Origin of the sequence: Phocaeicola coprocola, from assembly GCF_041333015.1 — a bacterium.
GTDB lineage: Bacteria > Bacteroidota > Bacteroidia > Bacteroidales > Bacteroidaceae > Phocaeicola > Phocaeicola coprocola.
Genome location: NZ_JBGKGM010000001.1, coordinates 1,153,429 through 1,211,099, shown reverse-complemented (window position 1 = coordinate 1,211,099; position 57,671 = coordinate 1,153,429). Strand labels below are relative to the sequence as shown.

The window sequence follows — 57,671 nt, the reverse complement described above, 5'->3', positions numbered from 1 at the left end:
CCATTCCGGTCTGCCACCACGCGGTTGTTTCCCTGATGGTCTTGCAGGTAATAATGATACATACCGTCGGACAGGGATACATATCCGTATCCGGTAACCAGTCTGATGGGGTTCCCGTTTTCATAGATCAAATTCCCTGCATAGTCGGTGGTGGTCGTCTTTCCGTCTGCCCTGTGTACCGTGCGGAGCTTTCTTCCTTCGGCGTCATAGAGGTATTCGGTCGTACTTCCGTTTCCGAACTCGATGCGTTGTGGCAAATTTAGGAAATTATATTGAATATCCTTGATTTTCCGGTTCAAATCCTGAGTAAGATTTCCGTTTTCATCGTAGGTGTATTCCGTTTCCCTGTCCGCCCCGTCCTTGAACTCAAAGCCGTTGCTGTATGCAGAACTTGCCGCATTGTCGGTAACTTTCGTCAGCTGGTTTCCGCTGTAGGTCAGTGCGAGGTTGTCCACCAGTCCGTATTCCTGCGCTCCGGTCTGTCCCATGCGTCTGATTCCGAGAATGTTTCCCGTTTTGTCGTAGGCGGTAACCTCCTCATTGAAGCGGTTAGGGTTGGATGCAAGCCGTTCCCCCTCTCCGTATTCCGCTGTTTTCATGCGGTCCAGTCCGTCGTAGGTAAACCTGTAACCTCTTGTGGTCTGTTCCTCTCCTGCCTTCCAGCTGATGCTGCTGATGTTTCCGTTGTAGCAGGGTGTTCCGGTTCCGTCAGTATAGTGCAGCTCCTCCTTGAAGAGCGGGCTTTCGATGGAGGTCATCCAGTTTCGGATGTTGTAGGTATAAGTAATTGACTGTTGGTTATTGTGAAATGTTCTTTTTTTCAGTTTACAGAGTTCATCATATTCGTTGGAGGAAAGAATAACCTTTTCTCCATTATTTAGACAATGGGTTACATTTATCAATCGTTCTGCATGGTCGTAATCATACTTATATTCTTCTCGTAAAGTTTCTTCAGAAATAGTATGATATATACAAAGATGGGATTGTACTTTACCAGTAAAGCTGTATTGATAATACTCGGATAAAAACGATTGTATGATATTTTCACTTTGTTTTTGAACAATACGTTCTTTTACATCATAATAGAAAGAGGATGGTAAGGACTCTCCTGAAGTAGTATATACGCATTGCCCGGTCATTAATCCTTTAGCTGACAGATCAGGGTATATACTATTGATATATTTTGAATCATATCCATTCATTTCCGTATAAGATAGTATTTCTTTCTTTTCCCGGAAAGCAGGTAAATCCAAGTAGCTGTAATCATCGTAATAATTTACTTTTTGCAGTTTCTTTACTTCGATGTTTATATCTGGCAGAGTATATCCGCATCCATCAATTCCATTTTCAGCAGTACGAATGGTGAGAAGGGATTTTTCCGGAAAATTGGGAATTGTATCTGCCTTGCAAATTCCTTTTACCGTTTCTCTTCCTAAGATATCATAAAACTGAAATGTACACTCTCCTGCTGCACGCTGGTTCCCGTCTTGTGAAAAGACCAGTCTGTCTGTGTAATCATAAGAATAATGTATGGCGCTACAGCCTGGTAATTTTTTCCAAATACAACGGTTGCGATGGTCGTAACGATACTGATAAGCATACTTGTCTAACATATCTTTTGATATTTCTCCGTATAAGGAAGGGGGGAGTACATAGCGCAAATTGCCTAAATCATCGTAAACGTAATACGTGTCGTGTGTACTTTCTTCGGAAAAATATCGTTTCAGGATTATTCTGTCTTTACAGTCTTTGAAAACACAAACTGTTTTTCCGTCTTCATCAGCTGTTAGTTCTACTCGGATTTCTCCATTGTAAAACATTCCGTCGTTGATTAATTCATTGCCGTCCACATGATAGTGTATGCAGCGGAGAGAATCTGTATCTTCATTAAAGAGATAGGAATGTGTTATACTCTTATTTTCCCATATCTCTCCAGTTGGATGCTCTTGGGTTAGCCTTCGGTAAGGAGAAGGTTCATATTCATTTTCTGTAAAAGGACGTCTATCGAAGTATTGCTTTTTCAGACTGTCCTTCAGATGAATATGATACTTTCCAGAATTGACGTTTCCTATTGTTACGGGTAAGTATTCTTTTTTAAGAAGTCCCAAACTGTCATATTCGATACCTTCAACAATATCTTGCTTGTTAGGGGAAACTTGCTGACTTACCGTCTGTATATTTCTTCCTAATCCATCGAAGTAATTAAAAGTGGTTTGTTTTATCGTCTGGTCTTCAGTTAAGAATTTTTGTACGGAAACATAGTTTATATGGAATGTATCTTCCGGTTCTGGCTCTGGTTCCGGTTCTGGCTCCGGTTCTGGCTCTGGTTCTGGTTCCGGTCCAGGGATAGAAGATAATTCAAAATCTACTGAAAATATAATGGAATCCGGTTTAGTCGCACCTGTTGGTAGAGATTTTGTTTGGGCAATAGCTTCTAATAAATACATACCGGGAGTCCATAAATAGGCTTGAAAGGAATGGTTGACAGCGTTAAAATTCGTGCAGTACTGTTGTTCTATAGGATAATTCCCCCTTTGTAGCCTGAAATAGCTTCCATGCACATTGATACTGTTACATGACCCCCCTGTGATGATTAGAGGCTCTTTGGTATAAAAAACAATACGTTTGGCCAATTCCTGTGTTTCGTAATATCCACCGGTTATTATTGGAAGTTCGTAATCATGATGAAACTGGAAACCGGCAGAGAGTGTATCAAAATTAATTTCTTGTTGTGCCTTTATATGAAGGCAAGCAATGAGGAGTGAAAGTATGCATATAATCTTTTTCATGATAATTTTGTTTTTCCTTGGTTATTTATTGTAGGGATTCATCAATGGGAAATAATTCGTCAACAGGTATTTGTAAACTTATAGACTCGCCTGTATAATCGCTGGCTTCTAATGTATAAAAAGCTTCATTTCCTTTCCGTTTTAAAGTAACCCAGTAAGCGACAGAATCATAACCTGCTTCCGGAGCTTTATGGATAGCCTCTTTCCGGTCTATGATAAGAGTAATTAAATTTAGTTTATAATCATTCTTGGCTCGTACAACTAGTTTCAAAGTAACTTGCCCATCATAAGGGGGATTCCATAGAAAACTATCTATGGTGAACTTAGATGGTCGAAGTTTGCAGAAAAAAGGTACTGTGCTCATAATCCTATCTCCATCTATTAAATCTAAGTAGATTTCTATATTTCCACTTTCATTTTCTGTGGATTTATTGTGTATTTCTATTTTATTTTCTTTTATTTCATAGGAAATCATATCGATATCTCCTTCTATTCTCCATCGGTAATCCAATGGAATATAGTTGGCTTCTACTCCGAAAGTCCGTGTTTCTCCAGGTTGTAGTGTATAGACTCCGTAAAGTCGCAACGAATTTACCCACTCTTCCAATGCTTGCCGGCGTATGTCTTCAAGTTCGTTTTCTGATTTTCCATCGTTGGCATGTTCCATATGATATGAATATGTTTCCATTGTTTTTCCATCATTGTCTTTCACTGCCGATAACCTGCAATAGCTGTCATAATAAAAATAGGTACAGCATCGTTTACTGTCAATAATAGAGGAAACTCCTGCCAAAGGACGGTAGGTATAGGTGATAACTTCGGCTTGAGGCAGCTTTATTCGTAAAGAGTCTATTTTATCTTCCATTAAAGCCTGATAGTCGGATACATATTCCGGACGTATACCTAATGCCTGACGTACTTCTTCATAACCGGCATTTTGAATTTCGGCGATTAAATCCGTACCGCCGTTTCCCCACAAGTAAATGTTTTGTGTGGTTTGATCTTGTATTGTATATATCGGATTTCCCTTTCTGTCGAATACAAGGCAGGAATATCTTAGTTCTTCCGCCCCGCATCCCTCGGCTTGATAGACATCGGTCAATACCGGTATTTGGTTATTTATTAAGGTAAACTTGTTGGAAATACTTTCTTCTGCCAGATTGTTTCTGTACTTCTTTATCGAAGAAACTAGCGAATAAACGTGTAAGTTGTATATATCTGAATTATCCTGCCATGCATAGCGATAGTCTGTATGGTAGTTTATTTCTTTTCCTTGTTCATAAACGAGTATATTTTTTGATTGAAGCTGGCGGAGCGTATTGTATAAATAGGTACACTCTTTTTGCCGTGCTACAGATCCTTTATTGGTGTATTCGGTAATAATTTCTTGAGATTTGCGAAGTGAGTAGGTAAAGATTTTATATACAGTGCCATTGGAAAGAATAAAGTATGCTCCGCGTGTATCAATTAGATTAGGAGCGCAGTAAATGGCTCGTACATAATTAGTATTCTCATTATCTTTTTCGTAGATGATTCTTTTTTTCTTAACTATATTCCCCATTGCGTCGTAAACATTTTCTTCCAGGAGTTTTCCTCTATCATTTGCTCGCGAAGAGCAAGGAGTGAATATTTCGTTATCTAAACTCATAATATATTTTTCGTCCAAATATTCAGGCGAATCTATATTGGTAAAGTGTTGTATGGTATAGCTTCCGTCGCTGTATCTTTCTACTACTTCACTATATCCTACGTGATAGCCTAACGAATTACTTCCTACAGGAGTCAGAGAAGCAGTGGAGGATGTGGCATAAAATATAGTTCCTTCACCATTGGAGGCTTGATAATCTTTGGTATCCATATAGATAGCTTTCCCGTTCAAAACCCCACTAGAGGGTAAATCTTTTTTCCCGGGAGCATATCCTGATACATATAGAAATTCTCTGGAAACAGGGCTTTGTCCGTTGTTTGGTATATCGGTTATTCTTTTAATACGAATACCTCCAGCAACACTTTCTTTTACATTCTGACATTCTTCCCATCGATTGACAGGAAGTTCCTTAGAATAATAATGAGGTTCGAATTCAAAGATAGTTTTGCCACCTGTAGGATATATTATTTCTTTTAAGCTACCGTATAAAAGAGTGTAGGGATTGGGCTCTTTACTGTTATATATATTACTTTCGTCTAATGGATGACTATTGTAAAATCCCCAATGGTCAATTTCATTACTCAGATACTCAGGAAGTTTATCCAAATCATTGTACCGGAATGTATATTTTTCTATGGGAATATCCAAAAAGTCATTCATTGAGATACTTCCTAAGGTTAAGCGTTGGGTAGGATTGTTTATATAAGTAAAATCGATGGCTTTCACAAGTTTGTTTTCTGTATCGGTAATGGTGATACGATCTAATTTTTTCCATTTTAAACGAGCGATTTGTTCTTCAAAGCTGTCTGTATATTCTTCCATTAGATGATAAAGAAGACGTCCTTGTTGCCGGGCCTGCTTGTAAGCTGAAAAATAAGTATCATAAGTGTAAGTTAGCTCTTCACTGATGGAACTATTTATACGTATCGTGCAGTCTTTAGCTTTTATCGAATTTAGATATACGGGAGCAAGCAGTTGACCGGTTGTTTGAGTTCCTCCGCTTGAACTTCCTTCATAAAATCTGAATTGTAGCAATTTCCCATTGCCTAATCCTTCGTACATCATACGATTAGCTGAAGAAGACAATTGAGCAATATAATCTCCCCGTTCGTAATTCAATTCAATGGTATCTCCATTGGGATGAATTATTTGTTTTAAATACCAAGCCATCGCTTGCCAATGTGCAACTTCCTGATTGATGAAATCCATAGAGTATTCCACAGCATCTTCTCCAAATACATATTTAATTCCGTCTTCTGTGGTAAGAGTAAAGCCAGAAAAAGCCTTACTCATCACGAAAGGGGGATTTTTTCCGAAAGAAGGCATAGGAGTGAGTCCATTCAGCTCCACAGATATTTCGTTATTGCAACGAACGACCCATTTCCCGTTACTGTCAAGCATAAAGGAACCCGAATAGGGACCGAAACAGAAAGAAAATTCATCGGGTTCAGTATCAATAAGATAAAAATTTCCTGTAATCATTCGCTCCCAAAACTCGCTGCTGTCCCAATTGGCTGGCTGAGTTATGTTATGTTCATAATAATATCCTCCTTTATAACCAGCGAAGATATCCATTCTGTCAAATTCGTCAATTTCATCATTTTTCTTTCGGGTAATTGCTCCTCCGGTTTGTAGAGACCAGCCCATACCCACCCATCCGGGATGTTCGTCCGGTTTAACTCCTCCAGAATGATAACTTAACGTGATAGGTAAAGAAAGTTTTCCGCTTTTTACAGTGTATAAGGGAATGGAAATTTGGGGAGTCCCTGTAAACAGGGATACGGGAGTGTTTCCATATCTGTTAATTTCAGCTGCATTGGGGGTTAATAAAGCAGATGGGGCGTTGGGAATTTGTGCTATCAGAGAATTGGAAAAACATATTGATAGTATAAGTATGCTTAGTTGAAATATAAGTTTCATAAGAAAATAGTTTAAATGTATATATGATTTATAGTCCCCCTGCCGATAATAGGCAGGGGAAGAGTTTGTAGAATAATTACATTGCACTTCCGCCCAATGCGCCTAACACGGCAGATGCCACTGCGATGATTACTTTCAAAATGGTGTCCCATATACCTTTCTTCATTGCCATAATTTGCTCCTTTCTTTAAATGGTGAATAAATGTGTTCGTTTTGTCGTTTCAAGCTTGATGACAGTGCAAAGGTAAATCATCTGTTTTACTTTTGTGTATCATGTTTACAAAACCGTTAAACCTATTTCTATTTTTAACCAGATATATCGTTATTGCCGAAGTCGCGGTATTCGGATTCCTGTATCTTTTTCCGCTTCCGCAGGACACTAGCGCGTATCTTTCCCAATGCACGTAGGATAAGTTCCATGCGCAGAAGGGAATCGTCTATTTCAGTAATAATAAGCCGTTTCCTGTTTTTTCCGGTATGCCTGCATTCTTTCCGATACTGCCTGCTCCGCTTCTTGCGGCACTCCTTGCAGTATTTGTCAAAAATTCGTGTACGGTGATTGTAGTAAAAGTTCTCGGAGGAAAGCTCGCGCTTGCAGCATGCACAAATGCGGGTAGAAGTAGCTGTGGTATTCATGGTAATGGATTGATTATTTCTTGAAAACAATTTGATTTATTAAAACAATAAGCTATATTTGTCGAGGCAAATATAACAACGTTTTCAATTATAAAACAATTAAATTTATAGTTTAACCCCAAAAAAGATGGATGCACTGTTCAATGTAACTGATATAGTGAAGCGAGCTAAAGAAGTTATGGGCTTCAAGACGGATGTGGAACTCGCCAATTATTTAGGAGTATCGCGTTCTACATTAAGTAACTGGTGTGCAAGAAATAGTATCGACTTTCCACTGCTGTTGGAGAAGATGAAAGAGGTAGATTACAACTGGCTGCTGGTAGGGAAGGGAACTCCTCACCGCGATACACACCTCTGCCAGTTGGGAAGGTATACGGGAGAGGTGGAAACTATATACATTCCGAAAACACCGGAGATGAAGGACGACCGCTATGTGAAACTATATGATGTGTCGGCAGCTGCCAACCTGCGTACCATGCTGATGAACCGCAACCAATATGTGTTGGGAAAGATTGTCATTCCCAATATGTCTTCGTGCGACGGGGCGGTGTATGTGAGCGGAGACAGTATGTATCCGCTGCTGAAATCGGGTGACATTATTGGTTTCAAGGAAATCAGCGATTTTCATCATCTTATCTACGGAGAAATGTATCTGGTATCGTTCTGTCTGGATGGTGATGATTACTTGGTGGTGAAATATGTCAACCGGTCAGAGAATCCGGGATGTATTCTGCTGGTAAGCTACAATCCGCATCATCAACCAATGGATTTACCAATAGAGAATATTCAGGCAATGGCTATTGTGAAGTTCTCTATCCGTAAGAATATGATGTAAAAAGTATTACCTTCTTAGGTATTCAACTGTTAGAATATCGTCTTTCCTGCAAGCTCCGAATACTACAGGAAGCAATAATAAGATAGTCAAGAAGTGTTTCATAGTTTTTGGTCTTTTAAATCAACCTTAAAGATATAAAAAACTGAAACACTTAAAAATCAATCACATTTTTAATATTCTTAGAGAAGTAACGATAAATGCACTGTAATGTTCTTTTATCCAAAGTATCACAGAAAGACGCAGGAGTCACAAGAGTCCCTTACAACCAAAACAAAAGAATCATGCGCAGATAACTCAATTTCTCGCGTAAAATTTTCAATGCCTTATACATGTGTGCTTCTACCGTACGCAAGGAAATACCCATCACATCGGCTATATCCTTATTCTTCATGTCGTGCAGGTAGCTGAGCTTAAATACTTCTTTACACTTATCAGGGAGTTCGTCTATTGCCTGCCTGATTTCCGAACGCAGTTCGCGGTTCTCTATCCGCTTGATAACTTCCGAATGATCGGGCTGATAGTATTCTGTTCTTTTCTGATAGAACTCTATTTCGGCAGCACTGTAGTTTTCGGCTACGGCCTTATGTTTCAACAGATTGATTGCCTTGGTATAGATAGACCTGTAAAGAAAGGCCTGAATCTGCTCGCCAAATTCTACAGAATCCTGCCTTCTCCATATTTCGACAAATACATCTTGAACTATATCTTCTGCATCATCCTCTCCTACAAGGCGAGTTGCATAAAACAGAAGTCCGGCATAGTAGCGTCGAAATAAAGCTTTATATGTATCTTCAAAATTTCCTCTCATCTAGTATTTCAAGGCTAATCTGTGGGCAAATGTAACGATTTGAAAGAAATGAACCAACGAAATAAGTGTTTTTCTCTTATTTCTTGTTATATTTACAAATCAAATACTAATATTATGAGATTGAAGACAATTCCACTTTACGCAGTTCTGGCATTTGCCGCATGTACATCAACGAACCAATCTTCGAACATGACAGAAGATTACACTCAATACGTCAATCCGTTTATCGGAACTGACTTTACAGGAAATACTTATCCGGGTGCTCAGGTTCCCTTTGGAATGGTGCAGCTCAGTCCTGACAATGGATTGCCTGGATGGGACAGAATTTCCGGATATTTCTATCCGGACAGTACGATTGCCGGATTCAGCCATACGCATCTCTCGGGTACAGGCGCGGGCGATCTTTACGACGTTTCGTTCATGCCGGTTACGCTTCCGTATAAAGAAGCTGAAGCTCCGCTGGGTATTCATTCTAAATTTTCACATGCCAACGAAAGTGCTTATGCCGGATATTATCAGGTAAAGTTGGACGATTATAATATCAATGTGGAACTGACTGCTACAGAGCGTTGCGGCATCCAGCGTTATACATTCCCGAAAGCCGAAGCAGCTATCTTCCTGAACCTGTCAAAGGCTATGAACTGGGATGCGACACAAGATTCTCATATCGAAGCTGTCGACTCGGTTACTATCAGGGGATATCGCTATTCAGACGGCTGGGCACGCGGACAGAAGATTTATTTCTGTACCCGTTTCTCACGTCCGTTCAATGCAATGACAACTGACTCTACGGCTATCGAGAAAGACGGCAAGCGCATCGGAACTGGAGTTATCGCCCGCTTCGATTACACAACTGAAGAAAATGAGCAGATCACACTGGCAACTGCTATCTCAGGAGTAAGCATGGAAGGAGCAGCCAAGAACTTGCAGGCTGAAGCACCCGACAATAACTTCGATACATATCTGGAAAAGGCTAAAGATATGTGGAACAAGGAACTTGCCAAGATACAGATAGATACTCCCGACAAGGATGAAAAGACTGTTTTCTACACGGCTTTGTATCACAGTATGCTGGCTCCTACTATATATAGTGATGTAGACGGCTCTTATTATGGCCCAGACAAACAGGTGCATCATGCCGACGGATGGACAAACTATAGTACATTCTCGTTATGGGATACTTACCGTGCATCGCATCCGTTGTTTACTTATACGCAGCCTGAGCGCACCAACGATATGGTTAAATCGTTCCTGGCATTTTACGAACAGAACGGACGCTTGCCGGTATGGAATTTCTATGGAAGTGAAACAGACATGATGATTGGTTACCATGCCGTACCGGTTATCGTGGATGCTTACCTGAAAGGTATCGGCGACTTTGACGCTGAAAAAGCACTGGCTGCCTATGTGGCAACGGCTAACATCGATGAATATCGTGGCATAGGAGTGTACAAGGAAAAAGGCTATATTCCTTACGACCTGCACGATCAGTATAATAATGAGAACTGGTCGCTTTCTAAAACACTTGAATATGCTTTCGACGACTATTGTATAGCCGAAATGGCAAAGAAGATGGATAAGGAAGATATCGCCAAGCAGTTTTATGCTCGTGCAGCGAACTATAAGAATGTATATAATCCGGCTACTTCATTTATGCAGCCGCGCGACATGAAAGGTAACTTCATCGAGAACTTCAAGGCTGACGAATATACGCCGCATATCTGTGAAAGTAACGGATGGCAGTATTTCTGGTCGGTACAGCATGATGTGAACGGTCTGATTGAACTGACCGGAGGAAAAGATCGTTTTGCCCAGAAACTCGACAGCATGTTTACGTTCCATCCTACCGACAAGGACGAACTTCCGATTTTCAGTACAGGAATGATAGGACAGTATGCACACGGCAACGAACCGAGTCACCATGTTGCTTATTTATATAATGCAGCCGGACAGCCGTGGAAGGGACAGCAATACATCAGCCAGATAACTCACGAACTGTACACCAATACACCGGCAGGACTCTGCGGTAACGAGGACTGCGGACAGATGTCGGCATGGTATGTATTCAGCGCAATGGGATTCTATCCGGTTAATCCGGTATCGGGCATGTATGAAATAGGAAGCCCGGCATTCCCGAAAGTACAGTTGCACCTGAATAACGGAAAGACTTTTACAGTCATCGCAGAAAATGCCAGTCGTGAAAACTGCTATATCCAATCGATAAAGTTGAATGGAGTGGCTTATGACAAGAGTTATATCACTCATCAGCAAATCATGGAAGGAGCCACTTTAGAAATAAAAATGGGCAACAAACCGGGATATATCTGGTACAAATAATATTTTTAAACATCAAAATGTTTTTTACGACAAGAGTAAGTGTTTTTATTTCGCTAATTGTTATTATCTTTGAACAGGAAGTAAGGTAAAGAGATGAACAAAGTAAACTATAATACAATAATACGCTTCTTTAAAAACGAGTGCTCGGAAGAAGAACGCTTACTCATCATAAAGTGGGTGAATGAGTCGCAGGAACATGCCGAACAATTTTTCAGATGGGAAGAATTGTATCACTTGGGAAACAACTCTGAAAAGGAAAATGACTTAGCAATCAGAAAAGCTGAGAAAAAACTATACGAACGGATTGAAATAGAGAAGAGCCATCAGTGGTTCTTCTCTACAATCAACCGTTGGGTGAAATATGCAGCGGTAATCACCAGTATTCTGGCTATATCCGGACTCACATTATGGTATTTTGTTGCCGACTCACAGGAAAAATGGATTACTGCTTCGACAACTAACGGAGAAACATTGGAAATAACGCTGCCGGATAACAGTAAGGTATGGCTGAATGAAAATTCTATATTGAAATATCCCGAACACTTCACCAAGGAGAAACGTGAACTGCATCTCACAGGAGAAGCTTATTTCGAAGTAACCAAAAACAAGCATAAACCGTTTACTGTACAAAGTTCTGCCATGAACGTACAGGTGTTGGGTACAAAATTTAATTTTAAAACCCCCAGTAACGGTCGCATTGCAGAAACTTCCCTTATAGAAGGAGAAATTAAAGTCAGTGGAAATAACAATGAGGGAGCAATAACGTTGTCACCCGGTCAGAAGGTAGAACTGAACACGGTTACCAAACAGATGAAAGTTTCGGAAACCAATGCTGCTCTGGATGTTATATGGCACAATAATCTGATACCTTTCAAAAATGCGGATATTTTCGATATTGCTAAAGTATTGGAGAAAGTTTATGGAGTTAAGATTATCTTGTCGCCTGACATCAGTCCATCGACTACATATTCAGGAGTGTTAAAAAGAAAGGATTCCATAGAGGATGTTTTAAGAATATTGCAAAATACAATCCATCTGCAATATAAGATTCATCAGGAAACCATATTTATATCATCAGCTTCAAAATAAAAATCATCACTAACTCTTATCATTTAATATTATGAAAATCAAGATCTGTGCGATAGCATGTTTCATGGGAATGGCAGTGACTATCACTTCATGTACCACGAAGAACATGGAAAAAGACTATGCCGCATACGTCAATCCGTTTATCGGAACGGGAGGACATGGTCATACATTCCCCGGACCCGTAGTTCCTAACGGTATGATTCAGCCTAGTCCTGATACTCGTATCGACGGTTGGGATGCTTCTTCCGGATATTATTACGAAGATTCGACAATAAACGGTTTCTCGCATACGCATGTCAGTGGAACAGGCTGTGCAGATTATGGTGACATCTTATTGATGCCGACTGTGGGAAAACAGACCTATGATCCTCAGGATTATTCCAGTCAGACTTTGCCTTATGCATCGGAATTCTCTCATAAGAATGAAACTGCAGAACCCGGATACTATTCTGTCTTTCTTGACAGATATAAGGTAAAGGCCGAACTGACTGCTACCAAACGTGCCGCATTGCACCGGTATACGTTCCCTGCAAGTAATGAGGCCGGCTTTATTCTTGATATGGACTACTCAATCCAGCATCAGAAAAATATGGATATGCAGGTAGACATTGTCAGTGATACTGAAATCAAAGGATATAAACTGACAGAATACTGGGCTTTCGACCAGCAAATCAGCTTTTATGCAAAATTCTCCAAACCGTTTACCTATCAGATAGTAAGAGATACATTGACCGATCAGAACGGAAGACTACAGCCCCGCTGCAAAGTCTTGTTGAGCTTCAAGACCCAGAAGGACGAGCAGGTCATGGTCAAAATGGGTATTTCTGCCGTCGATACAGAAGGAGCTAAAAAGAATCTGGAAGCTGAAATCCCTTCATGGGAATTCGAACAGGTACGCAGTAATGCACGTCAGGCATGGAATAATTATCTGTCTAAAATAGATATTACCACACAAGATGAAACAGACCGCAGTATTTTCTATACAGCAATGTATCATACTGCAATCAGCCCGAACCTCTTTACAGACGTAGACGGACGTTACTGGGGAATGGATCTGAAGGTACATCAGGGCAATGCCGACAAACCGATTTATACGGTATTCTCTTTATGGGATACTTTCCGTGCGCTGCATCCGTTATTGTCTATCATCGACCCGCAACTGAACAACGACTTTATCCGTTCACTTCTGCAGAAACATCAGGAAGGTGGTATATTCCCGATGTGGGATCTGGCATCAAACTATACAGGAACTATGATTGGCTATCATGCTGCATCTTTGATTGCCGACGCGTATACCAAAGGTTATGCTGATTTCGACTTACAAGAAGCATACAATGCCTGTCTGCGTGCTGCCGAATATGATACAACCGGTATAAAATGTCCGGCATTGGTGTTGCCGCATCTGATGCCGATGGCTAAATATTACAAAAACACACTGGGATACATCCCATGTGACCGTGAAAACGAATCAGTTGCCAAGGCGCTGGAATATGCTTACGACGACTATTGCATCTCGGTACTTGCCGAAGCAGTAGGAGATTATAAGAATCAGGAAAAATATACACGCTTTGCTAAAGCTTACGAACTATACTTTGATCCGTCTACACGCTTCATGCGCGGACTTGACTCAAAGGGAGAATGGCGCAGTCCGTTTAGCCCGAGAGCTTCCAACCACCGAAGTGATGATTATTGTGAAGGAAATGCATGGCAATGGACTTGGTTTACTCCACATGATATAGAAGGATTGGTAGAATTAATGGGAGGTGAGCAGGCATTTGTCGGAAAACTGGATTCGCTGTTCACTGCAGATTCTAGTTTGGAGGGTGATGCAGTTTCGGCTGACATAAGCGGACTGATCGGACAATATGCTCACGGTAATGAACCGAGCCATCATATCATACATATGTATAACTATGTAAACCAGCCATGGAAGACACAGGAACTGATTGACCGTGTATTGAAAGAACAGTACCGCAATGCTCCCGACGGACTTTCAGGCAATGAAGACTGTGGACAAATGTCGGCATGGTATATTCTGAATGCAATGGGATTCTACCAGGTTTGCCCGGGTAAACCAGTGTATTCAATCGGCCGTCCTTTATTCGATAAGGTTACAATTAATCTGCCGGAAGCAAAAACGTTTACAATTATTACAAAGAATAATTCGAAAGACAACAAATATATCGAGTCAGCTATGCTGAATGGTCAGGAATTGAATATCCCATTCCTTGAACATAAGGATATAGCTGCCGGTGGAACACTTGAAATAACCTCAACCAATCAACCTACTAAATGGGGAGTACAACAATAAAATCATAAATAAGCCATGAAAAAACTGTCATTACTTATTTTTCTGGCAGGCTTTTTGAGCTTTGCCAAAGCAACCAATTATGCAGATTATGTAAACCCGCTGGTCGGCACTCAGTCTACATTCGAGCTGTCAACGGGTAACACGTATCCGGCCATCGCGCGTCCGTGGGGTATGAACTTCTGGAGCCCGCAGACAGGTAAGATGGGCGACGGCTGGATGTATCAGTACACAGCTACGAAGATTCGCGGATTCAAGCAGACTCACCAGCCCAGTCCGTGGATAAACGACTACGGACAGTTCTCCATCATGCCGATGGTAAACAAACCGGAATTCAATGAAGACAAACGTGCCAGCTGGTTTGCTCACAAGAGCGAAACTGCAAAGGCATATTATTATAAAGTGTATCTGGCAGAATACGACATTGTAACCGAGCTGACTCCGACAGAACGTGCTGCCATGTTCCGCTTTACTTTCCCCGAAAATGAACACTCGTATGTAGTGGTAGATGCCTTCGACAAGGGTTCGTATGTAAAGATTGATGCGGCAAACAACCGTATCATCGGTTATTCTACCAAGAACAGTGGCGGTGTTCCGGCTAACTTCAAGAATTATTTCGTTATCGAATTCGACAAGCCGTTCACTTATCAGGCTACCGTTGCCGACAGCATCGTAAAGGAGAACGGTACGGAACAGCAGGCAGACCATGCAGGAGCTATCATCGGATTTGCTACGAAAAAGGGAGAAACCGTACATGCACGCGTGGCTTCTTCATTCATCAGTCCTGAACAGGCTTTGCTGAACCTGAAGGAACTGGGTAACGATGATTTCAATACGCTGGTAGAAAAGGGCAAGGCTGCATGGAACGATGTATTAAGCAAGATTGAAGTGGAAGGCGGCAATCTCGACCAGTACCGTACTTTCTACTCTTGTCTGTACCGCTCACTGCTCTTCCCGCGCAAGTTCTACGAAGTGGATGCACAGGGACAGATCGTACACTACAGTCCTTACAACGGTGAGGTAGTTCCGGGATATATGTATACCGATACAGGCTTCTGGGATACATTCCGCTGCCTGTTCCCGTTGTTGAACCTGATTTATCCGTCTGTCAACAAGGAAATTCAGGAAGGTCTTATCAATACATATAAGGAAAGCGGTTTCTTCCCCGAATGGGCAAGCCCGGGACACCGTGGCTGCATGATCGGAAACAACTCGGCTTCCATCCAGGTGGATGCTTACTTCAAGGGTGTGAAGGTGGACGATCTGGAAACTCTTTATAAAGGTCTGATTCACGGAACGGAAAATGTACATCCGGAAGTTTCTTCAACCGGACGTCTGGGATATGAATATTACAACAAGCTGGGCTATGTACCTTACGATGTGAAGATCAACGAGAATGCTGCCCGTACACTGGAATATGCTTATAACGACTGGTGTATCTATAAACTGGCAAAGGACCTGAAGCGTCCGAAGAAGGAAGTGAACCTGTTTGCCAAACGTGCCATGAATTACAGAAACCTGTTCGACAAGGAAACCCTGCTGATGCGTGGCAAGAATAAGGATGGCAAGTTCATGGCTCCGTTCTCACCGCTGAAATGGGGTGATGCATTCACCGAAGGTAATAGCTGGCACTATTCATGGTCTGTATTCCACGATCCTCAGGGACTGATTGACCTGATGGGCGGTGATGACATGTTTGTGACAATGATGGATTCTGTATTCTCTGTACCTCCTGTATTCGACGACAGCTATTACGGTTTCCCGATTCACGAAATCCGTGAGATGACAGTGATGAACATGGGTAACTACGCACACGGCAACCAGCCTATCCAGCACATGATTTACCTGTACAACTATGCCAAGCAGCCATGGAAGGCTCAGTACTGGCTTCGTCAGGTAATGGACCGCATGTATACTCCGACTCCCGACGGTTATTGCGGTGACGAGGATAACGGACAGACTTCTGCATGGTATGTGTTCTCAGCACTGGGATTCTATCCGGTATGTCCGGGAACCGACCAGTATGTACTTGGTGCTCCGCTGTTCCAGAAAGCAACCATCCATTTTGAAAATGGCAAGAACATTGTAATCAATGCTCCTCAGAACAGTGAGACCAACTATTACATTCAGGACATGAAGGTAAACGGTCAGGAATATACCAAGAATTACATTACTTATTCTACTCTGCAAAACGGCGGTACGATTGACTATGTAATGGGTGACAAACCGAACAAGAACAGAGGTATCGCACCTGAAGATGCTCCTTATTCATTCAGTAAAGAGCTGAAAAAATAATACACACATAAAAGGATTTACCAGATAAATCCAGTTCGAAGCAGGTTACTTCCCACAAATATCAAACAAAGTTGGAGTAACCTGCTTTTATTATCACTTTTTTTAGATATATAAGCAACTTAGTTGGGATATTTCAAGCTTCTATTTGATAGAAAATTGTATATTTGCACTTAGTTGGAAGAGAATAAAAATATTCTTTAAAAACAGAAAGCTTATTTCATATAAAATTTAAGATATCAGGAAAATCAATTATGCCGAACAAATACACGATTTTCCCAAACAATTAAAGAATATTCAAACTCTAAAATATATTAAAACTCAAATAATAAATTACGTATGCTTTGAGTTTTAGCTGTTATAATGATGAATTAACTGACAAACAATACTATGAAACAAACTAATCACCCGAAAAAAACAAAAAGTCCGATAACATGGGTTCCGACAGCATACTTTGCCATGGGATTGCCTTTTGTAGTCCTAAATATGGTAACAGTTCTTATGTTCAAAGGACTGGGAGTAGAGGATAAACTCATTACTTTCTGGACTTCACTTATTTTACTTCCATGGACTTTAAAACCTTTATGGAGTCCGTTTCTGGAGTTATTCAAGACAAAAAAATTCTTCGTTATAACAACCCAGCTAATCACTGGAGTAACATTCGGACTAGTTGCGTTTTCGTTAAACTTACCTCACTTTTTCAGTATTTCCATCGCTTTACTGGCAATTATTGCATTTAGTGGAGCTACACACGATATCGCATGCGACGGAGTATACATGAGCGAATTATCCAACGATGATCAAGCGAAGTATATTGGCTGGCAAGGTGCTTTCTATAATATAGCTAAAATCATAGCAACCGGTGGACTGGTATATTTAGCCGGCTACCTGATAGAACAATATGGCGGAACAGAAGGTGCTGATAGTACAGTTATGTTTGCGGCCAATCAGAAGGCATGGATGATTATTATGACAATACTCTGTGTCATAATGATAATCCTGGGTATTTATCATTTATTTATACTTCCCTCAGGTGGAGCTAAAAAGCAGGGCGAACAGCGTACAGCCGGACAGGTAATGACAGAACTGGCCAATGTATTACTCGACTTTTTCCGTAAACGTCACATTGTCTATTATCTCTTTTTCATCATTCTGTACCGATTTGCAGAAGGATTTGTAATGAAAATTGTTCCTCTGTTCTTAAAAGCCAGCAGGGAAACCGGAGGCTTGGGATTAAGCGAAAAAGAGATCGGACTTTATTATGGTACATATGGTGCGGCAGCATTCGTTCTGGGATCTTTGCTAGCTGGATATTATATATCAGCACGAGGACTTAAAAAGACATTGTTCTCACTATGCTGCATATTTAACTTGCCATTTATGGTATATGCATTATTTGCTACATTCCAGCCGGAAAATGGTTTGTTGATTTGCAGCGGTATCGTATTGGAATATTTCGGATACGGCTTTGGCTTCGTAGGGCTGACACTGTTTATGATGCAGCAAGTTGCTCCAGGCAAACATCAAATGGCTCACTATGCCTTTGCATCAGGTATCATGAACTTGGGAGTCATGATTCCGGGAATGTTAAGTGGATGGGTATGTGAAATTCTAGGCGAATGGTTTAACAAACCGGGAGGATATGAACCCTTCTTCATATTCGTGCTGATAGCTACTATACCGGCATTCCTGATTACTTATTTTGTACCGTTCAAATATAATCAGGATGGTACACTCATTGAAGGAGAAAGAGAATAGTTAACAACTAAATATCAACAAATATGGTAGAGAAATTTAATATGCCGTGGGAAGATCGCCCGGCTGGATGTACAGATGTAATGTGGCGTTATTCAAAGAACCCCGTTATTGGACGTTATCAAATTCCTTCGTCAAACAGTATATTCAACAGCGCAGTTGTTCCGTATAAAGACGGATTTGCAGGAGTTTTCCGTTGCGACAACAAAGCTGTACAGATGAACATTTTTGCAGGATTCAGCAAGGATGGTATAAATTGGGAAATAAACCATGAACCTATTCAGTTCAAGGCTGGTAATACTGATATGATCGAATCGGAATATAAATACGATCCTCGCGTTACCTGGATTGAAGACCGTTACTGGATTACATGGTGTAATGGTTATCATGGACCAACTATCGGAATCGGATATACATTCGACTTCAAAGAATTTTATCAATGCGAAAATGCATTCTTGCCATTCAACCGCAACGGAGTTTTGTTCCCGCAGAAAATCAATGGTAAATATGCAATGCTGAGCCGTCCGAGTGACAACGGACACACTCCTTTCGGTGACATTTATATCAGCTACAGTCCTGATATGAAATACTGGGGTGAACATCGTTGTGTAATGAAAGTGACTCCATTCCCAGAAAGCGCATGGCAATGCACAAAAATCGGTGCAGGTTCAGTGCCTTTCCTGACTGAAGCTGGATGGCTGATGTTCTATCATGGAGTTATCACTACTTGCAACGGATTCCGTTACTCTATGGGTGCGGCTATTCTGGACAAAGACAATCCGGAAAAAGTATTGTACCGTACACGCGATTATATCTTAGGTCCGGCAGCTCCATATGAATTGCAGGGAGATGTACCTAATGTAGTATTCCCTTGTGCCGCATTACAAGATGGAGAACGTGTAGCTGTATACTACGGCGCTGCTGATACAGTGGTAGGTATGGCTTTCGGATACGTTTCTGAAATTATCGATTTTGTAAAACGCACTTCGATCATCTAATGCCCTTGAAATTTTTTCATAGGTATTCATACATAAAGTAACCTTTTGGGGCTGTATCGAATAATCTGCTGCGGTTATTGGTGCAGCCTTTTTCAGTTTTTTCATCTAATATTATTTTTATGAAACATTTATTAGTATGCTTGGCTAGCTTTTTGGCATTAGGTACATTACATGCACAAGAACCGGCCGATTACGTCAATCCATTCATCGGAACTACTAATTTCGGAACCTGCAACCCAGGAGCAGTCTGTCCGAATGGAATGATGTCTGTAGTACCATTCAATGTTATGGGATCGGAAGACAATAAATACGATAAGGATGCACGCTGGTGGTCTACCCCTTATGACTATACCAATAGCTTCTTTACCGGTTTTGCTCATGTCAACTTAAGTGGAGTGGGATGTCCGGAACTTGGCTCTTTACTATTAATGCCAACTACAGGAAAGCTAGATGTTGACTATCGTAACTATGGTAGTAAATATGAAAAAGAAAATGCGACTCCCGGATATTATACGATTTCACTTACTAAATACAATATTCTGGCAGAAGCAACAGCTACTCCTCGTACAGGTCTATCACGCTTTACCTTCCCCAAAGGTGAAAGTAACATCCTTTTAAATTTGGGTGAGGGATTAACTAACGAAACAGGTGCTTTCATGCGTAGAGTCAGCGATTGTGAAGTAGAGGGAATGAAAGTGCTCGGAACTTTCTGTTATAACCCGCAGGCTGTATTCCCTATCTATTTTGTGATGCGTATCAACAAAGCTCCTAAAGCTACAGGATACTGGAAGAAACAACGTCCCATGCAAGGTGTAGAAGCAGAATGGGATAAAGACCAAGGCAAATACAAGCTGTACACACAATATAATAAAGATATTGCAGGCGACGATATCGGTGCATGGTTCTCTTTTGATACAGAAGAAGGTGAGCAGATAGAAGTCGCTATGGGAGTTTCTTTCGTCAGTATAGAAAATGCAAGAGAAAATCTTGACAAGGAACAAAGCGGACGCCACTTTGCAGCTATCCATCAGGAAGCTCGTCAACGTTGGAACGATGATTTGGGAAGAATCAAAGTAGAAGGTGGAACAAAGGATCAGAAAACAGTTTTCTATACCGGACTTTATCATGCATTAATCCATCCTAATATCTTACAGGACATCAATGGAGAATACCCTCAAATGGAAGGTGATAAAATCCTCACAACAAAAGGAAACCGCTATACAGTCTTTTCATTATGGGATACTTATAGAAATCTGCATCAGTTAATGACTTTGGTCTATCCAGAAAGACAAATGGATATGATTAATACCATGCTGGATATGTATCGTGAACACGGCTGGCTTCCTAAATGGGAGCTTTATGGACGGGAAACTCTGACAATGGAAGGAGATCCAAGTCTTCCGGTTATTGTAGATACATGGATGAAAGGTTTACGCGATTTCGATATCAACCTTGCTTACGAAGCCATGTATAAGTCGGCTACACTTCCGGGTAAAGAGAATCTGATGCGTCCGGATAATGACGATTATACAAAGCTCGGCTATGTTCCTTTAAGAGAACAATATGACAACTCTGTTTCTCATGCACTGGAATACTATATTGCCGATTATTCTCTCTACACATTGGCTAAGGCTCTAGACAAAAAAGAAGATGCCAAATTATTCTATAAGCGATCAATGGGATACAAAAACTATTATTGCAAGGAGTATGGTACCCTTCGTCCTATCCTTCCTGATGGAAAATTCTATTCTCCATTCGACCCTAAACAAGGTGAGAACTTCGAACCAAGTCCAGGATTCCATGAAGGTAATGCGTGGAACTACACATACTACGTTCCTCACGATATCAAGGGACTTGCCAAATTGATGGGAGGCAAAAAGCCTTTTGTAGACAAACTGCAAATGATTTTCGACAAAGGTTACTACGATCCGGCAAACGAACCTGATATCGCATATCCTTATCTGTTCAGCTATTTCAAAGGTGAAGAGTGGCGTACGCAGAAACTGATAAAAGAATTACTTGCTAAATATTTCACAACTCAGCCTAATGGCATCCCGGGTAATGATGATGCAGGAACAATGTCAACATGGGCTATATTCAGTATGATGGGATTCTATCCTGACTGTCCTGGAGTACCTGAATATACTCTTACAACTCCTACATTCGACAAGATAACTATCAAGCTCAATCCTAAATATTATGGAAAAGATCAGTTAGTTATCGAAACAATGAATCCGGATAGTGAATCTGATTATATCAAAACAATCAAGTTAGGTGACAAAGAATGTGGCTATCGCATCAATCACAATGATTTGATTAAAGCAGGAAGTTTACAGTTCTGGAAAAAATAATCATTCGATTAGTATATAAAAAGAGTGTCCCAAGTTTTCTGAATATAGAAACTTGGGACACTCTTTTTATATACTAACTCAATTAAAGATGACTATTTTGAATAATATCTATCAGTATAGGCTTCATTCCTCCTACAAAACATTCCACAGCAATAACCATCAAAATAAGGCCCATTAAACGCATCATAACATTATTTCCAGTCTCTCCTATTACATTAACTAAACGAGTTGATAAACGCAGTATAATATAGGTTAAAACATAGACTACAGCAATAACGACTACCAGTGTTGTTTTCAATTCCCATGTATTCGCGTCATCCATCAAAATAATACCATTAGCAATAGCTCCGGGACCACACAACATCGGAATAGAAAGCGGAGTAATTGATATATCATCTGCATAAGTTTTTATCTCTTCATCTTTCAATTTTGTATTCGTATAACGAGCCTGAAGCATGTCATAACCTATTTTCAGAATAATGATACCTGCAGCAATACGAAAACCATTGGTCGATATTCCAAAAAACTTAAATAGGAATTGTCCGCAGAAAGTAAAGGCAATTAAAATAATGAATGAAATAATCGTAGCCCTTTTTACGATATGACGACGTTCCTGCTCACCCAGTCCATTTGTCATAGTCAGAAATACAGGCATAGTTCCCAAAGGATTTGTCAACGTAAAAAATGAAGTAAAGCACAAAAGTGCATAAGGAATAATTGTATCCATAATAAATGTATTATATATTGCCCAAAAGTAGAAAAAATTATTTAATTATCTTTATCTATATAATATCAGAAACATAAAATTCCCCTAAATGTTCATTTTCTAAGGAAGTATGACTTTCAACATTAAATTAGAACTCCGGCAAAGCTAATCGGCATCGACTCGTCGAAGGGCACTCTCCAGAAGGGCAAGAGCCGGCGGCGTTTTTTCTGCCCTCATGCAAAAAAGAAAGCCCCGCGGCACTTGTGATGCTGCAGGGCTTCTCCTAAGACGGCGACTACCTACTCTCCCACTTGCGCAGTACCATCGGCGTGACGAAGCTTAACTTCTCTGTTCGGAATGGGAAGAGGTGGAACCTTCGTGCAATAGTCACCTGAATATCCTTTATGTATTCATGACTAACAAGCAGGTAATTCAAGCACTTCTCAAGAAGCTGAAAGTATATATCACCCATCCTTCCTGACAAGGAAAGCATACGGGCAATTAGTAATGCTCGGCTTTGGTATCTCTACCTTTACACCTGCATCCTATCAACGTCATCGTCTTTGACGACCCTGAGAAATCTAATCTTGTGGCCGGCTTCGTACTTAGATGCTTTCAGCACTTATCCGATCCCGACTTAGATACCCGGCGATGCACCTGGCGGCACAACCGGTAAACCAGAGGTCGGTCCAACACGGTCCTCTCGTACTAGTGTCAGAGCCACGCAAATTTCATACGCCCACGATAGATAGAGACCGAACTGTCTCACGACGTTCTGAACCCAGCTCGCGTGCCACTTTAATGGGCGAACAGCCCAACCCTTGGGACCTTCTCCAGCCCCAGGATGTGACGAGCCGACATCGAGGTGCCAAACCACTCCGTCGATATGAGCTCTTGGGAGGGATCAGCCTGTTATCCCCGGAGTACCTTTTATCCTTTGAGCGATGTCCCTTCCATACGGAAACACCGGATCACTATGCTCTAGTTTCCTACCTGCTCGACTTGTCTGTCTCCCAGTCAAGCGCCCTTCTGCCATTACACTCTGCGGACGGTTACCGATCGTCCTGAGGGCACCTTTAGAAGCCTCCGTTACGCTTTTGGAGGCGACCACCCCAGTCAAACTACCCACCAAGCAATGTCCTCTTACCAAGAGTTAGAATTCAAACAAACAAAGGGTCGTATTTCAACAGCGGCTCCACAAACACTGGCGTGACTGCTTCAAAGCCTCCGACCTATCCTACACATCGCGTGCCCAAATTCAATGCTAAGCTATAGTAAAGGTTCACGGGGTCTTTTCGTCCCATCGCGGGTAATCGGCATCTTCACCGATACTACAATTTCACTGGGCTCACGGTTGAGACAGCGTCCGGATCATTACACCATTCGTGCAGGTCGGAACTTACCCGACAAGGAATTTCGCTACCTTAGGACCGTTATAGTTACGGCCGCCGTTTACTGGGGCTTCAATTCAATGCTTCTCTTGCGATGACATCTCCTCTTAACCTTCCAGCACCGGGCAGGTGTCAGGCTGTATACTTCTACTTTCATATTCGCACAGCCCTGTGTTTTTGTTAAACAGTTGCCTGGACCTATTCTCTGCGCCCTCTCTTGCGAGGAGGGACCCTTTATCCCGAAGTTACAGGGTCAGTTTGCCTAGTTCCTTAACCGTGATTCACCCAAGCGCCTTAGTATATTCAACCCGACTACGTGTGTCCGTTTGCGGTACGGGTACCTCTGAAGTTATGTTTAGCGGATTTTCTCGGCAGTCTGATTACCTGCGCTGTTGGATTGTCCCGAAGGACGCTCCATACTGTCAAGTTCGGCTCTTTCCGTGGATTTGCCTGCGGAAATCGACGCCTACACTCTTTAACGGGCTATTCCGTCAGCCCGCGGCAGTGTCACTACTGCTTCCCCACGTCACCCTCAAAGGTAGTAACGGAATATTAACCGTTTCTGCCATCGGCCTCGCCGTTCGGCTGAGCCTTAGGACCCGACTGACCCTGATCCGATTAGCGTTGATCAGGAAACCTTAGTCTTTCGGCGAGGGGGTTTCTCACCCCCTTTATCGTTACTTATACCTACATTTGCTTTTCCATACGCTCCAGAATGGCTCACGCCACGCCTTCGACGCGGAATGGAATGCTCCCCTACCGATCATTGCTGATCCCACGGCTTCGGTAGACAACTTCATACCCGATTATTATCCACGCCCGATTCCTCGACTAGTGAGCTGTTACGCACTCTTTAAATGAATGGCTGCTTCCAAGCCAACATCCTAGCTGTCTTAGCAATCAGACTTCGTTAGTTTAACTTAGCTGTCATTTCGGGACCTTAGCCGGTGGTCCGGATTCTTCTCCTCTCGGGCACGGACCTTAGCACCCATGCCCTCACTCCTGCGGTAGAACTGATGCGCATTCGGAGTTTGTCAGGACTTGATAGGCGGTGAAGCCCTCGCATCCAATCAGTCGCTCTACCTCACATCAGTAACCCGCAAGGCTGCACCTAAATGCATTTCGGGGAGTACGAGCTATCTCCAAGTTTGATTAGCCTTTCACCCCTACCCTCAGCTCATCCAGAAGCTTTTCAACGCTTATTGGTGCGGACCTCCATCTGGTGTTACCCAGACTTCATCCTGGCCAAGGGTAGATCACTTGGTTTCGCGTCTGCCGCCGCTGACTTGACGCCCTGTTCAGACTCGCTTTCGCTTCGGCTGCGGGACTCATGTCCCTTAACCTTGCCAAAGACGGCAACTCGTAGGTTCATTATGCAAAAGGCACGCCGTCACACTTTCGTGCTCCGACCGCTTGTAGGCGCACGGTTTCAGGTACTATTTCACTCTTCTGTTCGAAGTGCTTTTCACCTTTCCCTCACGGTACTGGTCCACTATCGGTCTCTCGGGAGTATTTAGCCTTACCGGATGGTCCCGGCAGATTCACGCAGAATTCCTCGTGTTCCGCGCTACTCAGGATACCGCTATGCTTCGTCTTGCTTAGAATACCGGGCTGTCACCGTCTTCGGCCGAACTTTCCAGATCGTTCTTCTCGCAAAATTTCTTGCAACGACGCGGTCCTACAACCCCGTCCATGCCGTAACATGAACGGTTTGGGCTCTTCCCCGTTCGCTCGCCACTACTGGGGGAATCATTGTTATTTTCTTTTCCTGCAGGTACTAAGATGTTTCAGTTCCCTGCGTTAGCCTCCATCATTGATGGATGTTACCTCTTCAAGGTAACGGGTTGTCCCATTCGGAGATTCACGGATCAAGGGTTATTTGCACCTCCCCGTGACTTATCGCAGCTTATCACGTCCTTCATCGCCTCCGAGAGCCAAGGCATCCGCCATGCGCCCTTTCCTACTTTCCTTATCACGTGCACACTATATATTATAGTGCGGGATGATATATACTTTTAGCTTTCGTACTAAAATTACTTTTTGCTTGTTACATCATGTCATAGACCTATCTTTATGGTGGAGAATAACGGATTCGAACCGTTGACCCCCTGCGTGCAAAGCAGGTGCTCTAGCCAGCTGAGCTAATCCCCCGTTTTTTTGCGGCTGCAAAGGTAAGCGTTTTCCTTCGTTCCCGCAAATTTTTAAGGAAGTTTTTTCTTCCTTCCTTTCGGGTAGTCCCAGGCAGAGTTGAACTGCCGACCTCTACATTATCAGTGTAGCGCTCTAACCAACTGAGCTATAGGACTAGCTTTTGTGATTCAGTTCAACCTAGTCTGTTACCGACTCGGCTTCATCTTTCTCTCTTCTATATCGTTAAACAAACTCCCATGCAGCACAAGGGACAAAACCCTTATTCAGGTCACGCTCCAGAAAGGAGGTGTTCCAGCCGCACCTTCCGGTACGGCTACCTTGTTACGACTTAGCCCCAATTACCGATTTTACCCTAGGGCGCTCCTTGCGGTTACGCACTTCAGGTACCCCCGGCTTTCATGGCTTGACGGGCGGTGTGTACAAGGCCCGGGAACGTATTCACCGCGCCGTGGCTGATGCGCGATTACTAGCGAATCCAGCTTCGTGGAGTCGGGTTGCAGACTCCAGTCCGAACTGAGAGAGGTTTTGGGGATTGGCATCCCGTCGCCGGGTAGCTGCCTTCTGTACCTCCCATTGTAACACGTGTGTAGCCCCGGACGTAAGGACCGTGCTGATTTGACGTCATCCCCACCTTCCTCACATCTTACGATGGCAGTCTGGCCAGAGTCCTCAGCTTAACCTGTTAGTAACTGACCACGAGGGTTGCGCTCGTTATGGCACTTAAGCCGACACCTCACGGCACGAGCTGACGACAACCATGCAGCACCTTCACAGACGCCTTGCGGCTTACAAGTTTCCTCGTAATTCGTCTGCAATTTAAGCCCGGGTAAGGTTCCTCGCGTATCATCGAATTAAACCACATGTTCCTCCGCTTGTGCGGGCCCCCGTCAATTCCTTTGAGTTTCACCGTTGCCGGCGTACTCCCCAGGTGGGATACTTAATGCTTTCGCTTGGCCGCTGACAGTATATCGCCAACAGCGAGTATCCATCGTTTACCGTGTGGACTACCAGGGTATCTAATCCTGTTTGATACCCACACTTTCGAGCATGAACGTCAGTTACAGTTTAGCAAGCTGCCTTCGCAATCGGGGTTCTTCGTGATATCTAAGCATTTCACCGCTACACCACGAATTCCGCCTGCCTCAACTGCACTCAAGGAAACCAGTATCAACTGCAATTTTACGGTTGAGCCGCAAACTTTCACAACTGACTTAATCTCCCGTCTGCGCTCCCTTTAAACCCAATAAATCCGGATAACGCTCGCATCCTCCGTATTACCGCGGCTGCTGGCACGGAGTTAGCCGATGCTTATTCATACGGTACATACAAAATCCTACACGTAGGATACTTTATTCCCGTATAAAAGAAGTTTACAATCCGTAGGACCTTCATCCTTCACGCTACTTGGCTGGTTCAGGCTCTCGCCCATTGACCAATATTCCTCACTGCTGCCTCCCGTAGGAGTTTGGACCGTGTCTCAGTTCCAATGTGGGGGACCTTCCTCTCAGAACCCCTATCCATCGTCGGCTAGGTGGGCCGTTACCCCGCCTACTACCTAATGGAACGCATCCCCATCGTTTACCAATAAATCTTTAATGGTGCCATCATGCAATCTCACCATACTATCAGGTATTAATCTTTCTTTCGAAAGGCTATCCCTGAGTAAACGGAAGGTTGGATACGTGTTACTCACCCGTGCGCCGGTCGCCATCAAACTTAGCAAGCTAAGTTCATGCTGCCCCTCGACTTGCATGTGTTAAGCCTGTAGCTAGCGTTCATCCTGAGCCAGGATCAAACTCTTCATTGTAAAATATCTTTTTACTCTTGCGAGTACTTTTTGTCTCTGTTCAGGTGACCGAATGTTTCTTGATTATTTAATCAGATTGACGGTTTTATCACTTCATCACGGATACACATTATATATATCACATGACTACTGCTTGTACTACATTTCGTTTGTTTATCTAAAGTCTTTCAAAGAACTATTTCTTATTTCTAAGCTTCCGTTTGTTAGCGAAAGCGTTTGCAAAGGTAAGAGGTTTTTTCTTAACCACCAAATTTTTTCGAAGTTTTTTTCGAAAAAATTTTTCAGCGGTCAGAAACCGGAACCGCAAGCCCTTCTCGCTCCCTTAGCACCGCTAAGGTAAGATACAAGGCAACACCCGAAAAACCGGAAACCTCACGTTCACTCTGTCAATGCTTTACTGCGTTTCTCTCTCGAAAGCGGGTGCAAAATTACGCACTTTTTCGCAAACTCCAACTTTTACACGACTTTTTTTTGACCGTTTTTCAAAGTTTTTTCGTAAAACACTGAAAAGCAGGTATGTTACGCGGCATATTTTTTTGTCATACGCAGAAGGAGGAGGAAAACATGCACAATAATATTTATTGCGCGGGCGGGCGCATGTGCGCGAAGGAAAATACACCGCATTATCTGCAAAAAGCGGCACAATGGAAAAACAACGCCTTGTCTTCATCAAAACAACGGCATATTTTCACTAAAAATACACCTTCTTTTTTAAAAATTACAGCATATTTTTTTCAGCATAATGAACAGACTGATTATCAGCAATGACGGGAATGCATAAAGCGGCACTGTTTCTTCACATAAAATATAGCATTTATGTCCGATGAACATGCAAAAGAACAAGTATGTATTTAAGAATTTCGTGTCGCTCTAAACCGGAACTCTATAAATAAACATGATGAGGTTCTCTTGAAAACTTAGAAGGGAGAAGATATTTCCCTTCATAAACAACAATCAAAAAAGGCTCCAATATAAAAAATATCAGAGCCTTAATCTTCATCCCATTTTGCCTATATGGCAAAAATTTAATTAACTAACCTTTTTTACCTTTATCCCAAAAGCACAATACATCAAGTATGCAACACACAGCAAGACAACGAATAATCCTGCCGTAATTCCTCCCAAATCAATTGCAAATCCTAAAATAGGAGTTACAACTCCACCACCGGCAACGGCAGTTATCATCAGACCGGAAATCTGATTCATCTTTGAAGGACATTCTTGAAAAGCTAAGGAATAAATGATAGAGAAAACAGAAGAGGCAAAAAATCCGATTCCACCAATACATAATAAATTCAGTGTAGCACCATCAACAAACATCAAAAGCAATAATGAAGCTGCACATGCAATAATATTTACACGGAAATAACGTATTCCTGATATTCTTGCCAACAAAAATGTTCCAAGTAATGCTCCAATTGTTCTACTCAAGAAATAAACTTGAGGAGCAAACTTGACTTGTTCGGCGCTCCAATCGTAACGAACTGCCATAAGTTTTGAACTAATATAATTGGTGGCAACATCAACTCCGACAATGAAAAAGATTCCTAAAAACAAAATCAAAATAATTTTATCCTTCAATAAGGAAAACGAATCAGCCATTGAAATGGTTTCTGAAACACTCTGTTCCCGCTTTATAGGTGTGAACATCAACCAAAGTGCAAAAAACAAAGTTATCATCCCCAATATTGGGAAGCAATAATACCAATGTTCAGAGCCAAAACGTAATGTAGCAAATAATACAATTTCCGGACCAACCAAAGAAGAAACGGCCTTAATAACCTGCCCGGCAGTCAAACTGCTTGTAAGCATGCGTTGATCCCGTATCACATTATTCAGCAATGGATTAAGAGAAATCTGCAATATGGCATTTCCTATGCCTAACAAGACATAAGCAATGATACAAGTTACACTACTATAAACAATCAACGGCAAAAACATACCGACAATTGTCACCAGCATACTAATGAGTACGGTATTTTTTCGCCCCCATTTATTCATCTTATTCCCAACAGGTATTCCTAGAAAAAGAAACCAGATAAACACCATCGACGGAACGAATCCTGTCATCGTAGACGACCAACCAAAACTTGTCTGCATATAATCGGAAGAAATACCGACTATATCACAAAAGCCCATAACAAAAAAGGCAGCAAGTACTGGAATTACTTTTATTATAGAACTGTTTTTCATAAGTAAATTAATCAGCTTGCATGGCTAATTATGAATAAATTAGCCATGCAAACAACAAATAATAAAATATTTATTTCCCATAATATGGAAGTACATCCTTTCCCCATTCAACATTTGGCGTACTTCCCATTTTTAATTTCAGAGTTCCCCCTTTAAAGAAATCCTCACGATATATCCAACAATCATTTAATGGTTTTCCATTAAACTCGGCAGATTGAATGTAATAAGCATCGGGAGTATTATTCTCTACTTCTATAACAAAAGATTTACCTTTTGCATATTGAGGATTTAATTTAATTTCAACTTTATCAAATAATGGACTTCCTATTTGGAAAGTTGGCTTATCACAGACACCTCCTTGAACATCAAATAATCCCATACCAGCTAATACATACCATGCACCAAGCTGTCCTTGATCCTCATCTTGTCCATATCCATAACCATGTTCACCTGTAACTCCATAAAACTCATCACATATCAAACGCGTCCATTTTTGGGTAAGATAAGGTTTTCCAGAGAAATTGAAAAGCCATGAAATATGAAGATTTGGCTGATTACCATGATTATAAGGACTCTGTAAGCCAGAAAAAGCATAAGTCACTTTTCCACCTCCAAATATAGATTTACGGGCTTCTGTAAATATTGAATCCAAACGATTATTAAACAAATCATTTCCAACACGCTGAATCAAACCCTCTGGATCTTGAGGAACGAAAAAAGTATATTGGACAGCATTTCCTTCCTGAAAGCCTCTCCAAGGTTCCAATGGATTAAAATTATCAATAAATTCACCGCTTTCTACACGGGGACGCACAACCTTAGATTCATCATCAAATAATTTTGCCCAGCCAGTAGACAGCTCCATTAAACGTTTATAATCGTCTTGTTTTCCTAATACTTTAGCCCATTGAGCAACAGCATAAGCACTGAAACTATACTCTAATGTATGCGAAACAGAAAAAGAGGAGCCTTTGTCATGAGTTCCAAAGAAAACATCGTTATTATAAGGAACATATCCTCTTTCAACAAATTGTCTGACATCCATCTTTCCAGCACCTTCAATACGCCCTTTCCATTCCAGTTCATTTTTCAATGCCGCCTGATAAGCCGTTTCTACATCAAAGTCACGAATGCCGCTGTTATAAGCACCCGCCAGAGCTATACTAACCATATTAGTTCCTACTCCTGACACATATTTACTTGCAGCAATACCATCACCTAACCATCCTGCATCTTTGTACATTATAACCTGACTTTGTACCCAATCATTATAATATTCCGGGTAAGCAATAGCCCAAAGATTTGTCAGATTCCAATATCCTCCCCAAATAGCATCAGTGTTATAATGATTGTACTCAGGGGTACCATCTTGTTTGAGCTTAATCTGTCCGATTGATCCATCATTTTTAGGATAAGCTCCATTGACATCACTAGCTAAGCCTCGTCCCAGCAACGCGTGATATAATCCTGTATAAAATTTAATTCGGCTTTCCTCAGTACCGCCAGAAACGACAATACGATTTAATGCATCATTCCATTTTTCCTTAGCTAAAGCTTTTGCCTCGTCAAAACTCAGATTCTCAGCCTCCTTTTCCAAATTTAGCTTAGCATTTTCTATGGATGTATAAGATAGTCCTATTTTAAGATCTATGACCTGATCTTTAGAAGTATCATAATTTAATACCATCATAGCTCCTGCACCCTTTATCTCTGTTTTTTCCATAAGATCTTTACCTCTGAATAAAACATTTACAGAATTGGGAGATTGGCTCAGCTTTGCATAAAAATACATAGGCACAGTTGCACCTGCCTGATACTTTTTCACATATTCCGGTTCTGTTACAACATATCCTTCTATAGTAGATTCATCAACCTGCTTAATATAAGCATCTCGTACATTTCCACTTTCTCCTAATCTGTTTCCAATATCCATTATCACATGTGAACTGTCAGACTTAGGGAATGTATATCTTTGAAAACCAACCCTCTCTGTTGCTGTAAGTTCTACCTTTACTTGATAGTCTTTCAATAAAACAGAATAGTATCCGGGCGTTGCATATTCATCCTTCTTATCAAAACGTGAACGATACCCCTCATCAGGTGTTTCCAGTTTACCCGGAATGTTCTTCACTGTACCAACTGTAGGCATTAACAGTATACCTCCAATCTGAAATTCATGCATACAAGGAAATCCATCAATCGATGTATGAGTTTCATCATATCCAACAGCTTCCCATCCCTGTTCATTACCATATGTACCATTAGTAGAAGCCCCCAATTTAGCCATTCCAAAAGGAACGGCAGCCGGAGTATAAAAGAACCAGCGACTATGTACTGTCCCTATATTAGGATGCACATACTGCGTTAATTCCATTTCCTGAGCAACAGGAGTACGCGAAGCACAAGATGCCAGACACAAAACTCCTATTCCAATACATAAATTTTTAAAAATATTCATATCATTATTTTTTTATTTCACCTTTGATTAAAGCAATACGAGTATAAAGTTCGACCATACATGATTCATCCAATAACCATTTAGGTTTATCATACTCTTGAGAATTTCCTGTCCAGTCATTATATATTAATCCTGCTTTATCACGAGCATGCTTCCATGCCCAATCGGCAGATTCAATAATAGCATCAATATATTTCGAATTGCCGTTCACCTCATATAACTCCTGATACCCACGGAATAGCACAACAACAAACCAAGGTAAATCCTTTATATAAGGAACTCCATTATCCATATACTTTACATAGAAAGCAAAACTACCTTTTGCCAATCTCTCAGCATCATTCAAATAACGTTTATCACCAGTTGCCTTATACAAACGAACTGCTGATTGAATCATCGTTCCGGTATTATAAGTATAAGCATGTTTTTGTACTTCACCTTTTTCCGTCAACAATGAATTCCAGATAATATGTAAAGAATCATCCTCCAAATGTTCCAGCATCCAGTTATAAAAGCGCTTTCCTTGCTCCAAATACATCGTATCTTTTGTAGCTTCATACAACTTTAATGAAAGAACTGTCGCTTTTCCATTAGAACAAGCAGGCTTTTGGTCTTTATGTCCTTCCAACCATGAAACAGCTCCTCCCCAGTCATTCCACCAGCCACTCATGATAAAAGACATTACTTCCTTCGCTTTATCCAAATAGGCAGAATTTCCTGAAGAAAAATAAGCATCTATATAATCTATTCCAACCAACCCATTATCATCATAATAACGGTCGACCTTTTTAAACTGGACAGGATAGGCTTGATATCCAGCTGGAATACGTTTATCATCATAATATTTTTCTACAGCCATAACCATAGAGTCCTGATAATTGGCATACCTTTCAGGATTATATTCTGCTAAAAGATTGACAGCAGAGAATATTCCACTCATCGGCCATAAATAAGAAGTTTCTTGCGCCTTATGAGTAGAATCTTGAAAATATGTCAAATCCGGTTTATAAGTATTGGGATAATGCTCAGCAAAAAGTCCATATTGAGGTACTCGATACTTACTCCATACATTTTGAAATAATTCTTCAGCCCTATCCATATAAGGCGTTTCTTTTGTTTGTTTCTTATTACATGCAGACAAAAGAAATAATACAGACACAAAAAAAATAGGATATCTCATTATTCTCATAACTGACTATTATAATATAAAGCTAATACTGCATAAGATTCAATTACAGCATCCTGCATCAATAACTGAGATGCTCTTTTAGGATCTTTACCAGTCCAGTCCTCATAAAAGAAGCCTTCCTGAGTACGTGCGTGTTCATATGCATAATTGATATAATTAGCATATACATCTATATACTGTTTTACATTCGGATCATAAGGTGCAATATCAATATAGGCTCTTAATAATTTTGTATTAAACCACGGATCATGATCTGGATACGCTAATCCTATACCATTCACCGAACGAACAAATACGCCATATGCCCCTTGAGCCGATGCTTTTGCCTCATTCAGATAATTTTCATCATTTGTAATCTTGTATAAGCATACACCATTCTGAATCATAACACCTACATTATACGTCCATTTAGTCTTATTGATTGTACCTGAAGCATCTTTACTATTCCAATAACAGTTATCCGTATTATCCCTCAAGTTCGTTTTTATCCACTCATAAAGTTCTTTAGCAAAAGCTAATACTTCTTCTTTGCGTTCTTGAGGACAAACTTCATAATACTTTAAAAGAAACTGCACAGCATAACCATTTGCACAAGCAGGTTTATTAGAACTTTCATTTCCTGCTACATTTTTCAAAGATTCATTCCACCATATGCCTCCTCCGAAAATATCATCTTTCCCTGATTTCAGGAAATCTACAATTTGTCCAGCACGATTAAGATAGGCCTCATCATTTAAACGTTCATAAGCCTCCAACAGACTAATTCCTACAATGGAGTTATCATCGTAAAATCTATCCGCCCTTCCTGCCGTTCCATCAGTGCTAGAACCATATCCAGCCACCTGATGTTGTCCATTGCTTTCCATCCAATAATATGACAAGCCATCTATCAATGTCTTATAATCAACATCATATTCCAAGTCAGTAAGAAATGCAGCTCCGGTAGTCAAACAATTATAAGGCCACAAAAAAGAATAAGTACCATCTCCTGACTGTACCGGGAAATTCTCACGATACAAATTACCTGTCTTATAATATTCTTGGACCAACTCAAAAACTTCATATCCTCTTGCTGCATAATCTACAACTTCTTGAGAAGGAGGAGGCGTTTGAGGACCTGTAGGATTCCACTCTTCAACACCTGTTTCACAGGAGCAAAATAAAGAGAGTGCCAAAGCACTTACATATATAAATCTTTTCATATACTTATCTACTATAATTTATTTTTATATCTCGAAGGATTTATTTAATCCTCCGAGATATATAATCGTATTTTATCTATTATTTCACATCAGAGAACGAATGAATCATCATATTATTTGCATTTGTTTCAATCGTTACAGTACAAGTTTTCTTATTCAAAGAATGACTCATTTTCCACAGATGATCCCACTGGCTCCATGCAAACTCATGTAATTCATAGAAAGTTGCAGGTTCATTCTCACCAGGTTGTTCAGCCGAGACATTATCTCCTCTTCCCCAACAAACATCGGCACCATTTATTGTTGATATAAAATAGTAACGTTCTTCAACCCATGTAAGCCAAGAAGGAGGATTTGTAGTAGGATCATTAGGATCTACAAATTTGATATTGACATTTTCTTTCTTAAAGGATCCATTACCAACATACTGCATATCTGCTATTACGTCAAAAGTTGCTCCCCAGATCATTCTCACTCCCGAGATAAGATCTTTAGATATAGTTTTAGCATTAAAATTCAGTGTTAATCTAACAACATTTTCTTCCGCTTCAACGTTATAAGCCTCATCGCCTTCTATTAATTTTCCAGAACTGTCAACTGTATAGTTTACACCATCCTCTAAAGCATCAGTAAAATAAATATTTCCAGAGCTCAGCTTCGTATAGATAACAAAAATACCATCACTCTCTTTACGGAAAGGAACAGGAGCTGTTCCCTGGTTTTCTGTAGCTGACCCCAACAGATATAATTGTTCTGGGATTTCTTCTGCCGGACGTGTTATCAGTATTTCTCCACATTCTTGTGAACGTCTGACTACTCCTCCACGAGAAGCTTCCACTGTCCATTTCACTTTACCTGTTTCAGCAGTCTTCAATCCAGCTTCGCGAGCAATTTTATTCAATATAACATGAGTTAATGTAAGCTGGCGGGTAGCACCAAAATCACTTTGAGAAGTATATATGGGTTCAGAGAAGTTCCCATCTCCTTTATCAAACAGCACAGAATATAATAAAACTCCGCCATCATTAGCACCTCCATTCCATGTTAACACGATATTTTCAGAAGATTGTAAATCAATAGCAACCTCTTCTGGTCCTGACAGTTCTGTAGGCAAAGTAAAACTTTCATCGAGCTTATAATCTTCAGAACATCCAGTCAAAAACAATATTGACAATAAAAAAATATATATCGTTTTCATATTTATCACCAATTAGGATTTTGTGTCAAATTATGATTTAAATCTCTTTCACTCTGAGGTATAGGCCACAAATAGTGCTTATTTGCATCGAAAACTCTATTTTCAACCCTTACATACCCATCATCTGTACCAACTGCATCACCGGTATAAATACCGTGACAATAGCCGTTCATTACCTTATCTGCTATACGCCAACGTACGATATCTTTCAAACGCAAGCCCTCTAATGCAAGCTCAGAGCGACGCTCCCGTCTGATTATTTCTCTCAAATCTGCAGATGCTCCTGGAAATTTCAGAGCCTGTTCATCTGTAAATCCAGCTCTCACACGAAGCGGACGAATTGTTTTATTCCAGTCTGTTTCGGAGAATTCACCTAATTCGACTAAAGCTTCAGCATTCATAAGTAAAACATCAGCATAACGAATCAAAATAATATTCAATCCCGAATACAAATTATCTCTGTACGTTCTATCCCAGTACTTCTTTATATAATACCCAGTTGGTGAGCAATTAGAACTAAATCCGTAACCATCTGGATTGCTTCCCTTGTCACAATTGATAACTTGTGTCGTTCCATCTGGCAAAATATAACTATTTCCCGTATAGCAGATTGTAGCAGCCAAACGTGGGTCACGATGTTCAAAAGGTTTAGCTGGATCATAATTAGCACCAGCTTCATCTATAGCCTTGCCATTGTCTGTTATATATGACTGTACAAGTTCATTTAAAGGAGCAAGTTGAGCATAGCCTTTTAAAGTCGGAGGCAAGAACTGATATTGAGTTTGATGCTCACGGTCCGGCGACAGATATTGCAGATCTAAAATTACCTCTTCATTATTTTCATTAGCAACTTCAAACAAACCACTATAGCTATTAAACAAGTTAAAACCACCTTGAGTCATTATAGTAGAAGTTACATTCTTAAGTTCTTCCCAACGGCCTTCGAAAAGTAATATACGTGCTTTTAAAGCCATAGCAGCCCATTTGGTAATACGTCCTTTATCTTCGCTAGAACTATAAGAAGCCGGTAAATAATCATTATCGATAATCTGATCTAGTTCTCCTAAAATATTTGCTATAATTTCAGTTTTACTGGTTCTAGGAAGCTGTTGAGATTCTTCAATTGTTATAACATTAGTAAAATAGGGTACATCACCAAAACGAGAATACAACTCAAAATAATGAAAAGCCCGAATTACCATAGCTTCAGCACAATATCTGTTCCGAAGTTCCTCACTCAATCCAGGAACTTTATCAATATTGTTCAGTAATTGATTACATACACGGATTCCTGCATAACGACTATCCCAGACAGATTCTACATAAGGATAAGCAGTAGAATAGCTACCATTTCCTATAGACTGATTAAACCCTGTTTGTACTTTTGTATATGCATTATCTGTCATAGCATCGGCATACAATACCTCCTCCGCACTATACAAGGTAGGATAACATGCGTTTAATGCATATAAAGCAGAACCCTCTTTTTCCCAAAAACTTAAATCAGTTTCTCTGTCGTATGGTTCTGTGTCAAGAGGAACACATGCTACAACAGAATTAAGAAGTATTCCTCCTACTATATATTTCATCATACTAAATGTTCTCATAGCTTATTAAAATTTAATGTTTAATCCCATAGATATTACGCGAGAAACAGGATAAATACGTCCTCCACCATCAGTAGTTTCAGGATCCCATCCGCCTTTTATATGACTTAATGTAAATAAATTCTGACCACTCAGATAAATTCTTAAATTTTTCACATATACTTTTCTCATCCATTTTTGCGGGAAAGTATAACCAATCTGAGCATTTTTCAATCGTAAATAAGAGCCATCTTGAATCCAGAAATTAGATTTAGCAGCATTGTTAGCAGACTCTGCACCTACAGTTAAACGTGGATAAGAAGCATCCGGATTATTCGGAGTCCAGCGATCTAAATGAAAGTCAAAAACTGGTCCTTCATTATTATTATGAAAAGCTTCTACAGATTCACCACGTAACCAAACATTGCGTCGACCTACACCTTGCCAAAACATTGAAAAATCGAAACCTTTCCAAGTAAATCCATAACTAAATCCATAAGTATAATGAGGGAAATTATCTCCAAGTATAAAACGGTCGTCACTTTCTTTCACCAAGCCGTCGTTATTTTTATCAACATAACGCAGATCTCCAGGTTTTGGAGTTATCCCATCCAACCAAGGTCCCTGTGCAACCTCTTCATCATTTTGGAATATACCGTTAACTCTATAAGCATAATAAGAATTAATAGGATATCCTTCTTTGATAATTGTATTAACATCGGCCCCATTAATCCATTCAACACCACGAGTATCTATTACCTCATTAGCAGCATCAGAAACATTTCCTGAAACAAAATGTTCTACCTGCCCAGTCTTGAATCGGTAATTCATATTTAATTCCCAACCGCGATTTCTCACTTTTCCAGCATTCTGGACAGGGCTACCTCCACCAAACATACCTGGAACGGGTAAACCTATTAAAATGTCACGAGTTACATTATTAAAGAAATCAGCTGTAATATTCAATGAATTATTAAGGAATCCAACATCTATACCCAAATCGAACATTGCAGTTGTTTCCCATTTTATATCCGTATTAACAGCTGCAAACGAGGCCCCGTTTACTATTGTATTTCCAAAATTATATTTAGGAGAAACTGTTACAGATGATAAATATTGATAGTTATCAATTCTGTTATTTCCAACTAATCCCCATGAAGTTCTTAACTTTAAAGAAGAAACATGTTCTTTTAATTTCTCAAAAAATCTTTCTTCTGAAACTCTCCATCCCAAAGAGAACGAGGGGAAAAGAGCTGAACGATTACCCTTTGCAAATTTTGAAGAAGCATCATTACGTAAATTTGCTTCAAATAAATACTTCTCATCATAATTATAATTGAGACGTGCAAATTCCGAATAAATAGACCAGTCACTTCCGCTTCCTGAATTTCCAACATTAGAAGTCTGAGTACCAACCATTATATCAAAATCAGATGTTTCTGTCACACGATATGTATCATATCCTTTGTCACTACCTCCTTCATAAGAATATCCGACCATTGCACCTACCGTATGCTTACCAAACGACTTATCATAAGTCAACATCACGTTAGTTGTAAGATTCAATGAACGAGCAAACTGTTCTGTCATACGATTTTCTGTATCACCAGAAGCAGGAGCTTCAATTGCTTTTCTATTTTCATGAGTACGATTGTTATACAACTGCCCACCAATCATTCCTTTCAATTTTAGTCCATCCCAAATCTTCAACTCAGCATTAAGTGTTGCAGATACATCATCATTAGAGTTCTGACGATAACCTCCTTGTTCCAGTCGGGCTAAAGCATTCGAATTACTACCACTAGGATAAGTATATGCTCCATTTTCATCTTTAATCGGATAAATAGAAGGCATACGAGTTGCTTGCTCTATAATCCATTCTGTCCAATAAGCATGATCTTTAACTTCATTACGAGCATATGCAACGGTTGTGCTGAAATTAAAACGCTCTGAAACTTTATGACTCAAATTTAAACGTCCATTATATCTTTGTTGACCATAATCCGGTCCTTTAAACATACTATTTTGATCCATATACCCTAATGAAACCAAAAAAGTTGTTTTATCATTGCCACCTGAAAAAGATAAATTGTGGCTTTGTTGAGGAGAATTTTTCTTATAAAGTTCTTCAATCCATTTACAATTAGGACCACCGTTACGATAATATGCAATCTGCTCTGGAGTAAAAGCCGCAGGCTGTCCAGAATTTACCAATGCTTCATTTCGCATTTCTGCATATACCCATGAATCAACGACTTTCGGTAAACAAGTAGGAGACTGCCATCCATACTGCATTTCATAAGTTACTTCATTTTTTTGTGCAGAACCTTTTTTAGTTGTTATCAAAATAACACCATTTGACGCACGAGAACCATAGATAGCTGTAGATGAAGCATCTTTTAATACTGAAATATTTTCAATATCTGAAGGATTTACATTTTGAATATCACCAATAATTCCATCAATCAGAACCATCGGGTCATTATTATTCATCGTATTTAATCCACGAATATTAATACTAGGACGTGCACCTGGAGCTGAGTTAGACTGCTGAATTACTAATCCGGAAGTTGTTCCTTGCAAAGCTTCAACAATATTCGTAACAGGTTTTCCTTGAATATCAGATGTTGAAACAGAAGCAACAGCTCCTGTAAGATTTACTTTTTTCTGTGTACCATATCCTACAACTACCAGTTCATCAATCATTTCTGTATTAGATTTTAAAACAATTATCATATCTTTTTTCAAATCTTTTCCAGAAATAATCTGGTCTTTATATCCAACAAATGATATTTGCAGTTTAGAAGAAGAAGTCACTTCCAAAGTAAATTTACCGTCTATATCAGCAATAGTACCTTGTTTAGTGGAAACGTCTAATACACTAGCACCAATCATTGGCTCACCTGACTCATCTTTAACAATACCAGATATGAGTCGTGACTGTTGTTGTGCCAGCATTGGTATGGAAACCAACGAAAGCAACAAACTAGCTACAAAACACATTATTACATGTTTCATAAATTAATTAAGATTTAAAAGTTAATAATTTTAATAGACCAATTAATATATACCTATTGAAAACTTGTTACCTAAAGAAAACTAAACTTCTAGCTGTGATAACGCATATGCATAAGCACCTCGCATGATAGAGCAGCTTGCTCCTTCACGGCTACACATCACTGCAATGCGTTTCGTATTATTATAGGGTACTTTAATTGACGTTCCGGGAATCAAGACCTCACGATGTTGATAATCCAGAAACTTCTTTCTGTCCATTTCATCTTCCCAGTTATAAACTTCCATCTGCAAACATGGGAATTGCTCTCCTGAAAACATTGATAATGTAGCGCGCAGTTCATTTACTAAAGCCGGTAATATATAGTGAGAAGCACCGGCTAGTCCACCACCTATTACTACTAACCCATCTACAATATTCAGTGCAGATGCAATTGCACTTCCAGCCATTTCTCCTAATTCCTGAAAACTAGCTATTGCAGCCTTCTTATCACCTTCCTTTATACCTTCAGCAATTTCATAGATATCTTTAGGAGTCAGATCGGCATCCTGTACTCCTGACAATTCACGATACACTCTTTTAACGGCACGAATACTGACACTTTCTTCTGCAAGCATTGAAGGATACTTCTTGTTACGCATCAGCCAAACGTCCCCTCCACAGCCATTATCTCCTGTCAACAATCTGTTATCTATTACAACCCCAGCTCCAAAGCCAGTACCTAACGTTATTCCCAGTAAATTTTTATATTTCCGGTTATGCCCCATTGCCTCCAATTCTCTATTTACCATAGGAAGAGCTCCAGATAAAGCCTCACCATAAGCAAACAGATTTCCATCATTTTCTATATAAACAGGAATGCCATAATGATGTTGCAAAAATGGACCAAGAGCTACTCCCTGACGAAAAGAAGGGAAGTTAGGCAAGTTTCCACCTATCACTCCATTTTTATAATCTGCCGGACCCGGGAAGGCAAAGCTGATTGCAACAGGAGGTGTATCCAAGCTTTTAATTACGGCATCAAAACCAGCCACTAAAGTGGCTAGGCATCTATCCAGATTGTCCGAGCAAGAAGGCATACAAACTGGCGAAACAATCTGAAGATTGCCCCTGATGGCAGAAAAAACAAAATTAGTTCCTCCTGCATCAAGGGTCAATACTATTCGTTTGTCATTTTCGTACATATTTTTAAGGCTTCTTTAAAGGTTTATTACTCTGTTTTTCTACTATCAGAAGCGTACATAAGCTTTCACTGTCACACACTCCTTACCTTCTGACAAACCATAAGGACGGATAGTATATTCACCTACACAAGCCGGAATAATAAAGGTTTCAGCATAATGTACTACAAATGGCTCGAATGAATGAGTAGGACTTTCTACAATAGCCTCCTCTCCTTCCAATAGATTGAACACATTCACACTGTTGTTAGTATGGTGCAATACAGGAACAGAGAACCGATGACGACGGGTTTCAATAAACTCATTTTCATGCAAACCGGTACGTTCTTCCATCCAACCTTCACCTTCACCTATCAAGGTCACATGGTTACGAAGTTTTTCATATACATAATCCGTATTTCTATTCCAATTGATGACATGTTTTCCACGTTCTACATTTATTGGACGAGGTTTTCCGTCAAGTCCCAAACGCTGCCAGTCCCAAAGTTTGAAAGTAAACAGATTGGGAGTTGAACTGATTTCAAGTACCATACTGTTTGAACCAGAACAATGAATTGTTCCTCCAGGTATCAAGAAATGGTCATGCTTTTTGGCCGGTATCTTGTTTACATACTTTTCAGCATCGAACACGATTTCACCACGCTGTGCCCTGCGTAAATCCTCTATCATAGCCTCACGGTCTACTCCATTCTTTACACCTAAATAAACAACAGCATCTTCTTCTGCATCCAGCAGATAGTAGCTTTCGTCCTGTGTATAGTACATACCGAAATTCTCGCGGATAAACTGGGTTGTAGGATGTACCTGCAAACTTAAGTTTCCACCACCTATTGTATCCAAGAAGTCGAAACGTATCGGAAAGTCTTTTCCAAAACGTGCTTCAACAGGCTCTCCAAGTAATTCTTTACTTTTCAACAATACCAAATCAACTGAAGGTAATTCAAAGCGTACACCATTTACTTCAAAATAAAGGCTGTTTTCCTCGGGCACACAGTCGAAGCACCAACCGTAATTTTGCTTACTGCGGTCCAAATCACATACCTCCTTCATCCACTGTCCTCCCCATGGCGCCGGATCAAAGAAAGGAACAACACGGAAAGGTTTCGTAGATGTTTTCTCAATGCCTTTAAAGAAAGTTTCACGATCAATCATTTTAGGCTGTCCTGCAATATGAGTATCCAACCAAAAATCTACCTCATGAAACAATGAATCTTTATAACGATCGCATACACGCCAATCATTAAAATATCCTCTTTTATATTGGAGCGAAACAGCTTCATTACGATTGTCTATACCTAAAGCTTTTACTTCATGACGACGAAAACGTTGCTGAATTTCCCAACGGGCCATATCCACATACACAAGCGTTGCTTCAGGGGCAACCATATGCGCTCCTGTACCTAACACAATAACAAGCTTATTGCTTTCACTGACTTTTTTTTGTGCAGCCGCCAGCTTTTCACTATCAAAATAATCCGCCAAGCATAAATTGGTTACATAGCCAAACAACACATCATCAGTCATAAAGCGTTCTGTCATTTCAGCTATAACCTTCTCATCTTTATACAATTCATTCACCAGAATAATTTCTGCCGGCTGAAGTAAAGAAAGCTCATCTATAAGTTCTTTTTCATACACCCCAGTATAGCAGTCGACTGCTAATACAGCTTTTTCAGACAATTTGGATGCAAGAACACCACGTATCTCACCCCATCCTTGAAAGATATTCCCATCAATTACCGTAGCAGGATATTTGTCATAATTCGGTTTTCTCATAAACAATTTATTATTTGTTCATACATATTATCATTTTGTGCAAATATAAAAATAATATTTTATAATCAAATAGAATTAATAGAAAAAATTCATCTTATCGAAATAGAATAAAATTATAGAACAGAACTATACGAACGCATACATATTAGATAAATCAATTTAATTATCAATAAATTACGCATAATTAAACTATAATATACCAAAAGTATAAAAAAGAAAGCAGGAAAAAAATATTTGTCCATATGTAACATAGAGTGTTCAAACAATACAATAAAACGTGCAATATACATATTCTATATTCTCATAAAATATTCATCTATTATCATTAAAAAGAAACCCGTCATCGGATATAACCGATGACGGGTAAGCTAGTATCAAAAACAGTATTCAAATAAACATTACCAGTATATTTTGATAAATTTACTTTCCCAAGGTTTTAATTTCAAAGCAGCTTGTTCACCTTTAACTGTTTCTCCAACAACATCACATACTTCCACTTTTTTAATATTCACAATATCCGAAGAGAAAGAAAGGTCTACCATTTTACCTCCAATCTCCCTAAGTTGCAACATAACAGCCTTTTCATTTTCAACAGGGGTCATATTTACTAATAAAACATTCTCTGAATTTATTCTCAGAATATTTTTCACCTGATTAGTTCCATCATTTCCTTCTCCAGCAGGTAACACTCTAGTCAGGAAAGGAATTCTATTAGACCACGCAAATTTTGTTGCATATTCCAAAGAAGAATCTTCAGAAGAATTTATAAAATAACTCCATTGCATTTCTCCTACCTGATCTGCATTAAAATTCGTAACCCAATAATTATTCATTGGCCATGAATACATATTAGTAGACTGAGGAACCGCTCCAGCCTGATAACGTCCTGTATTAATTGCTCCGAACTGCATCAGAGGTATCTCCTGACTACACATGACAACTTGTGAGTGACTATTTCGCGCTGTTGCAAAATTCTGCACTGTATACCAATCATTAGACGAACCTTTTATTTGATCAACACCTGCTTCTATATTTCCACCAGGAACATCTAAGAATATTTTTCCATTTTCAATCTGGTAAGGGAAAGAAACATATACTGCTTCCGGATCGATTACAGATTTTTTACGCAAACGATAAAGTACTTCTATTTTTTTCTCTACATTGTATATACGGAACTCCACCATTAAATTATCTTCCCCAATGCCGGCAGAAGTAGTTGCACGGAAGCGATAAGTATCCCATATTTCTCCTTTTTCAAACTGTTCAAAACGGATTTTTTCCGGACTGCGACGTAAAAACTGAGGAGCCTGATATTTCTCCATAGGATGACGACTGTCTATAATTTCATAAACAAACTCACCCAATTCCCACTTTGCATCATCTGTCAGCAAGGAACAATTAAGTTCTTTGTCGAATAAATGTTTAATTGTTCCACGCTGCAAATTAAAATCAACCGCATACCAATCATTTTCTATATGTGTATCGGCTAATTGTATTGTCCGTTCAATTACAGGACGAGGAGCATCTTTTACTTTAATAAAATAACGTTCGCAACCTAAAGCTGGAACATTTCGCACATACAGATACCAATATGTACCATCAGAACGAACTTCTCCTGCCTGAGCCGGAACCTTATTACCAGCAGCGTCTACAATTTCAAAATCTTTTTCTTTCGGTAGTATCTGGTGATCAATATACACCTTAGCGACTCCACTATAATCCCAGTTTAAAGTATTAAAAACAGCAACAGACGGAAGCTTCGCCTTAGGAGTAAATGACTGAAGTAACCCCATAACAGTTTCTCCCAACAATCCAGTATACCGATATGCTTCCCATGCATACGATTGCTTTAACGAACGCTGTTCCCATGTTTCCAATCCATAAGGATTACGTACACTCTCACTATGTCCAAACGTATGTTCATCATAAAACAGCAAAGCATTATTAATTCCTGCAATCTGCTTATTTATATCAGTAGGCAATTCTGCTCCCAACATTTTGGCAAAAGATAAACCTACTTGATTAGCAATCACATTTGAGTGAGTGATACGAGATACAGCAGCCTCACGAGCACCAGAAGCAAAACCGTCCGTCCACCAGTCGGGCCATGCCCCACGAATTGTCTGAATTTTATCCGCATACTGTGTTTCTACCGTTTTTATAAACTCTGTGGCAACAGCCGTTCTCAATTTAGGCCATTCATATTTTTCATTCCAACGCTTTACCATTTCACAGCTTTTGGTTGAAGGAGGTGCATTGTCTGTAAAATATCCTGAATGTTGAGCTGCACAAATATCATACGGGTAATGTTTATCTTCTAATTGCTTCAGATACTCCAACACCTTAGTTTCAAACGACTCAAAATCGTCATTGTGAATTCCGAAAAAGTTTCCCTGATTATAATGCTCTGCACGATAAGCCAGCATTTTCTTTCCTGAAGGAGATTCCCACCAAAATACGGTCGGCTTATCAAAACAAATCAGAGCACGATGTCCATGGGTCCCCATATTCAAATATTTCACTCCCGCATCAGCAAAATATTCACTAAAGCACCAGCCGATACCATTTACATCATCTTGCATCGCCAACTCCGCACGCATTCCATGCTGACGGAACTGCTTAAGAGGAGCCAATGATGCAGCCAAAGTTTGCTCATCTGGCAATTCGTCAAAATTAAGATACATCGTAGCAAACTCGATACGCCCCTCTTTGACTCTTTGTTTCAAGCGCGCAATCTGCTCCGCCGGACGGCATTTTAAATATTCGCTGACAGCCCATGAAATTTCACAAGTCCAACGAAACTTTGCCGGCTCCGGATAATTATCGGTAGCGTCACAATAATCCAGTGCATAATCAATATAACGTAAATGTTCCGTCAATATTTCCATTTGAGAACGGGTATAGCCAATGTCTGTGTGTGTATGTTGCACCAGATTCATTTGCCAATGACGGACCGGATTTATCTTTATAGGTTCAGTATAAAGTATTTCCCTACCTTGCTTCACAGTCAATACATCTTCCTGTGCTTGACTTACCTCTGGAATTTCTATATAAAAATTATTCTCTCCGGAATGTAATTTCACCTTTTTAGTAACTTCACCCAACTTGAAGAACTATAGGCTCAACATCACCTTCATGCACAATGTTTATCCAAACTCGCTGCTGTAAACCACTATCCGACTTATATAAAGCCGGAAGAGATGTGATTTCCACATTTTTTATCACTAAAGATGCTATTGCTGGAACAGACATTCCCAACCATATCACACCTGCTCCTAATAATCGTCTTATATTCATATAAATACTATTTTATCAGTTTACTTTTTCACAAGCAAACACTATTAAATTTAAGCGATGGTTTTTAATAATTATCCTTTGGAGAATTCCCCATCTGAATATCCAAACGTCCACCTTTTACAATTTCAGAGAATGGGATACGAGGTTCGTGCAACTGTTGTCCATTTAAAGAATATTGCTGCACATAAGAAGTTCCCTTTTCATTCCCTGAAGTCGTGATAACGAACTCTTTTCCTGAATAATATTTATCGCTTAAACGAATAGTTACTTTATCAAACAGAGGAGCTCCCAGAGCAAAAGAAGGATTCTCATCCGTCAGTCCTTTCACATCAAACAGTCCAATAGATGAAATCACATACCACGCTCCTAGTTGTCCCTGATCTTCATCCTGACCATATCCATATCCATGAATACCATCTGTGCCATAAAATTCATTCAAGATTGCACGAACCCATTTCTGTGTCAGCGACGGGCGACCAGATTCATTAAAAAGCCACGAGATATGTAAGCAAGGCTGATTACCCTGATTATATAAAGTTTGTAATCCTGCAAAAGCACCGACTTCTGTTCCACCACTAAAAATCTTCTTTTGAGAAATCGTAAAGATACTGTCCAGACGTAGATTAAATTCATCTGCACCCATTTTAGCCACCAAGCTTTTTACATCGTGCGGCACATAAAAAGTATATTGCCAAGCATTGCCTTCCTGAAAACCTCGCCAAACCTGCATAGGGTCAAAATTATCTACAAATTTTCCATCTGCTTTTTTCGGACGAATAAAATTGCATGAAGAGTCATAAAGGCGTTCCCATCCTTTTGACAAATCCATCAGCTGACTATAGTGAGCTTCATCACCTAACTGCTTAGCCCACTGTGCAACAGCCCAGGCACTATAAGAATACTCCAACGTATGTGATGCTGAAAACATAAAGGTTTCATGATAGCCTTCACCTGTATCCTGATGAGGAACATATCCATACTTGACAAACTCTGTCGTATTTACTTTTCCTGCTCCAAAAGGTCTGTTCTTACCTTCCAACTCATTTTTTAGACATGCTTCATAAGCTGTTTTCGTATCAAAGTCACGAATTCCACATTCATAAGCGCCAGCTATAATCGTACTCAACAAATTAGTTCCTACACCAGAAACATAACGGTTATTAGCCAATCCATCAGCAAGCCAACCAGCATCTTTATATGCCTGCAAATGGCTGCTTATATATTCTGACATATATTCCGGATAAGCCAATATCCACAGCTGAGACAAGTTCCATTGGGCTCCCCATGCGGCATCTGTATTATAAATATTATATAAAGGAGTACCTTCCTTCATAGGTAACTGCCCCACAGAACCATCATTCCGAGGATAAGCTCCATTTACATCGCTTGCCAAACCACGCCCCAACAAGGCGTGATAAAGTCCGGTATAGAACTTCACTTTATCTTCCCTACATTCCGTTTCAACCCGTATGCGTCCTAAATAGTCCTCCCAAGTAGCTTGTGCACGTTCTTTAGCACGATCAAAGTCTAAATCTGAAGCTTCTTGCTGTAAATTTAACCTGGCATTTTCGACTGAAGTATATGATAAGCCTATCTTAGCTGTTACGATTTCCTGATTTTCTGAAGCAAAAGAAAAATACATGCCAGCTCCTACACCTTTTGACTCACGAACACCTGACTGTTGGACATTTCCATTATATGCACCATAATCGAGCGGTTCTTTGTCAAGTACAGCGGAAAAATACAAAGGTACAACTGCTCCTGGCTGGTATTTCTTTACATATTCAGGCTCTGTTATCACCCATCCTTCAACTGTTCCATCCTGATTATAAACTACATAAGCATCCTTAACAGCTCCACTTTCTCCCTGCCGATTACCTATATTAAATAATATATGTTTTTCCTGACCTTGCGGGAAAGTAAAGCGTTGAAAAGCAACACGCTCTGTAGCTGTCAGCTCTGCCTGAATCTGATAATCATCCAACAGTACTGAATAATATCCTGGCTTAACCACCTCATTTTCATGACTGAAACGAGAACGATATCCCGTCTTAATAGTATCAGAAGGCAATCCTGGCACAGTAAGCAGTTCTCCGACAGTTGGCATCAACGATATTCCTCCAATCTGAAACTCATGCAAACAAGGAAAACCTTCAATAGTGTTATCACGATAATCATATCCAGTAGCCTCCCAACCGGACTTATTTCCAAGACTACCATTAGTAGAAGGAGCAGGTTTTGCCATACCGAATGGCATTGCTCCAGGTGCAAAATGAAACCAACGACAATGAGCCGTACCAATACGTGGCTCTACATACTGAGATAAATTTTCTACAACGGTGTTTTCTTCATTTTTGCAAGAAAAAAATGAAAATACCCCCAAAAACAAAAGAAAAACTTTTTTCAAACTAATGTTCATGTGTCTATTCATTTATTAAATTTAATTGCCTACAAATTGATTTTTCTCATAATCTCAACCTTAATTAAGGTTCATAAGGCTACTAGAAATTACATACTTGTTCATACATAACATATATTGTGCAAATATATAAATAAGATTTTACATCCAACAATAGTTTAAGAAGTTTTTTTCTATTATATTTGCAGAAGAATAAAACTATCGCACATATGAAATTAGATCATGCCAGCAGCAAACCCTTGCATGTGCAAGCTGAAGAGATACTTCGAAAGCTTATTGAATCAGAGGAGTATAAAAATGGGAAATTTCTTCCTAACGAAGTTGATTTATCCGAAAGATTAAATATTTCGCGCAATACACTCAGACAAGCTATCAATAAATTGGTATTTGAAGGTTTGTTGATACGCAAAAAAGGTGTTGGCACAAAAGTTGCTCAAAAAGGCATAGTAGGCGGAGTAAAAAATTGGTTGAGCTTTTCACAAGAGATGAAGATGCTCGGTATCGAAATACGTAATTTTGAACTTCATATCAGTTGGAAAAAACCATCAGAAGAAATTTGTAATTTCTTCAATATTGATCCTGAGCATGCAGTAAAATGTATTGTACTAGAAAGAGTAAGAGGAAAGAAAGAATATCCTTTCGTATATTTCATTTCTTATTTTAATCCTAAAATACCACTTACAGGAGAAGAGGATTTTACACGTCCTCTATATGAGTTACTGGAAAAAGATTATGGCATTATTGTAAAAACCAGCAAAGAAAAAATATCTGCAAGTCTGGCAGGAGAACGCATAGCTGAAAAACTCGATATAAAAACAACAGATCCAATACTAATTCGTGAACGCTTTGTATATGACGTCAATCAAGTACCTATAGAATATAACATAGGTTACTATCGCGCAGACAGTTTCACTTATACAATAGAAGCAGAACGGTAATTTTACAGTTACCAACACTATAGTCTTCTAAAATTACGTTCTGGAAAGTAATTTTTAGCTGAATATCAAGACACCCTATTAATACAAATAGCCGTATCATTAATTTGATGCGGCTATTTCTTTATTTGAGAATTACGGGCTAAACTCCCAATAATCATTTTAGTATATCCTTCTCTTTATCTCAAACGCTAATATTTCTTTATACCTATGATTGATATAGGAAAAAGCCAGACTCTTTAATCAATATTCTTAAACTCAGTCAACTCTCCAGTCTGCGAATCAATGATAAATCCACGGACAGTGACATCCTTAGGTACTAGTGGATGATGCTTCACCAAATGAACACTTCCTCTGACAGACTGTTCCACATTATCGAAGCCACTCAACCAAGAATGTAAATCAACATTGCAATACTGCATCATTTCCAATTGTTCATCAGTTACCCCGTGTTCCTTAATATGCCGGAGCATTACCTTACTATCCATGTGCTGTGCACCACAATCTGTATGCCCAATTATCATCACCTCTTCTACCCCAAGTTCATAAATACCCACCAGCAAACTACGCATTACACTTCCAAAGGGATGAGTTATCGTACCTCCAGCATTTTTTATCATTTTTACATCACCATTTTTCAATCCAAGAGCAGCCGGAATCAATTCAACCAAACGGGTATCCATACAAGTGACAATAGCAATCTTTTTGTCAGGATATTTATTCGTTAAATACTTTTCGTAACCTTTTTTCCCCACAAATGCACGATTGTATTCTAATAGTTCGTCTATCATAATTTTTATTTTATACTGTTGTATTGCAAAAATAACGAAAAAACTCCCAGAAAGAAGGCGGAAAAGTTAGAAAATTTATACAAAGTCTTCCATTATATCACCAAGACATTTTCCATAAGATTTCATCCTATTTTTTAGGGATTATGGGAAACACTTATTAGCATACTGTCAAACAAATCATTATCTCCCAAATATCAGGAATAAAAATTCAATATAAGATTTTCAGATTACATCACTTAGTAGATGCATTATAGTTAAACACTGCCATAAAAGGCAGTATTTGCAAAAATCCTAGAAACCATCAACGTACAAATTACTCCACACAACTCTTAAAGAACTCACAGCTCTTATTTATCCAAAAACTCAGTGCAAAACAAATATATATAGAACTCAAGACCCATCGTAATATAATCAAACTACTCTTCTTCAATCTGCTCTTTGGGCCAATTCACTAAATAAAGAATGTCGGTTGCACGAGTAAAGGCTGTATATAGCCAACGAAAATAATCTGGAGTAAGCATTTCTTCCGTCATATAACCCTGATCAATAAATACACGCTGCCACTGCCCTCCTTGTGCCTTATGACAAGTTACAGCATAAGCATATTTTACTTGAAGTGCATTATACCACGGATCTTCCTTTATTTTTTTCATCCGTTCACGCTTAACGCTTATATCACTATAATCCTCAAGCACTGCATGAAACAGACAGTCGCTCTGTTCTTTTGTCAAGGCAGGAGAGTCAGAATGCAAGGTGTCTAATAAAATCTTTACTTCCAGTTCTAAATCTCCATAATCTGGAAAACATAAAACAACATCAGCAAAACGAAAACCATACATTTCACGAATCCGACGAACACGACGAACAACAGCAATATCCCCATTCGCTATAAAATCCAACTCTTTACACTCCGTCCCCCAATAATAATTATTTTTAGCCACCATCAACAAATCCCCTGTGTTCAGTTCATCTTCCCTATATAATATGGTATTACGTATCCCTTTATTATACAAATTAGCACGTTTGTTCGAACGACAGATAATCATCGTTTCGTCCATTCCCACTTTATCATAGCACTCATTTATAGCATCAATCAACTCTCCTCCAGAAATAGTTTTTATATCAGAAAATCCTTTTAGCCTGATCTGGGGCAAAGAAAAATACTCTTCTTCGGCTATACACCGACGAAGCAATGTTGCATTATACAATATTCCAGAATCTTGTCCCTGGCGTACTACCGTTGTCAGACAATGTTCCATAACCTCAAGGCCATATCCTTCGAGCATAGGTACAGACAATGCAGGGCTTTCCTCTTCACCTACCGGAGGCAGCTGTGCTGTATCTCCTATCAGCATTAGCCGGCATCCCTCTCCTGAATAAACATATTGTATCAAATCATCCAACAAACGTCCGGATCCGAACATGCCCCCTGAAAGTCCCTCATTGGCAATCATAGAAGCTTCATCTACAATAAACAAAGTATGCTGATGCAGATTGGAATTTATAACAAAGTTATCCAGTTCATTAGAAAAGCTACGCTGACGATAAATCTTACGATGAACAGTATATGCAGAATGCCCAGCATAATGAGAAAAGACTTTAGCAGCCCTACCGGTAGGAGCCAATAATACACACTTCTGTTTCAACTGGTCAAGCGTCTTTACCAACGCGCTGACTAAAGCAGTTTTACCTGTTCCAGCATAGCCCTTCAGCAAGAAAATAGTATCGCTTTTCGGAGAAAATAAGAAATTTATAAAAGATTCAATAGTAATTTCTTGCTCACTTGTTGGTTTATAGAAAAAATTTCGTTTAATTTGCTGCGATAAATCATTATTTAACATAAATATCCTATAAAAAGTTCATATAACTTTGACGTGGTTCAAGTTATTTATTTTATTTTTGCGCTACGAATATAAACTAAAAAAACAAATATTATCATGAAAACAGTTATTAATCTTGTGTTAGCTGCCTGTGCCGTTGTTTTGGTATACATCTGCTACGGTAGTATTATGGGTCCTATCAATTTCGACAAAGAGAAAAAAGTCCGCGAAGACGCTATTATTGCACGCTTAATCGATATCCGTAAAGCACAGCAGGAATATCGTACAGTACATGCTGGTGCATATACTGCAAGTTTCGATTCTCTTATCGACTTCGTAAAAACAGCAAAATTACCGTTCATTATGAAAGTTGGTGCTTTGACTGACGATCAGTTGAACAACGGTATGACTGAAAAGAAGGCAATGGAATTGATAAACAAAGCTAAAAAGACTGGTAACTGGAGCGAAGTAGAAAAAGCTGGTTTACAGAACTTCCGTCGTGATACTATGTGGGTAGCTGTAATGGATACAATTTTCAGCAAAGGATTTAATCCTGACTCATTGTCTTTCGTTCCTTATGGAAACGGAGCTAAATTCGAAATGGCAATCCGCAAAGATACTACTAAGTCTGGTGCACCATTGAACTTGTTCCAGGCTCAAGTTTCTTATGATGTATATCTGAGCGACTTGAACAGACAAGAATTAATCAACTTGAAAGATACTCAGGAAAAACTTGGCAAATATTGCGGTTTGAGAGTTGGTGATATCGAACAGCCTAATAACAACGCTGGTAACTGGGAATAATTATTTATGACCAACGGTAATATTGATTTTACAAAATCAAGCCAATATACATTATCCATCCGTCTTAGTACGGATGGATTTTCTTTTTCTGTCTATAACCCTTTAGAAGAATGTGATTTCTATTTTCAGACATTCGCTGTCAATACTCAACAGTCGATGGCTGCAAATGTTAAAGCTTTTCTAGCTCAAACAGCAGAGTTGAAATACACATATCGCCAGGTCAATATTCTTATTCATACTGCCCGTTATACCTCTGTCCCATTAGAATTATTCGAAGACGAGCAGATGGAAACTATCTTCTATCAAAACTTCCGCAAACAGAATAATGAAATAATACTATGCAACGTATTAGGAAAGAGCAATTTAGTCATTCTGTTTACGATAGACAAGTTAACACATTTGTTTCTGTCAGAACAACTTCCTAATGCCCGTTTTTTCTCTACAATAAGTCCACAAATAGAATATCTTACAAATCGTAGTAAACTGGGCAACAACAAGAAATTATATGCCAATATTCATGGGAATAGTATGGATACATTTGCCTTGGATAAGGGCAGATTACAATTGGCAAATTCTTATACAATAAACAATACTGGTGATTGCAGTTACTATTTGCTGAACATATGGAAACAATTAGGGTATGATCAGGAACATGATGAATTACATCTTACGGGAGACAATGTAGCTTATCGTCAGCAAGTACAAAACCAGCTTAAAGAATATCTTCGACGAATCTTTATTATTAATCCTCAAGCGGAATTCAATACGTCACACACTTCACGTATAGAAGATATTCCGTTTGACATACAAGCTTTACTTATATGCGAGTAATCAGTGGCATTTACAAACGGCGCCGCTTTGATGTCCCTCATACTTTCAAAGCTCGTCCGACAACCGATTTTGCAAAAGAAAATCTTTTCAATGTATTAAACAATTATATTGATTTTGAGGGAACGACAGTACTCGACCTTTTTGCCGGTACAGGTAGTATCAGTATAGAACTTGTTTCTCGCGGATGCGAACGCGTTATTTCAGTAGAGAAATATCCACAGCATCATGCCTTCATTTGCAAAGTAATGAATGAAGTAAAAACAGACAAATGTCTTCCTCTTCGTGGAGATGTATTTAAATACATAGAGAGATGCAATGAACAGTTCGATTTCATATTTGCAGATCCTCCATATGCTTTAAAAGAGCTGATAACAATACCTGATAAAATTTTTGAGTATAATCTATTGAAAGAAGACGGAATCTTCGTTCTGGAGCATGGAAAAGACCAAAATTTCGAGAACCATCCGCACTTCATAGAACATCGACATTATGGAAGTGTAAATTTCTCATTCTTCCGTTAATAAATAAAGAATATACAAACAGCCTTATCATTATCCTGAAAGATGGAACTGATAAGGCTGTTTTATGTGAATCACACGAAAAAACTGTGATAGTTTTTAATATCCTGCATTCATCTTACCCTTCTACAATAAAGGCGCTAATAAACGTACAACCGATTCCATTACTTTATTTTTCCACGAACGCTGTTCCCATATTTTACGTGATAACAACAGACAATGTTTTTGATCGTCCAAAAAGACATTTTTCAGCGTTTTTACAGTGTCCTTATCATAAAAAAAGACATTGGCTTCAAAGTTATGCTCAAAACTGCGGAAATCCATATTCGTCGATCCAACCGAAGCAAATTCGTCATCAGAAACCCACAGCTTAGAATGCAAGAAACCTTTCTTATATAAATAGACCTTCACTCCAGCCTTCATAAGCTCATCCAGATATGATAGAGAACCTTTATGCGTTATAAACGTATCAGCACGCTTAGGCAGCATAATACGTACATCTACACCTCCTAAAGCTGCTATCTGAAGAGCAGTCATGACTTCTTCCGTTGGAAGGAAATAGGGAGTTTCAACATAAAAATAATGCCGAGCACTACATACTGCTTTCATCAGCCCTTGCATAATCTCATGCCACTCTCCCACAGGATCGGACGTTACTACTTGTGCGATGGCACTTCCATTATCTTTCATCTTAGGGAAATACTCAGCAGACGTCAACAGAGTTCGGTCAATAGCAAACCAGTCTGTCAAAAAAGCGCTTTGCAAGCCATATACCCCTTTCCCCTCCATACGTACATGTGTATCTCTCCATATGCCCCAAGAGAAGCCTTTTATATATCGCTCTGCAATATTCATTCCTCCGATAAATCCGATACGACCATCAATAATGGCTATTTTCCGATGATTTCGATAATTTACTTTACTGGTGAATCGAGGGAAACGGACCTTTAAAAAGCTTTGCACTTCGATGCCTTCACACAGCATCTGGTCATAAAACATAGAGTCTACCCGCCAACATCCCACATCATCATATAATAAACGGATTTTCACCCCTTGTCTTGCTTTATCAATTAACAGATCACGCAATAAACGTCCAATAGCATCATCTTCAAATATGTAAAACTGTAAATGAATATGGTGCCGTGCCAAACTGATTTCATGCATTAAAGCCTGTAGCATGGAATAGCCATCTGTATAAATACTTACTGTATTTCCACCAAATGCCCATGCATTATTGACACGAGTGAAGAAGGACATTAAATGGCTTTTACCAATCTGCTCCTTCAACGATTCCTGAGCCTGATATTCAGCTAAAGGACGCTTATTCAACCTAGAGTATCCTTTACGGCTAATCAGCCTTTCTTTACGCGTATTTTGCCCGAAAAAGAAATAGAAAACAAGTCCTACTATTGGAAGAAAAAAAAGGACTAAAATCCACGCCATTGTTTTAACAGGATTACGATTATCCAAAATAACAATAAAAATCGTTGCTAATATTACAGCGAAATACAACACATTGAATATTGCCGAGAATAAATCATTGATAACAATCGTATCCATAAGAATCAGGTTTAAAACAAAAATACAAGAAAATCACTTGAAAAGCAAATCCCTAATCCATAGTTTACATTGCTTCGTTTTAAGTCCGTCTCCAGAACATCATAGAAATGGTAAAAAAAGCTGCTATACCGGGTCAGTAGAAATTTCGTGGGGATTATTTTTTATACTCGTAAAGTATTGCTTACTTCGCATTATGAAAAACGATTATTTGAACATGCTAGCCAGCCTCGTGTTGCCGGCTCAGATATTAGATTACTTTCTTATCTCTGGAGTTGAACAAACCTCTCAAGAGATTCATATTAGTCTGGATGAAAAGATGAATCCCAAGTTAAGCAATGACGAACATTTTGAATCCAAAGGTTTTATGGAAGCTGTTAATGTGACAGACTTTCCCATACGGGACCATAAGGTAATCCTCAAGATCAGACGTCGTCGTTGGACGGACTTGCGCGCAGGTAAAAGTTTCAGTATTCCCATCGACCTCGATGTTGTAGCCAAGGGAACCAGATACTCCAAAGAATTTGGGGCTTTTTTAAAAGAAACGTATGGAGACATCCCCAGTGACCTGCCGTACGCTTGAGGAATTCTATCATATAGATGGTCATACATTTGAAAAACAGTACAAGGAGGTCCTCAGCGGATATCGTAATTGGGAACAGTTATCCCATGCCGGTGAATGGATGCTGTTTCCGGAAAATATGGGACCGTATCTGGCGATTGACGAGACCTCACTCTCCAACGGTGAACTTTACACCTTTGTAACCAACCGTGATGCCTGTACGAGAGAGTGCTCCCTGGTAGCTGTCGTGGCAGGAACTAAATCAGAGGATGTAATAGCTGTACTGCAACGAATTGACGAAGAAATCCGTTATGCCGTTAAAGAAGTGACACTTGACCTTTCAGACTCCATGCGCAAGATTGTACGGACTGCATTTCCTGAAGCCAGCCGTGTAATAGACCGTTTTCACATTCAGAAATTAGCTTGTGATGCCGTGCAGGAATTACGCATCAAACACCGTTGGGATGCCATACAGCAGGCCAATGAGGAAATGGAAGAAGCTAAGCGGAAGAACGAA

36 protein-coding genes, 2 tRNA genes and 3 rRNA genes (2 of these 41 only partly in view) are annotated in these 57,671 nt (G+C 39.7%); 15 read left to right on the top strand and 26 right to left on the bottom strand.

The genetic code is table 11. From position 1 onward, the window contains the following. The 4 genes from ACDG22_RS05030 to ACDG22_RS05015 all read right to left on the bottom strand — a co-directional run. Nucleotides 1–2,789 carry the 5' portion of a DUF6443 domain-containing protein gene (locus ACDG22_RS05030; protein WP_270230336.1) on the bottom strand. 883 nt of this gene lie to the left of the window's left edge, so only the first 2,789 of its 3,672 coding nucleotides appear in the window; its start codon is at nt 2,787–2,789; the stop codon falls past the left edge of the window. 25 nt (nt 2,790–2,814) lie between these two features. After that, nucleotides 2,815–6,357: a hypothetical protein gene (locus ACDG22_RS05025; protein ID WP_270230335.1), complete on the bottom strand. Its 3,543-nt coding sequence runs from the start codon at nt 6,355–6,357 to the stop codon at nt 2,815–2,817. A 76-nt stretch (nt 6,358–6,433) separates the two neighbouring features. Then, nucleotides 6,434–6,523, bottom strand: a complete 90-nt coding sequence (locus ACDG22_RS05020) for a smalltalk protein (RefSeq protein ID WP_204462435.1) — start codon at nt 6,521–6,523, stop codon at nt 6,434–6,436. Nucleotides 6,524–6,663: 140 nt separating this feature from the next. Beyond that, nucleotides 6,664–6,993: a hypothetical protein gene (locus tag ACDG22_RS05015; RefSeq protein WP_270230334.1), complete on the bottom strand. Its 330-nt coding sequence runs from the start codon at nt 6,991–6,993 to the stop codon at nt 6,664–6,666. Between the two features lie 127 nt (nt 6,994–7,120). On the opposite strand from ACDG22_RS05015, the gene ACDG22_RS05010 reads away from it, so the two are divergent. Further along, nucleotides 7,121–7,828, top strand: coding sequence for a helix-turn-helix domain-containing protein (locus tag ACDG22_RS05010; protein WP_270230333.1), 708 nt, complete (start codon nt 7,121–7,123; stop codon nt 7,826–7,828). A gap of 259 nt (nt 7,829–8,087) precedes the next feature. On the opposite strand, the gene ACDG22_RS05005 is transcribed toward ACDG22_RS05010, so the two are convergent. After that, entirely contained in the window at nt 8,088–8,636 is a 549-nt protein-coding gene (locus tag ACDG22_RS05005) for an RNA polymerase sigma-70 factor (RefSeq protein ID WP_007566243.1), read from the bottom strand. A gap of 114 nt (nt 8,637–8,750) precedes the next feature. Here ACDG22_RS05005 and ACDG22_RS05000 point away from each other — a divergent pair, with 114 nt between their 5' ends. The 7 genes from ACDG22_RS05000 (at nt 8,751) to ACDG22_RS04970 (ending at nt 21,766) form a co-directional block, all read left to right on the top strand. Then, nucleotides 8,751–10,973, top strand: a complete 2,223-nt coding sequence (locus ACDG22_RS05000) for a GH92 family glycosyl hydrolase (protein ID WP_270669134.1) — start codon at nt 8,751–8,753, stop codon at nt 10,971–10,973. A 93-nt stretch (nt 10,974–11,066) separates the two neighbouring features. After that, nucleotides 11,067–12,062, top strand: a complete 996-nt coding sequence (locus ACDG22_RS04995) for a FecR family protein (protein ID WP_270230331.1) — start codon at nt 11,067–11,069, stop codon at nt 12,060–12,062. 31 nt (nt 12,063–12,093) lie between these two features. Continuing rightward, nucleotides 12,094–14,373, top strand: a complete 2,280-nt coding sequence (locus ACDG22_RS04990) for a GH92 family glycosyl hydrolase (RefSeq protein ID WP_270230330.1) — start codon at nt 12,094–12,096, stop codon at nt 14,371–14,373. A gap of 15 nt (nt 14,374–14,388) precedes the next feature. Beyond that, nucleotides 14,389–16,665, top strand: a complete 2,277-nt coding sequence (locus ACDG22_RS04985; protein WP_278677805.1) for a GH92 family glycosyl hydrolase — start codon at nt 14,389–14,391, stop codon at nt 16,663–16,665. Nucleotides 16,666–17,052: 387 nt separating this feature from the next. Beyond that, nucleotides 17,053–18,420 carry an MFS transporter gene (locus ACDG22_RS04980; RefSeq protein ID WP_270231031.1) on the top strand — a complete coding sequence of 456 codons (1,368 nt, stop codon included), beginning with the start codon at nt 17,053–17,055 and terminating at the stop codon, nt 18,418–18,420. A 23-nt stretch (nt 18,421–18,443) separates the two neighbouring features. Next, a complete protein-coding gene (locus tag ACDG22_RS04975) occupies nt 18,444–19,415 on the top strand; it encodes a glycoside hydrolase family 130 protein (RefSeq protein ID WP_007566231.1) in 972 nt (323 codons plus the stop codon). A 119-nt stretch (nt 19,416–19,534) separates the two neighbouring features. Further along, on the top strand, nt 19,535–21,766 hold the full coding sequence (locus ACDG22_RS04970; RefSeq protein WP_270231030.1) for a GH92 family glycosyl hydrolase: 2,232 nt from the start codon (nt 19,535–19,537) through the stop codon (nt 21,764–21,766). Nucleotides 21,767–21,848: 82 nt separating this feature from the next. Here the strand turns inward: ACDG22_RS04970 and ACDG22_RS04965 are convergent, their stop codons facing one another. From ACDG22_RS04965 to ACDG22_RS04940, 6 genes are all read right to left on the bottom strand, one after another. Next, complete coding sequence (locus ACDG22_RS04965) at nt 21,849–22,493, bottom strand: MarC family protein (protein WP_007566227.1); 645 nt, start codon at nt 22,491–22,493, stop codon at nt 21,849–21,851. Between the two features lie 265 nt (nt 22,494–22,758). Continuing rightward, a 5S ribosomal RNA gene (gene rrf, locus ACDG22_RS04960) occupies nt 22,759–22,867 on the bottom strand. An 86-nt stretch (nt 22,868–22,953) separates the two neighbouring features. Then, a 23S ribosomal RNA gene (locus ACDG22_RS04955) occupies nt 22,954–25,833 on the bottom strand. 104 nt (nt 25,834–25,937) lie between these two features. Then, nucleotides 25,938–26,014: transfer RNA gene (locus ACDG22_RS04950), tRNA-Ala, on the bottom strand. Between the two features lie 81 nt (nt 26,015–26,095). Further along, a tRNA-Ile gene (locus ACDG22_RS04945) sits at nt 26,096–26,169 on the bottom strand. Between the two features lie 124 nt (nt 26,170–26,293). After that, nucleotides 26,294–27,821 (bottom strand): 16S ribosomal RNA (locus tag ACDG22_RS04940). Together the 16S, 23S and 5S rRNA genes with 2 tRNA genes alongside form the textbook arrangement of a ribosomal RNA operon. A gap of 516 nt (nt 27,822–28,337) precedes the next feature. On the opposite strand from ACDG22_RS04940, the gene ACDG22_RS04935 reads away from it, so the two are divergent. Continuing rightward, nucleotides 28,338–28,589 (top strand): hypothetical protein, encoded by a 252-nt coding sequence (locus ACDG22_RS04935; protein ID WP_370858799.1) that lies wholly within the window; start codon nt 28,338–28,340, stop codon nt 28,587–28,589. A gap of 261 nt (nt 28,590–28,850) precedes the next feature. Here ACDG22_RS04935 and ACDG22_RS04930 read toward each other — a convergent pair whose 3' ends face one another. The 12 genes from ACDG22_RS04930 to ACDG22_RS04875 form a co-directional block, all read right to left on the bottom strand. Then, nucleotides 28,851–30,014: an MFS transporter gene (locus tag ACDG22_RS04930; protein WP_270230732.1), complete on the bottom strand. Its 1,164-nt coding sequence runs from the start codon at nt 30,012–30,014 to the stop codon at nt 28,851–28,853. A 70-nt stretch (nt 30,015–30,084) separates the two neighbouring features. Then, nucleotides 30,085–32,472 carry a GH92 family glycosyl hydrolase gene (locus ACDG22_RS04925; RefSeq protein WP_270230733.1) on the bottom strand — a complete coding sequence of 796 codons (2,388 nt, stop codon included), beginning with the start codon at nt 32,470–32,472 and terminating at the stop codon, nt 30,085–30,087. Nucleotides 32,473–32,476: 4 nt separating this feature from the next. Further along, nucleotides 32,477–33,661 carry a glycoside hydrolase family 76 protein gene (locus ACDG22_RS04920; protein ID WP_270230734.1) on the bottom strand — a complete coding sequence of 395 codons (1,185 nt, stop codon included), beginning with the start codon at nt 33,659–33,661 and terminating at the stop codon, nt 32,477–32,479. Then, nucleotides 33,658–34,863: a glycoside hydrolase family 76 protein gene (locus ACDG22_RS04915; RefSeq protein ID WP_007568472.1), complete on the bottom strand. Its 1,206-nt coding sequence runs from the start codon at nt 34,861–34,863 to the stop codon at nt 33,658–33,660. The genes ACDG22_RS04920 and ACDG22_RS04915 overlap by 4 nt, the downstream gene beginning before the upstream one ends. A 79-nt stretch (nt 34,864–34,942) precedes the next feature. Continuing rightward, nucleotides 34,943–36,061: a SusE domain-containing protein gene (locus ACDG22_RS04910; RefSeq protein ID WP_181975904.1), complete on the bottom strand. Its 1,119-nt coding sequence runs from the start codon at nt 36,059–36,061 to the stop codon at nt 34,943–34,945. Nucleotides 36,062–36,066: 5 nt separating this feature from the next. Beyond that, complete coding sequence (locus ACDG22_RS04905; RefSeq protein WP_177593836.1) at nt 36,067–37,668, bottom strand: RagB/SusD family nutrient uptake outer membrane protein; 1,602 nt, start codon at nt 37,666–37,668, stop codon at nt 36,067–36,069. Nucleotides 37,669–37,674: 6 nt separating this feature from the next. Further along, the gene (locus tag ACDG22_RS04900; RefSeq protein ID WP_040311976.1) at nt 37,675–40,665 is read right to left on the bottom strand and encodes a SusC/RagA family TonB-linked outer membrane protein; all 2,991 of its coding nucleotides are present in this window, start codon (nt 40,663–40,665) and stop codon (nt 37,675–37,677) included. Nucleotides 40,666–40,746: 81 nt separating this feature from the next. Beyond that, nucleotides 40,747–41,847, bottom strand: coding sequence for an ROK family protein (locus tag ACDG22_RS04895; RefSeq protein WP_022125074.1), 1,101 nt, complete (start codon nt 41,845–41,847; stop codon nt 40,747–40,749). A 45-nt stretch (nt 41,848–41,892) separates the two neighbouring features. Next, complete coding sequence (locus ACDG22_RS04890) at nt 41,893–43,620, bottom strand: class I mannose-6-phosphate isomerase (RefSeq protein WP_022125073.1); 1,728 nt, start codon at nt 43,618–43,620, stop codon at nt 41,893–41,895. A gap of 398 nt (nt 43,621–44,018) precedes the next feature. After that, entirely contained in the window at nt 44,019–46,703 is a 2,685-nt protein-coding gene (locus tag ACDG22_RS04885; RefSeq protein WP_270230735.1) for a glycoside hydrolase family 38 N-terminal domain-containing protein, read from the bottom strand. A 13-nt stretch (nt 46,704–46,716) separates the two neighbouring features. Continuing rightward, nucleotides 46,717–46,917, bottom strand: a complete 201-nt coding sequence (locus ACDG22_RS04880; RefSeq protein ID WP_007568452.1) for a hypothetical protein — start codon at nt 46,915–46,917, stop codon at nt 46,717–46,719. 64 nt (nt 46,918–46,981) lie between these two features. Further along, entirely contained in the window at nt 46,982–49,336 is a 2,355-nt protein-coding gene (locus ACDG22_RS04875; RefSeq protein ID WP_227994683.1) for a GH92 family glycosyl hydrolase, read from the bottom strand. A 209-nt stretch (nt 49,337–49,545) separates the two neighbouring features. Here ACDG22_RS04875 and ACDG22_RS04870 point away from each other — a divergent pair, with 209 nt between their 5' ends. Further along, nucleotides 49,546–50,274, top strand: coding sequence for a GntR family transcriptional regulator (locus ACDG22_RS04870; RefSeq protein ID WP_007568448.1), 729 nt, complete (start codon nt 49,546–49,548; stop codon nt 50,272–50,274). Between the two features lie 236 nt (nt 50,275–50,510). Here the strand turns inward: ACDG22_RS04870 and ACDG22_RS04865 are convergent, their stop codons facing one another. Both ACDG22_RS04865 and ACDG22_RS04860 read right to left on the bottom strand, forming a co-directional pair. Beyond that, nucleotides 50,511–51,062, bottom strand: a complete 552-nt coding sequence (locus ACDG22_RS04865; protein WP_007568446.1) for a beta-class carbonic anhydrase — start codon at nt 51,060–51,062, stop codon at nt 50,511–50,513. A 416-nt stretch (nt 51,063–51,478) separates the two neighbouring features. Further along, on the bottom strand, nt 51,479–52,903 hold the full coding sequence (locus ACDG22_RS04860; RefSeq protein WP_270230736.1) for an ATP-dependent DNA helicase: 1,425 nt from the start codon (nt 52,901–52,903) through the stop codon (nt 51,479–51,481). Nucleotides 52,904–52,999: 96 nt separating this feature from the next. Between ACDG22_RS04860 and ACDG22_RS04855 the strand changes: the two genes are divergently transcribed. The 3 genes from ACDG22_RS04855 to ACDG22_RS04845 are packed head-to-tail and all read left to right on the top strand — an operon-like array spanning nt 53,000 to nt 55,038. Next, the gene (locus ACDG22_RS04855; protein WP_007568442.1) at nt 53,000–53,686 is read left to right on the top strand and encodes a hypothetical protein; all 687 of its coding nucleotides are present in this window, start codon (nt 53,000–53,002) and stop codon (nt 53,684–53,686) included. Nucleotides 53,687–53,692: 6 nt separating this feature from the next. Continuing rightward, the gene (locus ACDG22_RS04850) at nt 53,693–54,517 is read left to right on the top strand and encodes a DUF3822 family protein (RefSeq protein ID WP_007568440.1); all 825 of its coding nucleotides are present in this window, start codon (nt 53,693–53,695) and stop codon (nt 54,515–54,517) included. Then, nucleotides 54,508–55,038 (top strand): RsmD family RNA methyltransferase, encoded by a 531-nt coding sequence (locus ACDG22_RS04845; RefSeq protein WP_270230737.1) that lies wholly within the window; start codon nt 54,508–54,510, stop codon nt 55,036–55,038. Before ACDG22_RS04850 ends, ACDG22_RS04845 begins: the two co-directional genes overlap by 10 nt. A gap of 123 nt (nt 55,039–55,161) precedes the next feature. Here ACDG22_RS04845 and cls read toward each other — a convergent pair whose 3' ends face one another. Next, nucleotides 55,162–56,595, bottom strand: coding sequence for a cardiolipin synthase (cls, locus tag ACDG22_RS04840; protein WP_270230738.1), 1,434 nt, complete (start codon nt 56,593–56,595; stop codon nt 55,162–55,164). 193 nt (nt 56,596–56,788) lie between these two features. Here cls and ACDG22_RS04835 point away from each other — a divergent pair, with 193 nt between their 5' ends. After that, entirely contained in the window at nt 56,789–57,175 is a 387-nt protein-coding gene (locus ACDG22_RS04835) for an ISAon1 family transposase N-terminal region protein (protein ID WP_007569446.1), read from the top strand. Then, nucleotides 57,141–57,671, top strand: partial view of an ISAon1 family transposase gene (locus ACDG22_RS04830; protein WP_370858798.1) — the 5' portion only. It continues 462 nt past the right edge of the window; only the first 531 of its 993 coding nucleotides appear in the window; the start codon lies at nt 57,141–57,143; its stop codon lies off the right edge, out of view. The genes ACDG22_RS04835 and ACDG22_RS04830 overlap by 35 nt, the downstream gene beginning before the upstream one ends.

Excerpts from the sequence above, each read along its gene's own strand:
- ACDG22_RS04895 (WP_022125074.1), bottom strand. The coding sequence starts at position 41,847 with ATGTACGAAAATGACAAACGAATAGTATTGACCCTTGATGCAGGAGGA.
- ACDG22_RS04980 (WP_270231031.1), top strand. The coding sequence starts at position 17,053 with ATGAAACAAACTAATCACCCGAAAAAAACAAAAAGTCCGATAACATGG.
- ACDG22_RS04875 (WP_227994683.1), bottom strand. The coding sequence starts at position 49,336 with ATGAACATTAGTTTGAAAAAAGTTTTTCTTTTGTTTTTGGGGGTATTT.
- ACDG22_RS04860 (WP_270230736.1), bottom strand. The coding sequence starts at position 52,903 with ATGTTAAATAATGATTTATCGCAGCAAATTAAACGAAATTTTTTCTAT.
- ACDG22_RS04985 (WP_278677805.1), top strand. The coding sequence starts at position 14,389 with ATGAAAAAACTGTCATTACTTATTTTTCTGGCAGGCTTTTTGAGCTTT.
- ACDG22_RS04970 (WP_270231030.1), top strand. The coding sequence starts at position 19,535 with ATGAAACATTTATTAGTATGCTTGGCTAGCTTTTTGGCATTAGGTACA.
- ACDG22_RS05020 (WP_204462435.1), bottom strand. The coding sequence starts at position 6,523 with ATGAAGAAAGGTATATGGGACACCATTTTGAAAGTAATCATCGCAGTG.
- ACDG22_RS04845 (WP_270230737.1), top strand. The coding sequence starts at position 54,508 with ATGCGAGTAATCAGTGGCATTTACAAACGGCGCCGCTTTGATGTCCCT.
- ACDG22_RS04850 (WP_007568440.1), top strand. The coding sequence starts at position 53,693 with ATGACCAACGGTAATATTGATTTTACAAAATCAAGCCAATATACATTA.
- ACDG22_RS04865 (WP_007568446.1), bottom strand. The coding sequence starts at position 51,062 with ATGATAGACGAACTATTAGAATACAATCGTGCATTTGTGGGGAAAAAA.
- ACDG22_RS04920 (WP_270230734.1), bottom strand. The coding sequence starts at position 33,661 with ATGAGAATAATGAGATATCCTATTTTTTTTGTGTCTGTATTATTTCTT.
- ACDG22_RS04990 (WP_270230330.1), top strand. The coding sequence starts at position 12,094 with ATGAAAATCAAGATCTGTGCGATAGCATGTTTCATGGGAATGGCAGTG.
- ACDG22_RS05025 (WP_270230335.1), bottom strand. The coding sequence starts at position 6,357 with ATGAAACTTATATTTCAACTAAGCATACTTATACTATCAATATGTTTT.
- ACDG22_RS04855 (WP_007568442.1), top strand. The coding sequence starts at position 53,000 with ATGAAAACAGTTATTAATCTTGTGTTAGCTGCCTGTGCCGTTGTTTTG.
- ACDG22_RS04995 (WP_270230331.1), top strand. The coding sequence starts at position 11,067 with ATGAACAAAGTAAACTATAATACAATAATACGCTTCTTTAAAAACGAG.
- ACDG22_RS04870 (WP_007568448.1), top strand. The coding sequence starts at position 49,546 with ATGAAATTAGATCATGCCAGCAGCAAACCCTTGCATGTGCAAGCTGAA.
- ACDG22_RS04910 (WP_181975904.1), bottom strand. The coding sequence starts at position 36,061 with ATGAAAACGATATATATTTTTTTATTGTCAATATTGTTTTTGACTGGA.
- ACDG22_RS05015 (WP_270230334.1), bottom strand. The coding sequence starts at position 6,993 with ATGAATACCACAGCTACTTCTACCCGCATTTGTGCATGCTGCAAGCGC.
- ACDG22_RS04900 (WP_040311976.1), bottom strand. The coding sequence starts at position 40,665 with ATGAAACATGTAATAATGTGTTTTGTAGCTAGTTTGTTGCTTTCGTTG.
- ACDG22_RS04890 (WP_022125073.1), bottom strand. The coding sequence starts at position 43,620 with ATGAGAAAACCGAATTATGACAAATATCCTGCTACGGTAATTGATGGG.
- ACDG22_RS04965 (WP_007566227.1), bottom strand. The coding sequence starts at position 22,493 with ATGGATACAATTATTCCTTATGCACTTTTGTGCTTTACTTCATTTTTT.
- ACDG22_RS04905 (WP_177593836.1), bottom strand. The coding sequence starts at position 37,668 with ATGAGAACATTTAGTATGATGAAATATATAGTAGGAGGAATACTTCTT.
- ACDG22_RS05010 (WP_270230333.1), top strand. The coding sequence starts at position 7,121 with ATGGATGCACTGTTCAATGTAACTGATATAGTGAAGCGAGCTAAAGAA.
- ACDG22_RS05005 (WP_007566243.1), bottom strand. The coding sequence starts at position 8,636 with ATGAGAGGAAATTTTGAAGATACATATAAAGCTTTATTTCGACGCTAC.
- ACDG22_RS04930 (WP_270230732.1), bottom strand. The coding sequence starts at position 30,014 with ATGAAAAACAGTTCTATAATAAAAGTAATTCCAGTACTTGCTGCCTTT.
- ACDG22_RS04880 (WP_007568452.1), bottom strand. The coding sequence starts at position 46,917 with ATGAATATAAGACGATTATTAGGAGCAGGTGTGATATGGTTGGGAATG.
- ACDG22_RS04835 (WP_007569446.1), top strand. The coding sequence starts at position 56,789 with ATGAAAAACGATTATTTGAACATGCTAGCCAGCCTCGTGTTGCCGGCT.
- ACDG22_RS04925 (WP_270230733.1), bottom strand. The coding sequence starts at position 32,472 with ATGAATATTTTTAAAAATTTATGTATTGGAATAGGAGTTTTGTGTCTG.
- ACDG22_RS04975 (WP_007566231.1), top strand. The coding sequence starts at position 18,444 with ATGGTAGAGAAATTTAATATGCCGTGGGAAGATCGCCCGGCTGGATGT.
- ACDG22_RS05000 (WP_270669134.1), top strand. The coding sequence starts at position 8,751 with ATGAGATTGAAGACAATTCCACTTTACGCAGTTCTGGCATTTGCCGCA.
- cls (WP_270230738.1), bottom strand. The coding sequence starts at position 56,595 with ATGGATACGATTGTTATCAATGATTTATTCTCGGCAATATTCAATGTG.
- ACDG22_RS04915 (WP_007568472.1), bottom strand. The coding sequence starts at position 34,863 with ATGAAAAGATTTATATATGTAAGTGCTTTGGCACTCTCTTTATTTTGC.
- ACDG22_RS04935 (WP_370858799.1), top strand. The coding sequence starts at position 28,338 with ATGTTACGCGGCATATTTTTTTGTCATACGCAGAAGGAGGAGGAAAAC.